The sequence below is a fragment of the Salinivibrio siamensis genome (assembly GCF_001996005.1).
GTDB lineage: Bacteria > Pseudomonadota > Gammaproteobacteria > Enterobacterales > Vibrionaceae > Salinivibrio > Salinivibrio siamensis.
This window is the reverse complement of record NZ_MUFB01000012.1, coordinates 1-57,671: the sequence shown is the minus strand read 5'-3', so window position 1 is coordinate 57,671 and position 57,671 is coordinate 1. Positions and strand designations below refer to the sequence as shown.

Annotated in this window: 51 protein-coding genes and 1 riboswitch (1 of these 52 running past the window's edge); of the genes, 31 read left to right on the top strand and 20 right to left on the bottom strand. The window is 51.0% G+C overall.

Features of this window, described 5'->3' with window-relative positions; translation table 11 throughout:
* Both BZG73_RS08040 and BZG73_RS08035 read right to left on the bottom strand, forming a co-directional pair.
* On the bottom strand, positions 1 to 900 hold the 5' portion of the coding sequence (locus BZG73_RS08040) for a ParB/RepB/Spo0J family partition protein (RefSeq protein WP_046075595.1). It extends 72 nt beyond the left edge of the window; the window shows 900 of its 972 coding nt (coding positions 1-900); the start codon lies at positions 898 to 900; the stop codon falls past the left edge of the window.
* 9 nt (positions 901 to 909) lie between these two features.
* Positions 910 to 2,118 (bottom strand): ParA family protein, encoded by a 1,209-nt coding sequence (locus tag BZG73_RS08035; RefSeq protein WP_077668086.1) that lies wholly within the window; start codon positions 2,116 to 2,118, stop codon positions 910 to 912.
* A gap of 1,358 nt (positions 2,119 to 3,476) precedes the next feature.
* Here BZG73_RS08035 and BZG73_RS08030 point away from each other — a divergent pair.
* The 3 genes from BZG73_RS08030 to BZG73_RS08020 all read left to right on the top strand — a co-directional run bounded on the left by BZG73_RS08030 (position 3,477) and on the right by BZG73_RS08020 (position 7,396).
* On the top strand, positions 3,477 to 5,456 hold the full coding sequence (locus tag BZG73_RS08030; protein ID WP_046075596.1) for a replication initiator protein RctB domain-containing protein: 1,980 nt from the start codon (positions 3,477 to 3,479) through the stop codon (positions 5,454 to 5,456).
* A 278-nt stretch (positions 5,457 to 5,734) separates the two neighbouring features.
* Entirely contained in the window at positions 5,735 to 6,607 is an 873-nt protein-coding gene (locus BZG73_RS08025) for a DMT family transporter (RefSeq protein ID WP_046075597.1), read from the top strand.
* A gap of 159 nt (positions 6,608 to 6,766) precedes the next feature.
* Positions 6,767 to 7,396, top strand: coding sequence for a GNAT family N-acetyltransferase (locus BZG73_RS08020; protein WP_077579449.1), 630 nt, complete (start codon positions 6,767 to 6,769; stop codon positions 7,394 to 7,396).
* Here the strand turns inward: BZG73_RS08020 and BZG73_RS08015 are convergent.
* Positions 7,364 to 9,622 (bottom strand): bifunctional diguanylate cyclase/phosphodiesterase, encoded by a 2,259-nt coding sequence (locus BZG73_RS08015; protein ID WP_158075282.1) that lies wholly within the window; start codon positions 9,620 to 9,622, stop codon positions 7,364 to 7,366. The genes BZG73_RS08020 and BZG73_RS08015 overlap by 33 nt on opposite strands.
* Before the next feature lie 478 nt (positions 9,623 to 10,100).
* On the opposite strand from BZG73_RS08015, the gene BZG73_RS08010 reads away from it, so the two are divergent.
* From BZG73_RS08010 to thiD, 5 genes are all read left to right on the top strand, one after another.
* Positions 10,101 to 10,883 carry an HAD-IA family hydrolase gene (locus BZG73_RS08010; protein WP_077668049.1) on the top strand — a complete coding sequence of 261 codons (783 nt, stop codon included), beginning with the start codon at positions 10,101 to 10,103 and terminating at the stop codon, positions 10,881 to 10,883.
* 18 nt (positions 10,884 to 10,901) lie between these two features.
* Positions 10,902 to 11,165: a DUF3081 domain-containing protein gene (locus BZG73_RS08005; RefSeq protein WP_046075599.1), complete on the top strand. Its 264-nt coding sequence runs from the start codon at positions 10,902 to 10,904 to the stop codon at positions 11,163 to 11,165.
* 76 nt (positions 11,166 to 11,241) lie between these two features.
* A complete protein-coding gene (locus tag BZG73_RS08000; RefSeq protein ID WP_077668048.1) occupies positions 11,242 to 13,131 on the top strand; it encodes a sensor histidine kinase in 1,890 nt (629 codons plus the stop codon).
* Complete coding sequence (locus tag BZG73_RS07995) at positions 13,128 to 14,885, top strand: putative bifunctional diguanylate cyclase/phosphodiesterase (RefSeq protein WP_077668047.1); 1,758 nt, start codon at positions 13,128 to 13,130, stop codon at positions 14,883 to 14,885. The genes BZG73_RS08000 and BZG73_RS07995 overlap by 4 nt, the downstream gene beginning before the upstream one ends.
* 54 nt (positions 14,886 to 14,939) lie before the next feature.
* A riboswitch (TPP riboswitch) is annotated at positions 14,940 to 15,040 on the top strand.
* A gap of 61 nt (positions 15,041 to 15,101) precedes the next feature.
* Positions 15,102 to 15,956 carry a bifunctional hydroxymethylpyrimidine kinase/phosphomethylpyrimidine kinase gene (gene thiD, locus BZG73_RS07990; RefSeq protein ID WP_077668046.1) on the top strand — a complete coding sequence of 285 codons (855 nt, stop codon included), beginning with the start codon at positions 15,102 to 15,104 and terminating at the stop codon, positions 15,954 to 15,956.
* 115 nt (positions 15,957 to 16,071) lie between these two features.
* Here thiD and BZG73_RS07985 read toward each other — a convergent pair whose 3' ends face one another.
* Positions 16,072 to 17,097: a potassium channel family protein gene (locus tag BZG73_RS07985; RefSeq protein ID WP_046075602.1), complete on the bottom strand. Its 1,026-nt coding sequence runs from the start codon at positions 17,095 to 17,097 to the stop codon at positions 16,072 to 16,074.
* Between the two features lie 174 nt (positions 17,098 to 17,271).
* Here BZG73_RS07985 and BZG73_RS16260 point away from each other — a divergent pair, with 174 nt between their 5' ends.
* Together BZG73_RS16260 and BZG73_RS07975 are read left to right on the top strand one after the other, a co-directional pair.
* Positions 17,272 to 18,372, top strand: coding sequence for a methyl-accepting chemotaxis protein (locus BZG73_RS16260; RefSeq protein ID WP_052708112.1), 1,101 nt, complete (start codon positions 17,272 to 17,274; stop codon positions 18,370 to 18,372).
* An 80-nt stretch (positions 18,373 to 18,452) separates the two neighbouring features.
* Positions 18,453 to 19,355 carry a homocysteine S-methyltransferase family protein gene (locus BZG73_RS07975; protein WP_077668044.1) on the top strand — a complete coding sequence of 301 codons (903 nt, stop codon included), beginning with the start codon at positions 18,453 to 18,455 and terminating at the stop codon, positions 19,353 to 19,355.
* Between the two features lie 99 nt (positions 19,356 to 19,454).
* On the opposite strand, the gene BZG73_RS07970 is transcribed toward BZG73_RS07975, so the two are convergent.
* Complete coding sequence (locus BZG73_RS07970; RefSeq protein ID WP_077668043.1) at positions 19,455 to 20,243, bottom strand: alpha/beta fold hydrolase; 789 nt, start codon at positions 20,241 to 20,243, stop codon at positions 19,455 to 19,457.
* Positions 20,244 to 20,607: 364 nt separating this feature from the next.
* Between BZG73_RS07970 and BZG73_RS07965 the strand changes: the two genes are divergently transcribed.
* The 6 genes from BZG73_RS07965 to BZG73_RS07940 are packed head-to-tail and all read left to right on the top strand — an operon-like array spanning position 20,608 to position 25,474.
* Positions 20,608 to 21,375 (top strand): DUF3450 domain-containing protein, encoded by a 768-nt coding sequence (locus BZG73_RS07965; RefSeq protein ID WP_197075778.1) that lies wholly within the window; start codon positions 20,608 to 20,610, stop codon positions 21,373 to 21,375.
* On the top strand, positions 21,372 to 22,721 hold the full coding sequence (locus BZG73_RS07960; RefSeq protein ID WP_046075607.1) for a MotA/TolQ/ExbB proton channel family protein: 1,350 nt from the start codon (positions 21,372 to 21,374) through the stop codon (positions 22,719 to 22,721). The genes BZG73_RS07965 and BZG73_RS07960 overlap by 4 nt, the downstream gene beginning before the upstream one ends.
* Positions 22,718 to 23,266, top strand: a complete 549-nt coding sequence (locus tag BZG73_RS07955; RefSeq protein ID WP_046075608.1) for a MotA/TolQ/ExbB proton channel family protein — start codon at positions 22,718 to 22,720, stop codon at positions 23,264 to 23,266. The genes BZG73_RS07960 and BZG73_RS07955 overlap by 4 nt, the downstream gene beginning before the upstream one ends.
* A complete protein-coding gene (locus BZG73_RS07950) occupies positions 23,266 to 23,652 on the top strand; it encodes an ExbD/TolR family protein (RefSeq protein ID WP_077668042.1) in 387 nt (128 codons plus the stop codon). Before BZG73_RS07955 ends, BZG73_RS07950 begins: the two co-directional genes overlap by 1 nt.
* A gap of 17 nt (positions 23,653 to 23,669) precedes the next feature.
* Positions 23,670 to 24,302, top strand: a complete 633-nt coding sequence (locus BZG73_RS07945) for an energy transducer TonB (RefSeq protein ID WP_046075610.1) — start codon at positions 23,670 to 23,672, stop codon at positions 24,300 to 24,302.
* Positions 24,302 to 25,474, top strand: a complete 1,173-nt coding sequence (locus BZG73_RS07940) for a tetratricopeptide repeat protein (protein WP_077638399.1) — start codon at positions 24,302 to 24,304, stop codon at positions 25,472 to 25,474. The genes BZG73_RS07945 and BZG73_RS07940 overlap by 1 nt, the downstream gene beginning before the upstream one ends.
* A 200-nt stretch (positions 25,475 to 25,674) precedes the next feature.
* Here BZG73_RS07940 and cspE read toward each other — a convergent pair whose 3' ends face one another.
* Together cspE and soxR are read right to left on the bottom strand one after the other, a co-directional pair.
* Positions 25,675 to 25,887: a transcription antiterminator/RNA stability regulator CspE gene (cspE, locus tag BZG73_RS07935; protein ID WP_046075612.1), complete on the bottom strand. Its 213-nt coding sequence runs from the start codon at positions 25,885 to 25,887 to the stop codon at positions 25,675 to 25,677.
* Positions 25,888 to 26,138: 251 nt separating this feature from the next.
* Positions 26,139 to 26,615: a redox-sensitive transcriptional activator SoxR gene (gene soxR, locus BZG73_RS07930; RefSeq protein WP_077668041.1), complete on the bottom strand. Its 477-nt coding sequence runs from the start codon at positions 26,613 to 26,615 to the stop codon at positions 26,139 to 26,141.
* A 98-nt stretch (positions 26,616 to 26,713) separates the two neighbouring features.
* On the opposite strand from soxR, the gene BZG73_RS07925 reads away from it, so the two are divergent.
* Positions 26,714 to 26,902, top strand: coding sequence for a hypothetical protein (locus BZG73_RS07925; RefSeq protein ID WP_046075614.1), 189 nt, complete (start codon positions 26,714 to 26,716; stop codon positions 26,900 to 26,902).
* Between the two features lie 116 nt (positions 26,903 to 27,018).
* On the opposite strand, the gene tkt is transcribed toward BZG73_RS07925, so the two are convergent.
* The 3 genes from tkt to BZG73_RS07910 form a co-directional block, all read right to left on the bottom strand.
* Positions 27,019 to 29,013, bottom strand: a complete 1,995-nt coding sequence (tkt, locus tag BZG73_RS07920; protein WP_077668040.1) for a transketolase — start codon at positions 29,011 to 29,013, stop codon at positions 27,019 to 27,021.
* Positions 29,014 to 29,111: 98 nt separating this feature from the next.
* Positions 29,112 to 30,062 (bottom strand): transaldolase, encoded by a 951-nt coding sequence (gene tal, locus BZG73_RS07915; protein ID WP_077668039.1) that lies wholly within the window; start codon positions 30,060 to 30,062, stop codon positions 29,112 to 29,114.
* A gap of 181 nt (positions 30,063 to 30,243) precedes the next feature.
* Positions 30,244 to 31,260, bottom strand: a complete 1,017-nt coding sequence (locus BZG73_RS07910; protein ID WP_077668038.1) for a sugar-binding transcriptional regulator — start codon at positions 31,258 to 31,260, stop codon at positions 30,244 to 30,246.
* Positions 31,261 to 31,678: 418 nt separating this feature from the next.
* On the opposite strand from BZG73_RS07910, the gene BZG73_RS07905 reads away from it, so the two are divergent.
* On the top strand, positions 31,679 to 34,171 hold the full coding sequence (locus BZG73_RS07905) for an EAL domain-containing protein (protein WP_158075281.1): 2,493 nt from the start codon (positions 31,679 to 31,681) through the stop codon (positions 34,169 to 34,171).
* A 16-nt stretch (positions 34,172 to 34,187) separates the two neighbouring features.
* Here BZG73_RS07905 and murQ read toward each other — a convergent pair whose 3' ends face one another.
* Both murQ and BZG73_RS07895 read right to left on the bottom strand, forming a co-directional pair.
* Entirely contained in the window at positions 34,188 to 35,102 is a 915-nt protein-coding gene (gene murQ, locus BZG73_RS07900; RefSeq protein ID WP_077668036.1) for an N-acetylmuramic acid 6-phosphate etherase, read from the bottom strand.
* 9 nt (positions 35,103 to 35,111) lie between these two features.
* Positions 35,112 to 36,224 carry an anhydro-N-acetylmuramic acid kinase gene (locus tag BZG73_RS07895; protein WP_077606680.1) on the bottom strand — a complete coding sequence of 371 codons (1,113 nt, stop codon included), beginning with the start codon at positions 36,222 to 36,224 and terminating at the stop codon, positions 35,112 to 35,114.
* Between the two features lie 197 nt (positions 36,225 to 36,421).
* Between BZG73_RS07895 and nagZ the strand changes: the two genes are divergently transcribed.
* Entirely contained in the window at positions 36,422 to 37,426 is a 1,005-nt protein-coding gene (gene nagZ, locus BZG73_RS07890) for a beta-N-acetylhexosaminidase (protein WP_077668035.1), read from the top strand.
* A gap of 120 nt (positions 37,427 to 37,546) precedes the next feature.
* On the opposite strand, the gene BZG73_RS16060 is transcribed toward nagZ, so the two are convergent.
* From BZG73_RS16060 to BZG73_RS07870, 5 genes are all read right to left on the bottom strand, one after another.
* The gene (locus BZG73_RS16060) at positions 37,547 to 37,723 is read right to left on the bottom strand and encodes a hypothetical protein (protein ID WP_167369752.1); all 177 of its coding nucleotides are present in this window, start codon (positions 37,721 to 37,723) and stop codon (positions 37,547 to 37,549) included.
* A 150-nt stretch (positions 37,724 to 37,873) separates the two neighbouring features.
* On the bottom strand, positions 37,874 to 38,719 hold the full coding sequence (gene hdfR, locus BZG73_RS07885; protein ID WP_077668034.1) for an HTH-type transcriptional regulator HdfR: 846 nt from the start codon (positions 38,717 to 38,719) through the stop codon (positions 37,874 to 37,876).
* A 79-nt stretch (positions 38,720 to 38,798) separates the two neighbouring features.
* A complete protein-coding gene (locus tag BZG73_RS07880) occupies positions 38,799 to 40,265 on the bottom strand; it encodes a lactate dehydrogenase (RefSeq protein ID WP_046075623.1) in 1,467 nt (488 codons plus the stop codon).
* Positions 40,266 to 40,283: 18 nt separating this feature from the next.
* The gene (gene deoD / locus BZG73_RS07875; protein ID WP_046075624.1) at positions 40,284 to 40,994 is read right to left on the bottom strand and encodes a purine-nucleoside phosphorylase; all 711 of its coding nucleotides are present in this window, start codon (positions 40,992 to 40,994) and stop codon (positions 40,284 to 40,286) included.
* A 22-nt stretch (positions 40,995 to 41,016) separates the two neighbouring features.
* Positions 41,017 to 41,187 (bottom strand): XapX domain-containing protein, encoded by a 171-nt coding sequence (locus BZG73_RS07870; protein ID WP_021023774.1) that lies wholly within the window; start codon positions 41,185 to 41,187, stop codon positions 41,017 to 41,019.
* 176 nt (positions 41,188 to 41,363) lie between these two features.
* Between BZG73_RS07870 and BZG73_RS07865 the strand changes: the two genes are divergently transcribed.
* The 5 genes from BZG73_RS07865 to BZG73_RS07845 all read left to right on the top strand — a co-directional run bounded on the left by BZG73_RS07865 (position 41,364) and on the right by BZG73_RS07845 (position 45,383).
* On the top strand, positions 41,364 to 41,654 hold the full coding sequence (locus BZG73_RS07865) for a hypothetical protein (RefSeq protein WP_077668033.1): 291 nt from the start codon (positions 41,364 to 41,366) through the stop codon (positions 41,652 to 41,654).
* A 55-nt stretch (positions 41,655 to 41,709) separates the two neighbouring features.
* On the top strand, positions 41,710 to 42,624 hold the full coding sequence (locus tag BZG73_RS07860) for a siderophore ABC transporter substrate-binding protein (protein ID WP_077668032.1): 915 nt from the start codon (positions 41,710 to 41,712) through the stop codon (positions 42,622 to 42,624).
* A 75-nt stretch (positions 42,625 to 42,699) separates the two neighbouring features.
* A complete protein-coding gene (locus BZG73_RS07855) occupies positions 42,700 to 43,647 on the top strand; it encodes an ABC transporter permease (protein WP_077668031.1) in 948 nt (315 codons plus the stop codon).
* The gene (locus BZG73_RS07850; RefSeq protein WP_046075628.1) at positions 43,640 to 44,587 is read left to right on the top strand and encodes an iron chelate uptake ABC transporter family permease subunit; all 948 of its coding nucleotides are present in this window, start codon (positions 43,640 to 43,642) and stop codon (positions 44,585 to 44,587) included. Before BZG73_RS07855 ends, BZG73_RS07850 begins: the two co-directional genes overlap by 8 nt.
* A gap of 4 nt (positions 44,588 to 44,591) precedes the next feature.
* Complete coding sequence (locus tag BZG73_RS07845) at positions 44,592 to 45,383, top strand: iron ABC transporter ATP-binding protein (protein ID WP_046075629.1); 792 nt, start codon at positions 44,592 to 44,594, stop codon at positions 45,381 to 45,383.
* Positions 45,384 to 45,424: 41 nt separating this feature from the next.
* Here the strand turns inward: BZG73_RS07845 and yddG are convergent, their stop codons facing one another.
* Positions 45,425 to 46,342 (bottom strand): aromatic amino acid DMT transporter YddG, encoded by a 918-nt coding sequence (yddG, locus tag BZG73_RS07840; protein ID WP_046075630.1) that lies wholly within the window; start codon positions 46,340 to 46,342, stop codon positions 45,425 to 45,427.
* A gap of 118 nt (positions 46,343 to 46,460) precedes the next feature.
* Positions 46,461 to 50,207, bottom strand: coding sequence for an EAL domain-containing protein (locus BZG73_RS07835; protein WP_077668030.1), 3,747 nt, complete (start codon positions 50,205 to 50,207; stop codon positions 46,461 to 46,463).
* Positions 50,208 to 50,524: 317 nt separating this feature from the next.
* On the opposite strand from BZG73_RS07835, the gene BZG73_RS07830 reads away from it, so the two are divergent.
* The 6 genes from BZG73_RS07830 to BZG73_RS07805 all read left to right on the top strand — a co-directional run bounded on the left by BZG73_RS07830 (position 50,525) and on the right by BZG73_RS07805 (position 56,043).
* Positions 50,525 to 52,123 (top strand): methyl-accepting chemotaxis protein, encoded by a 1,599-nt coding sequence (locus BZG73_RS07830; RefSeq protein ID WP_327294782.1) that lies wholly within the window; start codon positions 50,525 to 50,527, stop codon positions 52,121 to 52,123.
* A gap of 16 nt (positions 52,124 to 52,139) precedes the next feature.
* Positions 52,140 to 52,886 carry an SDR family oxidoreductase gene (locus BZG73_RS07825; RefSeq protein WP_046075632.1) on the top strand — a complete coding sequence of 249 codons (747 nt, stop codon included), beginning with the start codon at positions 52,140 to 52,142 and terminating at the stop codon, positions 52,884 to 52,886.
* A 72-nt stretch (positions 52,887 to 52,958) separates the two neighbouring features.
* The gene (locus BZG73_RS07820; protein WP_077606691.1) at positions 52,959 to 53,546 is read left to right on the top strand and encodes a DedA family protein; all 588 of its coding nucleotides are present in this window, start codon (positions 52,959 to 52,961) and stop codon (positions 53,544 to 53,546) included.
* Positions 53,543 to 54,655 (top strand): ATP-grasp domain-containing protein, encoded by a 1,113-nt coding sequence (locus tag BZG73_RS07815; RefSeq protein ID WP_077668028.1) that lies wholly within the window; start codon positions 53,543 to 53,545, stop codon positions 54,653 to 54,655. The genes BZG73_RS07820 and BZG73_RS07815 overlap by 4 nt, the downstream gene beginning before the upstream one ends.
* A gap of 69 nt (positions 54,656 to 54,724) precedes the next feature.
* The gene (locus tag BZG73_RS07810) at positions 54,725 to 55,273 is read left to right on the top strand and encodes a hypothetical protein (protein WP_077668027.1); all 549 of its coding nucleotides are present in this window, start codon (positions 54,725 to 54,727) and stop codon (positions 55,271 to 55,273) included.
* A complete protein-coding gene (locus BZG73_RS07805; RefSeq protein ID WP_077668026.1) occupies positions 55,261 to 56,043 on the top strand; it encodes an NRDE family protein in 783 nt (260 codons plus the stop codon). Before BZG73_RS07810 ends, BZG73_RS07805 begins: the two co-directional genes overlap by 13 nt.
* Here the strand turns inward: BZG73_RS07805 and BZG73_RS07800 are convergent.
* Positions 56,011 to 56,520 (bottom strand): outer membrane beta-barrel protein, encoded by a 510-nt coding sequence (locus BZG73_RS07800; protein ID WP_046075636.1) that lies wholly within the window; start codon positions 56,518 to 56,520, stop codon positions 56,011 to 56,013. The genes BZG73_RS07805 and BZG73_RS07800 overlap by 33 nt on opposite strands.
* 222 nt (positions 56,521 to 56,742) lie before the next feature.
* Between BZG73_RS07800 and BZG73_RS07795 the strand changes: the two genes are divergently transcribed.
* The gene (locus BZG73_RS07795; RefSeq protein WP_046075637.1) at positions 56,743 to 57,330 is read left to right on the top strand and encodes a nucleoside triphosphate pyrophosphohydrolase family protein; all 588 of its coding nucleotides are present in this window, start codon (positions 56,743 to 56,745) and stop codon (positions 57,328 to 57,330) included.
* Positions 57,331 to 57,671 lie beyond the last annotated feature (341 nt).

The following is a 57,671-nucleotide window of genomic DNA, read 5'->3' as shown; positions in this document are numbered from 1 at the left end:
AATATTCAGGTTATTTCCTTTGCGACGATAAGACGCACGTCCGTCCAACAAGGTTTTGGCTTGCTCTCGTTCACTCGATGTCGGCTCGACAAGTTCATCTTTAAACTGCTCAATCAACTGGGTGACTTCTCGCGTAATACGCGTCACTCCTTGCGCCTCTACCTGTTGCCATAAAGGCGTGTCACCAAGCTTGGCAACCAGCTTTTGTTGCAGGGACGCATCAAGGCTAAAATATAAGCGATGCAACTTCACAATGGTTGGCCGTCCCAGCTCAGACACACTCGGGTAGGCTTGCAGTAGCGGTAAGGGCAGGGCCGCGGCTTTTAAGGCACCGCTGACCAAGGCTTCGCTACATTGACACGCACTCGCCAATGCTTTTTGATCACTCACTTCACCACTGTCTAACATTGCCTGCATCTCTTTACCGCGTTCATAAAGCGATAACGGTTTGTGCGCATTAGCGACATCGGACAAGAATTTAGCATGGCGTGTACTGATGCCTTTCGCCACATAGACTAAGAAATCTTGTTCTGCAATCAGACACGACATGCGGCGTCGGCTACCGTCGAGGACTTCAATACGACCATCGTCAAGCCAACGACCCACAGCAGGGTACTGCTGGCCATGTGCTTTTAACGTTACCAAAATATCGGATAACGCGAGTTCATTCAGAAATGACTGCTCTCGCGCATTCTTATCAAAAACGGTCGTTTTATCTCGGATCTCACTGGCAGGGACTTTTACCAGCTCAAATTCAACCGTGTGTTCACCGGCGACCGCAAGTTCAATGACTGCCGCTTTCTCACTCGCCGCACTCTGAGCTTCTTGCGTTGTCGTTGCTCGTCGCTTGTCTGCTTTGGCAAACAAACGCGCATTTAAATCAGAGGTCTTAATGGCCATTTTTTGTGATTACTCCTGATTGAGCTGAGACCAGTGGCTGTGCAGCACACGCTCTAGTTCTAAACCGACACGATGGACGGCATCTTGGGCTGTCGACAAGGTCTTCTTACCGCCTTCAAAATCTTGAGAGGTAAGATCAAAGACTGTGCTGTAAGTGTCGGCACAGGTCTCAAACGCGCGACTTCTTGGAATGGTCGCCATCATTACTTGTTCACCCAAAAGATAATTCATTTCCGTTAAGACCGAAATCTGTTTTTTGTTGTCATCTTCAAACATAGTCGGCATTAAACGAACAAACTCAAGGCCATGCCAGTCTTCAGGGAACATCTCATAGACTTGTGGCAGATGCTGGAAAAAGTTCACCGTCGACCCCCAGTCGAGGCGTTTTGCCGCACAAGGGATCACTAACGAGTTCGAGGCGTACATTGCATTCCACACCAGCGGATCGATATGCGGGCCTGTATCTATCATGATAATGTCAAACTCATCACTGATTGGGTCGATGACTTTTTCTTGCAGCAACTCAACCACGTTCAGAGACTGGCTAGTCGCCAGTGCTTGCCATGCCTCAGCATTAAACATCGCGTCTTCTGGAAAGGCCGCCATGGTTTTTAAGTTTGGATACTGTGTCGGCAGTAAGACATTACGCATCATGAAGTCTTTGTCTGCAGGCTGGGGCGTATTATCCAGCATGACGTCAACGGCGGAGTAAATCCCCTCTTGCTCGGTCAAACTAATTTGTGGATTGAGGAACAGTCGCAATGAGCCTTGTGGATCCAAGTCGATTAAGCAAATGCGATAACGCTTTTCCAAATTGAGGGCCATACATGCCGCTAAGTGCACCGCACTCATGGATTTACCCGTTCCGCCTTTCTGATTCTGGATGTTTACCACCCAAGGCTTATGGGTTTTTCCTTTACGCTCATGGAAAGTCGGCACGTTCGCCGCATCCATGATTTGGTGCGCCTCATCGAGTGTAATCGAATAATGGTTAGCGTTGTTTTTAGTGAACTGATGTCCCTCTTGCTCCATGCGAGAGATCGCTTCATCGAGCTTTCGCCGCGTTAATCCCGAACGCGTTTCCATTAATGCTTTTGACATCGGTGGAAAGAGTTGGTCGTGGCGTTCTTCCATCACAATCTCGACCCGATCAGACTGAACCTGTTTCGTCTGCGCGGCGATATTGCGGAGGTTTTCAATCGTCTTTTCCCTATCCATATTCTTTTTCGCCTTAACGAGAAATAATTGCAGATYGTACAGCACATTCCACTCAAAACAATAAAAAGGTGAACAAAAGCCAATCAAATAAAGATCCTGCTCACAATTGTTATCATGGATGATTGATGAAAACATCGACGAATAGTTGGTTATACTCACTTCGACAAACCATGCGATAAATTCCTCACATTTAAAATGTCACAGCGTCACTTATTTACAATGTAAACAGTTGATAGAGTCGGAAGCCTATCTTTGAATGGCTAATTTACGGTACCCGATCGTTGAACCGAATTTATCGCCTTTTACCCCATAAGAGGGGAGAGCGGTTAACAATCTCACCCATTAGCCGTTCATGCGATGGCTTACCACGGTTTTGATCATTTTTCCCGTAACGATGATCAAGGTGTTCGGCCTTAATGGATGCTAATACTTGATCATGCTTTCGAGAGTAAAGGCGCAGTTGGGGAAGCATGATCAAGCAGAATTATGGGTTAAATCATCGGCAAATCTGCGCGATGTGTCTCTGTATATTACGGAACAATGATCAAGACTGGCTGTAAAGACTACCAGCCTGGGCGGTTGTTCGGAACGATATAGTCGAACCGCCAAATTACGGATAACGTCAGGTGTAACAAGGGATCGAGAAGGATCCGGGCATTCCATCCATATCACGTGGACTAAACAACGGTTTACATCAAGATGATCGAACAGCACGATCTCATACATGATCATTGTTCCACTAACCGGACACATACATTCCTATGGCAGTTATACTGTCAATGTCATCTCGATTTGGAGGATGAAAGTGAAATAGCCGCTAGACTTATCGGCAACATGCACGCTTTTTCATCAAATCAGCTAAAAAAGCGCTGTCTTGATCATTGTTCCTAAGCCTCATTAGCCTGATTAACCACCGAATCCAATAACGTCATCACCCGCGACATCCTATAGCTGTGGATAAGATGTGTATCACGCTTGATCATTGTTTCAGTTATTATCTGATCATTAATGCGGTAAGGTGTTGATCATTGATGCAGGCCTCACTTGATCATCGTTGGTGCATGATGTTGATCATGCCTCCAAGACATTGATGATCATGCTTTCGAGAGGGATGAAATTATAATTCATAAAAATCATGGTGTTATAACAAACTAGCCACTCGGATCATAAGATCAGATCATCAAATTAGATCAGAATAATCATAAAGATCAGTTAAAAAGCGCAATAAAAAAGATCTTTCTTTTTGGGTCTTTTTTTATTAGTCTTTCCCTGGAAGAGTGATCGATTTACGGTTTCCGTCACCTCAATTTTAAAAAAATGCGCGTTGAGTATGCCCGTGACAAAGGATTTAAGCTGACATGAGTGCCAGTAAACCCGAAAAAATCTTGATAAAAGCCCCTCGCTCCCACAAAGACGGGCATTTGTTCGCCGTACACGATCAGTTGATTGATTGGCTTGCACAGTATGAGCACTTTAAAGGGGTAACCAAAAGTATTCTAGAGCTACTGAACTTAATTTCAGTACGCGGTTTTGCCTCTCAAGACGGGTATGTATCTACCACAGAATTGGTTGACGCAACAGACGGGCAACTCACTCGCGCAGCCATCCAACAACGACTCCGTGCCGCTGTCCAGTTAGGACTGTTCATTCAGCAACCCGTGCGGTTTGAAGAAGGACTCGCAGGCAAAACCATGCTGCATCAGTTTGTTAATCCCAGCCGATTGATTTCATCACTCGGCAGTGCAGGCTTGATGACAGAAAAAAGTCGCGATGCCGTCAAGCAAAAACGGTCGAAAGCGTTAGCGCAAACGCAAGTTAATCGACAATTGCTCAGTGAACATGGACTAGGCACCCCTCCGATGATGCCTGGTGAAAAAGATCAGATTTTGGTCTCACCGACCAGTTGGGCTGGGATCATTGATCAAGCGCTTGCTCCACCGCGAACCAAAAAGGGTTATCAGAAGTCGATGGTGGCGATCAGCGGCACTAAGGCGATCATTGAAACGCGATCGGCCAAGTCGATCATGACGGTTGATGATCTGATGACACTGTTCGCCCTGTTCACCCTCACGGTGCAGTATCATGATCATCATTTACCCAATTACGAGTTACAGACCCAATCTATAGGCAACAAAACACCGATCTATATCACTGATATCCTGCAGTTACGGGGTAAAAAAGACAGTGGTCCTGCGCGTGATGCCATCCGCGAGAGCATTGATAGAATCGAGTTTACTGACTTTCAGCTTCATGAACTAACAGGTCGTTGGCTGAGTGAAAACATGCCAGAAGGGTTCAAAAGTGACCGATTCCGGTTCTTAGCCAGAACCATTACCGCTTCCGAGGAAGCACCCAAAGAGGGTGAAGACGGTGAGGTCAGGATCAAGCCCAACCTTTATATCTTGGTATGGGAGCCCTCGTTCTTTGAAGAATTGATGACGCGTGATTACTTCTTTTTATTTCCACCAGAAATATTGCGTCAGCATACCTTGGTGTTTCAACTCTATTCGCTCTTCAGAAGCCGTATGTCGCGTCGACTCGAAGATACCATGCTACTTAGCGAGCTGAACCAAAAAATGGCCCGTAATATCGAATGGCGCCGTTTTTCCAGTGATTTAACCCGGGAGCTCAGAAAGCTGGCTGAAGGTAAGGTGACAGAGTCTGTCTTTGCGGTGAACTTGTGGGGATATCACTTAACGTTAACGCGCGAAGATGAAGAGAAAAAATATCCTGACTATCGCATGGATATAAAGTGCAACGTCGACGAAGTGATCCGCTACTCTCGTGCCAAAATGTATAATGAGGGCAAGCGCTCGTTGGCTCCCACTATGCCCAATCCGCTGAGAAATGAGATCCTTCCTAGCCAAGACCTTGATCAGCTTTCCGGGATCATTGATGGCGAGTTTGAACCGATCCAGCGCAAAGAGAAGAGCAGTGGCCGGTTAGGGCGTCGTGTGAAACAACGCAAGCACTTGGTTGAGATTAATGCGGATGAGCTGACCATTGTGCTCTCAAAGTATACGTCTGAGGAGGCGTTGCAACGGAGCATTACCGCGCTGTCGGCGATGACAGGCCATCCTTCCTCCGTGATTACCGAAGAATGTCAGGGTTATCTCGAAAAACTGGATTGGTTGCGGGTCGGTGATCAGGTCGTCTCCTATGAAACGCTCAGCCGTACGATTGAGTTTTACAATCAACAACAGCTCGATAGACATCTTTCTATTGAAAAGTTGATATCTGGGTTAGCCGTGCGAAGAAAAGTCTGTCAGCGCGTGTTTGAGGGCCATCTCGATGGGCAAGTGCTCAAGGCCTTGGATGATATAGCGATGGGAGGGTAGTGACCGATTTTGCAGGTTGTTGACGTGGTAATGACACAACCTTTGATGAGCGGCGTAAACTACTCACTGATAGATACCTTTGTCCTATTGGGTGCCTTGATGGCACCATTTGGCTAATCACTTGCCGAGCGGGCTTTGCCCGCTTTTTTCTTCCTTGCCAACGATGATGCGTTTCCCCTCTTTGTCGTGGGGTCACGTCAGCTATTGGTTTTATTCTGCATTTTACAGTGTAAACTGCCTACTTTCTTCCACGCTATATTGGGCTTTGCGAGGCCATGATGCCATTTCTCTTGCCATTGGCGGCGGTGCTCATTTGGTCGGTCAACACGATTGTAAACAAGATGTCTGTCACTGTGATTGCACCGGGTGCGATGGCATTCTATCGGTGGTTTTTTGCCATTTTGGTATTAACGCCGTTTTGTTTACCGACATTATGGCGCCAACGACGTGCGGTGCGTTGCTATGCACCACGTCTTGCCATTCTAGCGCTGTTAGGCATGGTCACTAACCAATCCGTTGCCTATTTTGCTGCGCAAACCACGACGGCGACCAATATGGCGCTGATTATGTCGTTGGTGCCCATGTTGAGCTTGTTGATCAGTGTGCCTGTGCTGTCACAGCCGTTGACGATGCGTGCGATCCTCGGGGCCGTGTTATCCTTCGCTGGCTTGGTGTATATGCTAACGCTGGGCAAACCGCTTTCTCTTTTTCACGCAGGCGCGTCGGTGGGAGACGGGCTAATGCTGGTATGTGCGTCCTCGTATGCGCTGTATTGCGTTTTACTTAAACGTTGGTCGATGGCGCTGTCCAATTGGGTGTCTGTGTATGTACAAGCTGTATTTGCGGTGGTGATGTTGTTGCCCGTTCTGTGGATGGCGCCCAGTCCTGCCATCCCCGCTGACGCCTATCCGCTAGTGGGGTTTGCCGCCTTAGGCGCTTCCGTGCTTGCGCCTGCGATTTGGCTAAACGCTATCGCGCTCAATGGGGCGAGTCGAACGGCGATGTACATGAACCTTTTACCCGTGATGACAGCGGCTATTGCAGTGGCGGTACTGGGAGAAATACTGACTCAGTATCACATCCTCGGTGGAGGGCTTGTGATGCTGGGCGTTGCCATATCACAGCAATCAAGGCAGCCGTCCTGTCAGTAACCGTCTACACTCAATTAAGTGGGTTCTTTGACGGAGGTCGCCAATGTGGTGGTTAATTGAGTTAGACTGGGTACCCTTGTGGGTCATACCGACAAGCGGTCGCGCCGAGCGGACAGCGTCGTCGCCCATCATTTGGTAAAGAGAGAGCAATAATCTTACATGGATGTGGATGTATCTGAATGTTGCGTCGTCACCATTCGGCCTGCGCAGCGCAACGAAGCGCGCTACTTTTGGCGTAATATATATTATTCCCGTGCTTGGAAGCAGTATGATGCGCCGTATACACCGATAGATCCGGTGTCGTTTTGGTCGTTTCGTTTTGGTCTTTTTCGTCGTTTCATCGTGGGTGACACGGCGCAGGTGATTTGTGTGGACAATAAGCCTGTGGGTTATGTCACCCTGTATTGGGAAGACAAGCGCACGCGTTGGTTGGAAGTGGGGATCACTATTTTCGATCCTGTCCACTGGGGCAAAGGTATCGGCCGACGTGCTCTGACGCAGTGGATTGACCAATTATTTATTCGCCATCAAGTCAACCGAATCGGCTTGACCACTTGGTCGGGGAACACGGGGATGATGCGCTGTGCTAAAGCACTAGGGATGCGCGAAGAGGGGCGCTTACGCGCCGTCCGTTATTATCAAGGTGAGTACTATGACTCACTTCGTTATGGGGTATTGCGCGATGAGTGGTTGCAGCAAGCTGCGCCAGTGCGTCAAAACGGTCCCTCGTCCGCCAACACCCTGGCCGCTGTCGCCTCAACCATGCACCAAGACCATTCGCTGGTTTGATTGCGGCAGTAACCAATCTTCAAGTGCTGTCCGTTCAATCGGGCGAGAGAGCACATACCCTTGCAAGTAGTCACATTGGTGTTGGCGAAGCCAGCATAGCTGCTGTTTCGTCTCGACGCCTTCTGCTACTACGGTTAAACCGACGGCATGTGCCATGGCAATCATTCCTCGACACAGGGGCGCCGCTTTACCGTTAGGCTGATCGATATCCATAATAAAACTGCGATCCATCTTAATCACGCTAAACGGATATTGGCGCAGCAGCGAGAGGGATGAATACCCGGTGCCAAAGTCATCGAGGTACAGTTTTATTCCTAGTGCGTGAAGCTGACGCAAGTTCCTCCCCACCGTTTCTGAGTGCTCAAGTAAGGCTGTCTCCGTCATTTCTAACCCCAGACACTGAGGCGCAAATTGGTGCCTGGCGATCAGTGAGGCGACGTCATCGGCGAAGGTGGCTGACTGACACTGCTTGGCGGATACATTCACGGTGATAGAAGGGCATTGATTGGCAGGGAAGCGGGTGTGCCATTTATCCAATACGTCGGCGACTTGCTCGAGCACCCAGTCGCCAAGCTCAATAATATAACCGGTTTCTTCTGCGATTGGGATGAACTCTGCGGGCGAGATCCGCCCTAGCGTCGGATGCTGCCACCGGAGCAGTGCCTCTGCATGGCTGAGTGTTTCTTGTTCGCCATCAAAAATAGGTTGAAACATCAGATGAAACTGCTGCTGTGCCAACCCTTTTTTTAAGTCTTGTTCGACAATAAAACGTTGCTGGACTTTGGCAAGCATGGCCGGCTGGAAAATCGCGAGGCGATCACGGGTTTGCTTGGCGTGATACATGGCAATATCCGCCTGCTGAATAATATCCGTTACTGACGCATTGGCTTTGTTCACCGAGGCAATGCCAATACTGGCGGACAGGTTAATCATATGCTCGTCCACCTTGTAAGGTGTGCTAAGCGCTTGAAGTAGGTGCTTGGCCTTAGTTTGTGCCAATGCCAGTGAACTGTCGGCTTTAAGCAAAATGATGAATTCGTCGCCACCAAAGCGAAACACGCGCTCGCCACTGACGGATTGGTTCAGGCGTTTGGCTACCTGCTTAAGAAGCTTGTCACCCGTCACATGACCGAGAGAGTCGTTAACCACTTTAAACCGATCGAGATCGATAAACAGCAAGGTAAAATGCTCGCTGTACTGGGTGCTCACTTGCTGGAGTGCGCCCTCCAAGGCATTGTCGAGCGCCGCTCGGTTTGCCAGCCCCGTTAAACTGTCGTGCTGTGCTTGGTGGGTGAGCTGGCGGGTCTGCTTGTTGACTAAGTGTTGTGCCAATGACAGTCGGTTGGCGTAGGACCAAAAACTGGCCAGAACCGACAAGCCGAGTGACAGCACCAATAGTCCAACCAGCACCCCGTAGAGTAGCCCCGTGTGCAAGCCGCGTAGATGGGTGAACCTGACCACTAACCCTTCTTCGCTTCCGGCTATCGGAATAGTGATATCGGGTGAGTGAGTATTTCGCCATTTTTGCAATGCTTGCGTTGAGTGCGTGGTAAACATTTGCTGGTGGCCAAAGGCTTCGCGGGCGATTAGCCCCATATCGGGCGCGGGGGTGTCATCTTGCCAGAGTGTGGGTAGAAAGGTATCAAAATAAAGTGTGGTGGAGAGAAAACCGGCTAATTGGCCGTCTCGTGCAGTAATGGCCGCGAACCAACGCACCCCATGTCCTTGCTCGTCGTGAATCAGTCTTGCCACCGGTTGGCGCTTAAAATAAGCACGCTCCATGGTGACGGTATTCTCGCATTGCGCATCCGCGCGCCAACCTAAATATCCCTCTGCTGCGGCTTTGGGGGACAAGTAAAGCGCGGGAAACGTATCACCTCGCATCACCCACTGGCAGGCGTGGTTATTGAGTGGCGGAAAGGGGTGATAGTGACCTTGTTGCGCGGCAAACTGTTTTAACTCAGCGCGATTGACCCGGGGTAGCCACATGACGCTATCAAGCCCTGAGCGCTTTTGGGTATGGTTATCGATAAAGGCATGGAATTTATCACGCGTTGGGCCGCCTTCTTGTTGCAGATAAAGCTGCGCCGATAGTTGTAGCTCATAGAGCTGAGAAAACGCTTTACTGAGTGCGTGACGCTGCTTTTCAACATCGGTAGAAAATCGGCTTTGCTGACGCTGGTTTTCCAAGGTATAGACTGACCAACCTGCGATCAGCGCAATCATAATAACCGTTAGGTAACGCCATAGAGGCTGTGAGGAAAAATACCGCATATAAAGAATACATCGAGTCTCACTATCGAGAGAGACAGGGTAGAGTGCATCGATGACAATCTGTGCCTATTTAGGTTTCATTTTTGTGACAAAGCGATGGTTTTCGATCGCAGGACGCAGTCAGCCGATCAAAACAATCGTCAAAAATGTGACGGTTTTTTATACAGGGTTAAGGTCGGTATCGGTGAGTGCGAAGATATGTAAATGTGAAATTGATCACGGTATGGTTAGGGGCTTGATTCGCCTCTGAAGTTTGGGCGCAATCGGTCAGTTATACAATTTTGTCTCGGTGATTCGATACATTCTGCCTGCGGTTTTGGTAGGACGCGTTCTCGTTCTCTGCTAACTTTCAAAGACTCGTTGGATAGCAAGTCCGATCCACCGTTCCCTTTCCTTTCTGGCGATAACACACTGATTGTGGAGGCGTTCCATGAAAAAATTGGAGAATATCTCTGCGATATGCTTTGACTTAGACGGCACGATCGCAGACCCTTTTGATGATCTTTATGACGCTGTCCTCGGCATGTTGCGAGGGTTTAATTTGCCAGAGGAAGAGCCCAGTGCGATTCGAGACTGGATTGGTGATGGTGCGGATTTATTGATCCATCGGGTGCTCACGCGACACATTGATGGACGGGTTTCTACCACAGTGTTGAATCAAGCCCGTGCGTTGTTCCTGTCCTCATACTTAGGCAAAAAACCGCCAAAAACTCGACTCTATCCAGGGGTACTTGCTTGCCTTGAAGGACTCTCTCAGCGCCAGTTCCCGATGATATGTACCACGGACATGCAAACGGCGCATGCGAACAGCCTTCTTAGAGCGCTTGGGGTCAGCCACTTTTTTACCCGTATCTTAGGAACGGATGCGATCGCGGCCGGAAAGCCGGATCCCGATAGTATTTTTGAGTCGGCGGCGATTTTAGCGGTTCCGCCATCAGAATTGCTGGTGGTTGGCGATGCGGTGAATGATGTTCATGCGGCAAGGGCGGCGGGCTCTCCTGTCGTCTGCGTTGATTATGGCTATAATTATGGTACAGCGATCCAAAAAACGGGACCAGACACCACCCTTGATACATTGGCAACCTTGCCCAATATTATTTGTAAGCCAAGCCGGATTAAGGTGTCAGGGCATGTGTTGACCACGCCACCGGTATTGGCCGGCCCACTTTATGGTCGTGGATCACGACCGGGAGGTGGGGCACAGTTTCGCTAACACTGCCAGGAGGGAAGCGTGAAAAACGAACTCGATCCGACCCACCTACTACGCGCCTTTGAGATAGTGACAGAGTATGGTGAAGAAATTGAAGATGGACACCGCCTAGATGGCATTGACGCTTTCTCAGATTATGACGGCTATACCATTTATTTAGCGGGCAATGGCGTACAGTTACGTGTGGGGTTCCACAATACCTATGATCTCGACTATGAGCACGAAAACCTAAAAGAGCAGTTCCTGAAAAAGGTGGATGCTTTGGTCAAAAACTACAAAAAATGATCGCGATATCAACTCATTAGGTCCGTGGTAGACGCCCCAATATAGCTGGGGCGTTTTTGTTAGAGGCGGGAACACGATGACGGATCAATCTACCATGGATGGGTGGCGCACGGGCGGCTCGCAGGCTCACTACAAAGCGCTGGTTGACAGTGCGGCCGCCGCCATTTTAGTCATTGATGACCAAGGTATTATCCTTGATGCTAATCCTTTCACGCACACGCTACTTGGCTACGAGCAACAGCAGCTTATCGGTCAGGATGTGGCGTGTTTAATGCCTCCCGAGCATCGAGGCAAGCACGGCCAATACGTAGAAAACTACCTTGCAACCGGTCAGCCTAATGTTATTGGCACAGGGCGGCGTGTGAGCGCGCGGCACCGTGATGGGCGCCTGATCCCAATCCATTTGGCGGTGAGCGAAGTGTGGATCGATGAACGACGAGAGTTTATCGGCATTATGTCGGATTTAAGCGCACTCACGCATGCCCAAGCCACTGTTCAGCACGAGCGAAATCGGCTAAAAACCATCATCGATGCCATCGGTAATCCGGTATTTGTTAGAGAATTAGGTGGCCAATATGCGTTGGCAAACCGAGCCTGTTTACAAGCGGTGGGAGCGGACCATGTGAGCCAACTGGCCGACGCATTTGGTCGCGCGCTCCCTGACGGCATGCGCGATACCCTCAATGCACTCGATCACCAATTAACGGTCGACGGTGAGCCTGTACATATTGATGTGACTTTGCGTGACGGCCGGACGTTTAAGTTGGCGAAAACACTGATCCACCATCTTGCCGGTGAGCCTTACGCGATTGTAACGGTGGCGTACGATGCCACACCGCTATTGCAAGCGATGCAAGAGGCCGAGCGCGCCAACCAAGCAAAAAGTGACTTCCTATCCGCTATGAGTCACGAGCTACGTACGCCTTTAAACAGTGTGTTGGGGTACGCGCAACTACTACTCAAATCTCCCACTCAGATGCTGGCCGATGATCAGCGCCAGTACGTTGATCATATCCACCAAAGTGGGCGACATTTGCTGGCACTTATCAATGACGTGCTCGATCTGGCCAAAATAGAGGCCGGACAAACAGTGCTTCATCTCACCTGGTACCCTGTTAGCGCATTGGTCAATGATGCCATTCAAACCTTATCTCCGCTGGCAGAGCGACAGAACGTTAGCTTGCAAAATTGTTTGCCTGCGGAGCAAGAGGGAGAGCTTTATGTGGATCCAACGCGGTTTAAGCAAATCTTAATTAACTTACTCAGCAATGCAGTGAAATATAACCATCCACAAGGCAGGGTTTGGGTGGATGCGCACACGCATCACGGCAATCTGACCATGACGGTGAATGATACAGGCATTAGCATTGCCGACGACCAGCTCGACGGCCTTTTCGAGCCCTTTAACCGTTTAGTGGCAGAAGACTCTTTGATAGAAGGCGCGGGGGTTGGGCTGGCCGTCACCTATCAATTGGTGACTCAGATGCAAGGTGAGATCAGGGTTGCGAGTCAACAGGGCAAGGGCAGTGCCTTTTCGGTGACCTTCCCTTATCGCGCGAAGCCACACTCCTCTGAGCCCCTGGTTGCAGAAGCCTCTGACGCGAATATACGCCTCACTCAGCCACACCGTGTGCTTTATATTGACCAAGGCAGTCACCAGCAACGGCTGGTCTCTGATTGCTTTGAGGACTGGCCGCTGTTGACCTTGCACCATGCGCACGATTTTTCGTTGGCTGAAGCGATGACACATAGGCTCGCCCCATCACTTTTTATCATCCATGGTAATGACTTAGCGCGAATGCCCGCACATTGGACGTGCTTGGTGGAGAATAAACCGCTGATCACCCTTGGGGCGGAAGGGCAAGCCCATTGCAGCGTCGCCACACCACACATACGACTACAGCAGCCCGTATCGTCAACTGCGCTCGCCGCGGCTATTCAATCGTTATTAGAGGACAGGGAATGATAAAGTCACCATCACAAGCGACCATTTTGATCATTGACGATCGCGCGGAAAACATTGACTTACTCACCGCGATGCTTGACCAAGCGGGGTACGTGCATCTGATTGGGCTAACGGACCCCTGTGCTGTGCACGACCACTTGTCGCCGGTGCCCGATCTTATCTTGCTTGATATGCGCATGCCACGGCGCTCGGGACTCATGGTGCTGGATGATCTGAACCAAGCATTGGGGGACCATTGTCCACCCGTCATGGTGCTCACTGCGGATAATGATGTGGGGTTACGTAATCAAGCGCTATGCCGAGGGGCGATAGATTATATCAGCAAGCCGTTTGATTATGACGAAGTGCTTCAGCGTATTCACAACCTACTGCAGTTACAGCTTAAAACATTGAAAGAGCGTGACCAAGCTGCGCGTTTGCAAATGTTGGTGAACAAACAAACCGCCACGTTACGCGCCCTTTCTCTTACCCACCCATTGACAGGTCTCCCCAATCGCCGAGCCTTATTGGATGCAGCGGAGCGACAATTGATGCTAGGGCCGGTGACGGTGTTGATGATTGCGCTTGATGGGATGGAAGCGGTGACGCAGCATCAAGGGCATTTAATGACCGAAGCCCTGTATAAGCACATTGCTGAGCTGCTGGCGAACAGTGCGGTGGCGCGCTCGCATCGAGTGGGGGTTTGGGACAGCTCGAGACTGGTGATGCTGATAGAGGGAGACGGTAAAGAGGCGGCGAAAAAAGCAGCGAGGATTCACCGACTCATCAGTGGTCATCATACCCTCGAAGGGCGACTGATGTTCTTGCATTGCCACATAGGGATCAGCCGTGCTGACTCGGAAAGCGCCGATGTGCCGCAGTTGTTTCGCCAAGCGATCCTGGCTATTCCGACCGATGATCAGGCTGTCGGTGAGTATCAGCCCGAGCTAGACAGTAAAGCGCAGCGAGAGCACTTGATCCGTACTGAGCTTGGCCCGGCCTTGCAAAGCAATCATCTCTCCTTGGTCTATCAACCTAAATGGCGGCTTGATGGGGGCCTGCTGGTGGGCGCAGAAGCACTACTGCGTTGGCAGCATCCAGCCCTAGGGGCGATAAGTCCCGCCGAATTTATTCCCATTGCCGAGCGCAGCGCCGATATGATGCAACTTGGCGATAAAGTACTGGCGATGGCACTGGAGGCGGTGGCGCAATGGCGCGTACAGGGCCTGACTGATGAGCACTTTCATCTGTCAATCAATGTCTCTGCCCAGCAACTCCGGCATGGTTTTGCCGAGAGTGTGCTGGCTCGCTGCCATGCGACAAACACGCCGCCGGCGATTATTCAATTGGAAGTCACGGAATCGGCACTGATTCAGCAAATCTCGGTGGCATTGCGCGAGCTACAACAGCTGCGGGATGCCGGGATGCATATCGCGTTGGATGACTTTGGCACCGGTTACAGCTCATTAAGTTACCTTAAGCAACTGCCGGTAGACTGGGTTAAACTCGACCGCAGTTTTATTCAAGATTTGGCCACCAACGCCAGTGACAAACACTTGGTGGGTAGCGTGATTGAGTTAGCCCATGGCTTTGGTCATGGCGTGGTTGCCGAAGGGGTGGAAGAAGTCAGCCAGCAGCAGGTGCTACAGACAATTGGCTGCGACCAAGTGCAGGGGTTTTTATATGCACGGCCGCTTATCCAAGATGGATTCGAACAACTGCTTAAAACCGCCCAACAAGGCAATACGACCATTAACCATTACGAGAATGTGTAAACGCGCCATCAGAAACATCAGACTTGCGCTTTATCATTAAGGTTTATATTCTGACCGTGTTAGTCGGGGAGCAAGTGATTGCTGAGACTGCGAAAGCAGGACCCGTAGAACCTGATCCAGTTAGCACTGGCGGAGGGAACTGACACGTTCAGCACACGAAGTGGCGCATTCTGGCTCGCTTTGTCTCCTTCCGCCCCTGATGATTAAGGGGCCATTATGAACCTATCTCCACCTGTTATTCTTACCATCGCCGGCTCAGACAGCGGTGGCGGTGCTGGCATTCAAGCCGATATCAAAGCGATTTCAGCCACCGGCGGTTATGCGTGCTCGGTGATCACCGCGTTAACCGCACAAAACACCTGTGGCGTTGAGGCCGTCTCGGCGGTTGATCCTGGTTTTGTCCGTGCCCAGTTAGAGGCGGTTTTGTACGATATGCCGGTACGTGCGGTGAAAATTGGTATGCTTGCCAACCAAGCGGTTATTCGCGAAGTGGCCGCCGTGCTGGCGCGATCGCCTCACTTACCGGTGATTTTAGATCCCGTGATGGTGGCCACCAGCGGCGATCCTCTGTTGGATGAACACGCCATGACAGCGCTGATTGAAGTGCTGATCCCGCGAGCAACCGTGCTCACCCCCAACCTGCCTGAGGCGGCGCGATTAACCGGTCAGCCTGTTCCCACCTCCATTGAGCAAATGCATGCGTTAGTTCCAGCCCTACGTCGGCTCGGGTGCCCGTATGTGATGCTCAAAGGCGGCCATTTACATCACGCCCCTGAAAGCGTGGATGTGTGGATTAGCCAAGATACCTGTCAAACCCTGAGCGCCCGTCGGGTTGAAACCGTTAATACACACGGCACAGGCTGTTCACTGTCTGCGGCGATGGCCTCTTATTACGCGCAGGGAATGACGCCCATTGAAGCAGGGCGGGCGGCTAAGCAGTATTTGACAGAGGCTTTAGCGCATAGTCAGCAGTTAAAGGTGGGAAGAGGCGCGGGGCCTGTGCATCATTTTTACGCCTACCCAGTTGAAGCGTGTCATTCTGATGCACAAGAAACCTCGGTGGTCGAATAGACCGTTTTTTCGCGAATAGGGCACGTAAAGCCAGTCCGCTGCCTCCATCTTGGCGGCGGCGGACTGCTCCGGAAGGGTTAACAGCCAGTGTCGCGTGTGATAAATGGTGCCCGAATCACGCCGCCGACCAATGCGGTAAACGTTCAGCGGCAATATAGAAAAGGCGATCGCCGGGGGCGACTTCGGTTTGCAAGCTGGGGTTAAGGGTAATGCCCTCACCTTTGTCGATACCAATTAAGGTTGTATCGTATTCATGCTTTAACTGATTGAACAAGGTACCCACATCCGTCGTGCTCGCGTTAGTCGGGTAGCGCGCACAATACTGTGTCATCCCTTGTGCGGTACTCAACAACTCGTGATGCAACTGGCTGGAACCCGGATCAACAGCGGCTTTCGCCAGCATTTCTACGGAAACAGACGGTACACATTCTGCGTGTGGATAGTGTTGTTTGAGTATTTGGCTCAGCGCGTCGTCTTGAAAGTAGGCGAGCAGATGCGCTGACGGATTTTTATGCGCGCAGAACAGGGCCGCTGATAGGGTGATATCGTCTTCTGGGTTGTCGATAATAATGCTCGAAGCACTATCAATCCCCGCACGCGCAATCCCCTCTGCATCGGTAAAGCTGGTGACGCGTACAAATTCCACCTCGCCGGGGAGCGGATTTTCCATTTCGGGACGTACGCAAAGCACAATCGGACGATCGCCATGCACACCGCTTTGTAGTAGACGAATGAGCTGAATGGTGCGTTGACCATTCCAGCCCAACACCAGAATATGATTTTTCACTGTTAGACTCCGTTTTCCTTGTAATCCACGTCGCCAATAATCGACCAACGCACTGGTCACATGCCCAATCACAACGGCGAACAGCCCTAGTCCACCAGGAATAATCCAAAAGGCGGTAATCCACTGTCCTGCTTCTGTTGCGGGCGAATAATCGCCATAGCCGACAGTGGACGCGGTGACCATCAAGTAATAGACATAGCGGCCGAGTGACTGGGTCATCTCTGTTTCACCGGCGCCGTGTAAAAGTAGCCAGCCAATCCCGCCATAGGCGAGTACCACCAACCCCAAAATACGCCCGTTTAAATGCGCGAAGTGGCTGATAATCCAACGTTTAAAAAGCAACCAAAAGGTCATAGCGTTTCGCTCATTTGCTGCAGAAGGGTCAGTATGGCGGTAATTTTTATAGGTTTACAGTGTAAATCAAACGATTGGCGCAAAATGGATCACATTTCGCTTGGCTCATCATACATCGCCAATATTAAGCGTTAAAATATTATAAAAAGCTTAATTACTTAATTGGGAGTCAGCGTGTTTATATCTCGTCGTCAACTTGAACAAGAGCAGCAAAAACAAGTCGCTCTGCAGCAAAAAATTGAGCAGATCAACCATACCATCGACGCGCTGAATGCAGAGAAAGAGGCATTGCAGGCAGAGTTAGCCACCGTAGAGAAAAAACGCCAAACGGGAAAAGCCATCGACGCCAACTTATGCCACTTCGGTGACTCAATCAATGCGACGCAATCGTCTCTGGCCACCTTGGCAGACACCATCAACGGTGAAAAAGAACGGGTAACGGACGTGAGCCATCAGGCGGCGTCGTGTGCCGAGCAAGTCAATGATCTTGCGCGTCACGTGCAGTCCTTATCCGCGCAATGTCAGCAATCGTCAGAAGCAATTCGTGCGCTCGACCAGCATGCCCAAGAGGTGAGCGGTATTGTGAAGTTGATTCGCGATGTCGCCGATCAAACCAACCTCTTAGCCTTAAACGCAGCGATTGAAGCGGCACGTGCCGGTGAGCAGGGTCGAGGGTTTGCGGTGGTTGCCGATGAAGTGCGTAGCTTATCGGAACGCACCGCCAGTGCCACGCAAGATATCACCCAGCTGGTAGAAAAAATTCGCGCTGGGAGTGGGCATGCTTGCACACTCACCGATCAGCTTGCCAGTGACGCGATTGAATATAGCGAGCAAGGCCAACAGGTGGCCGATGCGATGGCCACGCAGAGTGAGCAAGCACAGCATAGCCGTACCACTATTAAAGCCTCTGCGCTGCGTGCTTTTTGTGAACTGGCGAAACTTGACCATATTAGCTTTAAATTTGCGATATACCGCGTCGTGCTGGGTGAAGACAGCATGACCGCGGACGATGTCACCGATCACACCCAATGCCGTCTCGGCCAATGGTATGAACAGGGTGAAGGCCAGCAATATTTCGCGCAGTTGCAAACGTTTAAAGCCATTGCCGCGCCTCACGAGCAAGTGCATACCCACGCGAAAGCAGCGGTGGCAGCGTTTCATGCTCAGCAACCCGAGCAAATGGTCACTGCATTAAAAGAGATGGAAAACGCCAGTATGGCGGTGATTGATAAGCTTGAACATCTCGCGATTGAAGGCAGTGAAGAGGTAGCGTAACAACGGGGTGTTAAATCGATGAGCACATGGTAACCTCAAACTAAACCAAGGATAAATGGCCGAAGGAGGCTGAAGTTACCATGACATCGATAGCGTTACTCGATGGCGGCCTAGGACAAGAAATTTATCAACGTGGGCCGGATGTGAGCTCGAAGCTTTGGTCGGTCGCGGTGATGTTAAAACATGCCAATATTGTTAAAGACGTGCACAAAGACTTTATTCGTGCCGGTGCGAAAACGCATACCCTGAATACCTACCCAGCGACCCCCACGCGTCTGGCCAAAGCGGGATTGAGCGATAAAATAGACATTATTTACCAAAAAGCCTTCGAAGCGCTGCAGCAAGCGGTGGATGAGACAAGCGCCGATGTTGATATTGCCGGCTGTTTGCCGCCGCTGGTGGGCAGTTATCTCGGTCAGCCGCAACGCAGCTTTGAAGACATGAAAGCGGAATTTTCGCACATCGCCCGCTTGCAACCTCACGTGGATGTGTTTTTAATCGAAACCATGACCAACACCCTTGAAGCGCGTGCAGCGTGCGCCGCCGCCCGTGAGCAAGGTAAACCGTTTGGGGTTGCGTTTCGGTTGGAGCCTAATGGCGCACTCCGCTCTGGCGAGTCGCTAGAACAAGCCATGCACGCGGTCACTGAATATGCACCGACAGCGGTGATGCTCAATTGCTGCGACCCAGAAGTGCTTACCACGGCGATGCCAAAGATGGCGACCCAGGCCGACATTGTGGGCGGCTATGCCAACGCGTTTAAATCGGTAGAAGACATGGCCAAAGGCAGCAAAGCCGATGCCCTGCAAGCGCGGGAAGATCTCTCCCCCTTAGTCCACACCGAACGCGTGCAACAATGGATTGCCGACGGTGCCCTCGTCGTCGGCGGCTGCTGCGAAATCACCCCCGCCCATATCCAACACCTCGCACAAACCCTTGGGCAATCTCACGAGATCATCAAGTTCTCGCAGCTAGCGGATTAGGGGTTACCGACAGTCCGCTCACTTGTTCCCGCGCAGGAGCGTGGGAACGAGTAACCTCTGGGGGAAAGTACAATCGCAGAGTGACCTCCACGCATTGGTCTAATCTTGCAAAAATGTGTTAATGCGATTGACCCACGGATAAGGACTTTCAAGTTGAACGGCGTGACCGCTCGGTATTTCATCGTACTCACTGTTAGGTATTGCTGATTGTACCTCTTGGGCTCGGTAAGGCGGCACCAAGGTGTCAAAAGCCATGGCTAATACGAGCGTTGGGGCTTGAATCTTCGATAAATGCTGGCGGATGTCTAGGTCTTTGCCGAGTGCGATTCTTCGGTAAGTATCAGTCAATCCTTTTGTGGCGCATATACGCGCTATCAGTTCTGGATCCATATTAGCCAGAAATGTTGGACTCAATACATGGCTCAGTCCGAACGCAGTTGCTTGTTGAGGCGCGGTTTCCTCGAGTGTTTGCCAGGTATTAAACACCAGTTGATGGCGCGGGTCATCACCATGGCACCAAGGTGCACTTAACACTAATCGGTTAATAAAATCAGGGTGCTGCGCGGCAACGTAAGCGGCGACGGTAGCCCCGAGTGAGTGGCCAACGAGATCAACCTTCTTGCTACCTCTTTCTTTAATGATGGCGATCACCTGATCGGCGAGAAAGGATACTGTCAGATCATGCTCGGGTAAGCTGGAGTCTCCACACCCCGCATAATCGGGAACGATGATTTCACGATGGTCAAATGCATCGAGAAGTGCGCCGTAACTCGCTAATCCATCACTATTGGTACCATGCAACAGGATAAGCGGATAGTCGGATTGATTAGGCTGATAAATATGATAGCTACAATGAGAATGGTTGGTCGATACGAAGACTTTATTCATGGCTGTTCAGATTGCATATCCAATGGGCTATAGAGCGTGCCACAGCAACGTCAATAAAATTGCGATAACTCTCTAAAATTATTATTTTTTTCATTATCAGGTGTGATTGAGTAAAGCTAATTGGCGAATAGTGAATTATTTCCACATCGGCGCAGACCATCGTGATGAAATGCACTATCCCGCTTTATAGCACTGTCAGCTTATCGTGACTTGATATGAGTAATATTCCCGCACCTCTGGACCTGCTAGGCTAGATTTTTGTCGCTAAACTCGGTACATTGCACGCAAATAGAAACTATTCTCACTTTTATTTGTGGCAAAGCCACACCATCAAAGCATGTTTGCAGATATCACCATGATAAAATTGTCTTCATTTCGGCTCGCGCTCGGCGTTGCGTCCTGTTTGGCGCTGACCCCAGCAGTGAGTGCGGATCAACTCGAAAAGGCGCAAGCGATTGAGGGGAACACTACCCAAGAGGCCGCGCAGTCACAGTCACGGATTAATCGTCATTCTGATAGCAGCTTGGCCATGCGCCAAGAAATTGAGCAGCTACAAGCGCAGATCAGTAACCTGGAAATCTATCGCGATCACTTGCAAAACTTGGTGGTCAATCAGGATAAAGAGGCGACCAGCCTGCGGAATCAAATCGACGAGATTAAAGACACTCGCCAAGGCATCGTGCCTTTAATGTATCGCATGTTGGGTGGGCTCGAGCAGTGGCTTGCCGAGGATATTCCTCTCAAAGCCGATCAACGCCAAGCCCGTTTACAAAAACTTAAAGCCATGATGACCCGTGCCGATGTGGCGGACTCGGAGAAATTCCGTCGTATTCTCGAGGCATACCAGATTGAGCGAGACTATGGCAGCAAGCTTGATGCCTATCAAGATACCGTAGTGCTCGATGGTCGAGATCACCAGGTCGATGTCCTCCATCTGGGCCGTATGTCGCTGGTGGCGCGTAGCTTAGATGGTAAGCAGTATTGGCTGTGGAGTGCCCGCGATGATCAGTGGGTCGCATTGGATGCGAGTGTCGCGGAAGCGGTGGATAAGGCCTTTGCGGTGGCGCAAAAGCAAATGGCACCGTCATTGTTATCTCTGCCATTGAGTGCCAACCAAGGGGTGAAATCATGAGCTGGAAAACCCTGATTGCCGTAACCTGTTTTGTCGTCGTTGCGCCTTTTACCCACGCTGATGATCTTGTTGGTCAAACCCAACAGGCGCATCAACAGGCGAGTGAGCATAACCAAGCGCGAGAAGCACAATTCGCGATGACCGAGCGTGAGCTACGTGAGAAGCTCAATCAGCTCAAAGCCACGCGCAACGCGTTAGAGGCGGAAACCGAGAAGCTCAGTGACACCTTCAGCGATAACGAGCAACAACTGGCGTCGTTAGAAGATAAGCTGCGTTTGGAGTCGGGCAGTTTGGGTGAGCTGTTTGGTGTGGTGCGCCAAGCAAGTAAAACCATTCAGACCGACGGGGCGTCGAGCTATGTGGCGATCACTCAACCTGCGTTTAATCAAACGGTGGCGGATATTGTTGCCGCCGATACTTTGCCCTCGCTCAAGCAGCTTAATAGCCTGTGGCAGGGCATGCTCACGCAAATGCAAACCAGTGGCGAGTTGCAAGCCCTTTCTCTACCTGTGGTGAATGCGCAAGGTGTGTCGGCGGAACAGTCGGTGGTGCGAGTGGGTAACCTAGGCTTGGTGAATGAGCAAGGGTATTTAAACTGGCAATCGGCGCGACAAGTGGCCGTTCCCTACCGCGCCCAACCGGATGAGACGTTAACATCCGCAAAGCTTGAGCAAGCCATTACCAACGTGGGTGAGACCGTGCTTGTCGATCCATCACGGGGCTTTTTACTCGGACAGCTTGAAAATGCGCCAAGCTTGAGCGACCGCTTTGCGCAGGGTGGCTTCGTCGCCAAAGTGATCGCGGCCTTATTGACTGTCGGCTTGTTAATTGCTCTTTATCGCGGAGCTGTCTTGCTCTCGATTCACGCCAAAATGCATCGCCAGCTTAAACATCCTGAGTCGCCAGAGGATAATCCGCTTGGCCGTGTGCTGAAGGTCTATCATGATGCACCAAAGCGTGATGTGGAATCACTGGAGCTGCGTTTATTAGAAGCGGTGGTGGATGAGCAACAAGGCTGCGAAAAAGGCCTCTCGATGCTCAAACTGCTTGCCGCGTTAGCACCGATGCTCGGCTTACTGGGGACGGTGACCGGGATGATAGAAACCTTCCAAGTGATCACCCAGTTTGGTAATGGCGACCCGAAAGTGATGGCAGATGGCATCTCGATGGCGTTGGTTACCACAGTGCTCGGCTTGATTGCGGCCATTCCGCTACTGCTGGCGCATAATATCCTCAGTGGGCAAGCTGATCACATTCGCGGCATGCTGGAAAAGCAAAGCATTAGTTTGGTGGCTGAACAAGCTGAAAACAGTGATCAGAGAGCGGAAACCGGACAAGCGGCATGATAGACGTCGAGTTATTCTCACAGCTTGGCCAGCAAGATATTTGGAGCACCTTGCGTCATTTTATGGCGCAAGGTGGGCCCGTGCTTTGGTGGCTCGGTGTGGTGGTATTGGTGTGCTGGGTGTTGGTGATTGAACGCCTGCTATACCTGTATTCACGGTTCCCCGCACAACGTCGCGCGTGGGTTGCGGCGTGGCAAGCGCGTACCGATCACCATTCTTGGCATGCACGCGCCATTCGCCAAGGCTGGTTGTTTCAAGCCCAACAGGATCTCGGCCGTTATCTTGGCTTTATTAAAGCCTTGGTGGCGATTTGTCCGATGTTGGGGCTGTTAGGCACGGTCACGGGGATGATTTCTGTGTTTGATGTCATGGCCAGTCAAGGCACCAGTGAGCCCCGCTTAATGGCCTCAGGTATTTCAATGGCCACCTTACCCACCATGGCAGGTATGGTAGCTGCCTTGGCCGGTATGTTTGCCCATGCCCGTTTAGTTAAAGCCTGTCAGCGCCGTGAAATCGCGCTGGAGCAGGCGCTTCGGAGTCAGTAATGCGATTGATTCGAGCCCAAAAACAGCGCGAAGAAGCGCAGGTTGATTTAACCTCCATGTTGGACATTGTGTTCATCATGCTGATCTTTTTTATTGTCACTAGCTCGTTTGTGCGCGAGTCTGGCGTGGAAGTAAACCGTCCGGAAGCCAGCCACTCAACCAGCCAAAAAGAGGCGGGTATTTTTGTCGCGGTCACCGCCTCGAATGAGGTGTACATTGATAAGCGTCTTGTCGATGTGGAACGTGTGGAAGCGACCCTTGAACACCTGTTGCTCGATAAGCCTGACGCGTCGCTGGTGATTCAAGCCGATGAGCTGGCCTACAATGGCACCGTGGTTGAAGTGATGGACGCGGCGAAAGGTGCCGGCATTGGTAGCATTGCGTAGGCCACGGAGTCGCCGTAATGAAGCGATGGCTAATCTCATTGCCGGCGGCGTTGGTCTTTACGCTTGGCCTATTTATGTTGATGGCGTTGATGGTCGGACAGTCGTCTCAGCGGCCTCAGGAGACGCCTTCCTCGGTAAGCATTGATATTTTCATGCAAGAGCCGGATACCGAGGTACAACGTCGCCAACGCAGTGTGCCGGAGCGCCCGACACCGCCTGAGGTGCCCGATCCACCGACGCCGGTCACGCAAACGCAGACACAATCCAGCGCGGCGCCACAACCGGATATGCCTAACTTGAATGTGCAAAGCAATATTCAAGGGGTGATGGTGCAAGCCCCGTCGCTAGGCGATTTAAATGTCAGCACTGGGCCGAACAATCAGCAGGCGATGCCGCTATTTCGGGTCGAGCCCAACTATCCACCACGCGCCATGCGCCGTGGCCTAGAGGGATTTGTGGTGGTGAGCTTTACCATTAGCCCCTCGGGACGTCCACAAGATTTGACTGTGGTCGATGCGAACCCGCCACGTGTTTTTGAGCGAGAGGCGTTACGCGCGCTTCGAAAATGGAAATATGAGCCGAAAGTGGTTAACGGAGAAGCCGTGGCCCAACCCGGTCAACAGGTGAAACTGGAGTTTAACTTACGCTAATGTTTAAACGACTCATTGTTACCTTAGTATTGTTCACTGCGCTGCCAGTCGCTGCCCAGCTATCACCCTCGGTGGCACGCTCTATTGAAAAAGCACAAACGTTAGAGCAAGACGCCAAACTGGGGGAGGCGATTGCCGTGCTCGAAGCGCTGTCTGCTGAACGCGCCTACGATAAAGCGTTTGTCGATCGCGCGTTGGGGGTGTTCTATTGGCAATATGGCAATAACGACAAGGCGATCGTCCATATTCAACGTGCGGTTGACAGTGAACAGTTGCAAGATGCGCAAGCCTGGCAAACCAAGCGTATGCTCGCTGATTTATTGTTGATTGATGGTCAATATGCCGCTGCACTTCAATACTACTATCCGCTGGCGCGTTCGGTTCCCAAAGAGAAATCGGATCAAGCGGAAGACGTATGGCTGCGGATTATGCAGGCGCACTATCAGCGTGAACAATGGAGCCAGGTATTAAACGCCTATCCGGCGTATCAGGGCGTAGTAAAAAATAGCGCCAGCGTGTCAGCGCTGTCATTGAAGTTGGGAGCGCAGCTACAACTTGAGCAATGGCGTGGGGCGACACCGACGCTTAAAGCATTGTTGAAGCTCGAGCCTGACAATAAGCAATGGTGGCGCCAGTTGGCGGCCAACTATGTGCGCTTGGAGCAACCAAAAGAGGCGATCAGCACCTATTTACTCGCCAAACGAAAAGGGATAGCGCTTGAACCGAGTGAGCAGCGTACGGTGGCGCAGTTGTATGCCAATGTCGGCGTCCCCGAGCGGGCAGCGAAGTGGCTCAAACGCTTGCCTGAGAACGAGCAAGATGCGCAAACGCTCGCGCAGCAAGCAAGCTTATGGCAGCAAGCGCGAGAATGGCCTCAAGCGGTTTCAGCTTGGCGTTTAGCCGCACAAAAAGACCGTCAGTACCATTGGCAATTGGCGTTAATGCAAATTCAGCAAGGCGACTATCAGCAAGCACTTACTTCGCTTGATAAGGCGGGTAAAGGGGCATCTGCTAAAGAGATAGCGCTGACAAAAGTGCGCGCCTACTACAAACTGAAGCAGTTTGACCAGGCCCTTGAGCAAGCACGTATTGCTAAAAAGATTGCCCCTGATGAGGCGGTAGAGAGCTGGTTAACGTTTTTGAAAAAGCGTCAGACAATGCAGCGAGGCTGATTAAGTCACAGGTAGCGAGTGACCCTTGGTCGGTTACTCTGATAAAAAGCCCCAGCTTGGTGCTACACCAGATAGCCGGGGCTTTTTTGTGAAAACGTGTTGTGTCTATCCTTTGCCATCCGCTGTGTTGATCACGTTCGCCAAACTATAGGCACAAAAAAAGGGCGCCTGAGCGCCCTCTATCAATCAGATCTGGCTTCTTATGCGACGGTAACGTCAGATGCCTGTGGGCCTTTTTGGCCTTGCTCAACGGTGAAGTTCACACGCTGGCCTTCAGTTAGGGTTTTGAAACCTTCGCCAACGATCGCACGGAAGTGTACAAACACGTCCTTTTCGCCGTTGTCACGAGTGATGAAACCGAAACCTTTCTCTTCGTTAAACCACTTTACGATACCAGTTGCTTGATTAGACATAATCATTCTCTCTTAAATTACAAAAAATAGGATAGCTTTGAACGGAGTCGATGAAATGTCTAAAAGCGAAAGCGGGTAACGTTAGAAACTCTATAATATTGATAATAGCGTAGCTTATGTTGACTTTTACTTGATGTATCATTGATGCTCCATGTTCCAGAGCTGTCACTACCATACAGCATTACGCTCACATGTAAAGCGTTGTGAGTATTTTTATTTAATCGTTGGGTGAAGCGTTGCGATTGGGCTATTTATCGCCTCTTTCCCCAATCTTTTAACAGTTGGGTTACTCCCATTTTCGGGTGATTCAACACGTTGTCATCTTGGGTGACTTCACCAACCACATCATTGGGGTTATAGAGCGAGCAGGTTTTCATTGATAGGCAGCCACAGCCAATGCAGCCACTTAAATTGGCCTGTAACTGCTGTAAGCGTGCGATTTGCTCATTGAGGGTGGCATCCCAGCGCTGTGCCATATCACGCCATTGCTCTTTGGTGGGAGCGCGGTGAGAGGGCAGTTCACTTAATGCTTCGCCTATCTCTTCAAGTGAGAGCCCCACATGTTGTGCAGCTTTAATCACCGCAAGACGACGTAGAACAGCGCGGTCGTAGCGGCGTTGATTGCCCGCGTTACGCCAACTGGTGATCAAGCCTTTTTGCTCGTAAAAGTGTAGGGTGGAGACCTTTACCCCCGCGCGTTTTGCCACTTGCCCAACGCTCATTTCCATCTTTTTTCACCTTTTTCTGCCACTCCTTGTTTACCTCAATATAACTTGAGGTTTTATCCTGACTAGCATCTTCACAACACAATGAGAGGGGAATCACGATGAAAGAAATGAAAGCGGGCGTTACCTCAATGTTATTGGCGATTATACAAGGTGTTCAAGGGCGAGTTGGTACGAGCCGTAAACCGAAAGCAGTGCCAATCGCATCGATGCCAGCCCACCTTCAAAATGACATAGGGGTGGATACTCTGGATGCTAATGTGCGTCCCTCGGCGAGTCGCTTTCTATAAGCGCGCTGCATCTGTCGCTGTTACAGCATGGGTTGCAGGATGCGAGAAGCGAGGGTAGAAAAAAGGCCAGTCATTGCTGACTGGCCTTCGCAGAATTAACGTGCCGTGAGGTGCGATTAAGCGAGCAGCTCTTCGGCAGTGTTAACCACGTTTTCAACGGTGAAGCCGAACATTTTGAACAGCTCGTCAGCCGGTGCTGACTCACCGAAGGTGGTCATACCGACAACGCGGCCATCTAGACCCACATACTTGTACCAGTAATCGGCGATACCTGCCTCAATGGCGATACGTGCTGTCACGTCTGATGGCAGCACGGATTCGCGGTAGGCGGCATCTTGCTTATCGAACAAGTCAGTGCTTGGCATAGAGACCACACGCACTTGCTTGCCGGCTTCGTTCAGTTTCGCGGCTGATTCCATCGCTAATTCGACTTCAGAGCCGGTCGCAATCAAGATCAGATCAGGCTTACCCGCTGAATCTTTAAGGATGTAGCCACCTTTGGCAATGTTAGCCAACTGTGCGTTGTCACGCTCTTGCTGAGCCAGGCCTTGGCGAGAGAACACGAGGGCACTTGGGCCGTCTTTACGCTCAACCGCTGCTTTCCACGCGACCGCGGATTCAACTTGGTCACAAGGGCGCCACATGCTCATGTTTGGCGTTTGACGCAAGGTAGCCATTTGCTCAACCGGTTGGTGAGTTGGCCCGTCTTCACCCAGGCCAATCGAGTCGTGAGTATACACTTGAATATTCTGCACCTTCATCAGAGCAGCCATACGCATCGCGTTACGGGCGTACTCCATAAAGATCAGGAAGGTCGCACCGTAAGGCACAAAACCGCCGTGCAGGGCAATACCGTTGATAATGGCGGTCATACCAAACTCACGCACACCGTAGTGCAGGTAGTTGCCGCTGGCATCGTCTGCGCTAATCGCTTTCGAGCCTGACCACATGGTCAAGTTAGACGGGGCTAAGTCAGCAGAGCCACCCAGTAGTTCTGGCAGTAGCTTGCCGAACGCTTCTAACACGTTTTGTGACGCTTTACGTGATGCAATTTTGGCTGGGTTAGCTTGCAGATCGGCAATCAGCTTTTGTGTTTCGCTGTCCCAGTTGCTTGGCAGCTCACCCTTCATGCGACGAGTAAACTCAGCGGCTAGCTCAGGGTATTGTGCTTGATACGCAGCGAATTTCTCATTCCATGCGGCTTCTTTAGCCGCACCGGCTTCTTTGGCATCCCACTGTGCGTAAATGTCTTGTGGGATCTCAAATGGGCCATGCTCCCAACCGAGGAATTCACGCGCAGCTTGTACTTCGTCATCACCCAGTGGTGCACCGTGGCAGTCATGGCTGCCTGCTTTGTTGGGTGAGCCATAACCGATGGTGGTCTTGGTACAAATCAGGGTCGGCTTGCCGGTTTCTGCCTTTGCCGCTTCAATGGCCGCTTGGATAGCCGCCGAATCATGGCCGTCGACGGCAGGGATCACGTGCCAGCCATAAGATTCAAAGCGTTTCGCGGTATCGTCAGAGAACCAACCTTCCACATGGCCATCGATAGAAATGCCGTTGTCATCCCAGAAGGCGATCAGCTTGCCCAGGCCTAGGGTGCCGGCGAGTGAGCATGCTTCGTGCGAGATACCTTCCATCAAGCAGCCATCACCCAAGAATGCGTAGGTGTGGTGGTCGACGATGTCATGGCCGTCGCGGTTAAATTGCGCCGCGAGCGATTTCTCTGCCACTGCCATACCCACGGCATTGGTAATGCCCTGGCCGAGAGGACCTGTCGTGGTTTCAATGCCCGGTGCGTAGCCATATTCAGGGTGGCCTGGGGTATTCGAGTGCAACTGACGGAACTGTTTAAGATCGTCAATTGAAACGCCATACCCGGTCAGGTGCAGTAGCGAATAAATCAGCATAGAGCCGTGGCCGTTTGACAGTACGAAACGGTCACGGTTGGCCCAATCTGGGTTTTGTGGGTTGTGATTCATGTGGTCGCGCCACAAGACTTCGGCGATATCAGCCATGCCCATTGGGGCGCCTGGGTGACCAGATTTGGCTTTTTGAACACCGTCCATCGCAAGGGCGCGGATGGCGTTAGCTAGCATTTTGCGTTCCATGTGTTTACCTACAGGTTGAACAGGTGAAATAGGGTCAAACAGTATCATAAAAGCGGGCTAAGCCGCTTTTATTGTGTTAAATCACGCTTTGTGTTGGATCACAGTTGTTCGCGAATCATATCTTCAAGCTTGCCTTGGTCAACCGCAAAATTGCGAATGCCTTCCGCAAGCTTCTCAACCGCCATCGCGTCTTGGTTGTGCTCCCATAAGAATTCGGCGTGGGTCATACGCGTTGGGCGCTGCTCGGTGGCTCCCGCATCTTTTAGCTTAACCGGCACGTCACCGTCGGCATCGCTCAGCTCTTGTAGAAGCTGTGGGCTGATGGTGAGACGGTCGCAGCCAGCAAGCTCTAGAATTTCGCCTGTATTACGGAAGCTTGCGCCCATCACTACGGTGTCATAGCCGTGAGCTTTGTAGTAGTTGTAGATGGTGGTGACAGATTTAACGCCTGGGTCTTCTGCGGCCTCGAAATCACGGCCTTCTTTGGCTTTGTACCAATCCATGATGCGGCCCACAAACGGTGAAATCAGGTAAGCGCCCGCTTCGGCACAGGCACGTGCTTGCGCGAATGAGAACAAGAGTGTCAGGTTACAGTTGATCCCTTCTTTTTCCAGGATTTCTGCGGCACGAATGCCTTCCCAAGTTGACGCCAGTTTGATCAGAATACGCTCGTTGCTGATCCCAGCTTCGTTATACATGCTGATAAGCTTGCGCGCTTTGGCCACACTGGCTTCTGTGTCGTAAGACAAACGTGCGTCTACCTCGGTAGAGATACGGCCAGGGATCACATTCAGGATTTCTTTACCAATGTTGACGGCCAGACGGTCACAGGTGTCAGCAACTTGCTGGTCTGCGTCGCTGCTGTGTGATTTTGCATAGGCAATCGCTTCATCGATCAGCGGCGCATATTCTTTGATTTGCGCGGCTTTGAGGATCAGAGAAGGGTTGGTTGTGGCGTCTTGCGGTTGGTATTTTTTAATCGCTTCGATGTCGCCTGTGTCAGCGACCACTGTGGTTAGGGCACGGAGTTGGTCCAGTTTGTTGCTCATCTTCACTCACCTTCTTTACGTGGTAGGCCCAGACGCCGAGTTACGTGCTAACGTTTGCTCTGAACTATGAACAGATGCAACGCGCCTGAGCAAATGATGTGACGATCTTTGAGTTTTTTACGTCACTTGTCAATTGTATTGCGACATAAAGAGAGTTAAGTCTCACTCTTTCGTCTCGAATTTACTCATCCTGTTGAAACATGAACGCGGTTTCATCAGGGGCGGGCTCTGACATGTTGAGCAGTGCCATCGCACAACTTGCGCTGGTGGCCAGCACATCAATCACGCCCGTACGCAAAGCGCCAAGAATGGACAAAGCTTTACGACTCTCACTGGCCATGGCTATCACACTGGGTATACGCGCCAAATCAGGCATGGCTAGCCCAACCACTCGTCCTCGCATCAAATTGTCGGTGGGTTGTCCGTCGAGACGGAAAAAATCAAAGCCACCGATGTCTCCGACAATACCATGGTTGACACGTGCTTCAACAAATTCGCGCGCGGTAAAGCAGCCCAATTTCACCATATGGCTATTTTCGTCCATGTCGCCAATCCCTACCAGTGCAAACTCTGCCTTTCTTGCCTGGTTCAAGGTTTCGCTGATATTGGGGTGAGAGACAAACACTTGTTGGATTGATTCGTTATCGACGTAGGCAGGGGCGTACAAGGTTTCACTGCTGCCGCCAAATTTTTTGGCGAGACGCCGGCAGATATGATCCGCGTTAAATGCATCACCACTTCGGTGGGTACCGCCGATAGCACAGACAAATCGTGCTTGGCGATGAGAGACGACTCCGGGATGATCAGCCACCGCGGCGACGTTTTGGCCTTGTCCCACCGCGACCACCATGCCGTCGTTGAGGTTACCATCCAAGTAAGTGGAAACCAGGGTCGCGACTTGAGTGCGCTGCTCTTCGGGGGTGGGTTGATCGAGAGAAATTAATGCGCGTTTGAGATTAAATCGCGCCATGAGCCTTTGTTCTAACTGCGCGCTGTGCACCGGGTGAAACTTCACCGTGATTTCAACAATCCCTTCCTCACGTGCTTTTCGGAGCAGGCGGCTGACTTTGGGGCGACTAATTTTGTATTTGCGTGCGATCTCCTCTTGGGTCGCGCTTTGCTGGTAATACAGAATGGCGATTTCGGTCAGCAAATCAGTGTCTTCGTGAACGTTATCTAGGGACGTCGGCGTACTCATGTATTTTGGTCTCGCTCATCGATCGAATCAAACTCACCGCACACTGTACGGCTGACTGCAACGGCGATCAGTATAGCGAGCTGACGAGATTTGAACAAATGTTATGTTTAAAAACGATTGTTCATTGTTTTAGGTGCAACCACAAGTCGTGGAAATATCTGATTGATGGCGCGGACAGGCTTTTTAAAGGCGTTATGTTTGAAAAAATAGCCATTACTATCTAGTTTTATTAAGTCCCTCCCAGGTTTCCGGACAGATTAATTTAAAAGATGTACACAGAAAAGGGAGTAAATCTTGGGCGGCAGACTCGTTTTTGGCTAAGGAGTGTATTTTTATGCACGCATTGCAGTCTCGGCAGCCCCTTATTTGGGTGACGACCTTGTTCATACTGGTGGTTATGTTCGCTGTCGGATTTTGGATGACGAGTTTGAGTCGCACCACAGCGCCCGAACTATCACTGGTGGATACGGACTATAGCTATTTCATTGACGAGACAAACGAGCTATCTCTTAACTATGTGCTCGATCATGCCCCCTTTACGAAAGCCGATAACACGGGTGAGATCCCGTGGAAGCTGGCTTATCAAACCTATTGGATCAAGCTTGAGTTTAATTACCACGGATTGACTGAGCGCGACATCCATGTGCTCACCGATAACCCACTGATTGACTATCTAGACGCGTACCATATTTTGGATGGCGAGCAGGTGCGCTCACAGATAAAAGCAGGGGATAAAACATCGGCACGCTTGAGCCGCTTGCCAATGCCCCATTCCATTCCGGTTAACTTACTGCCGGAGCGCGATAACCAATTACTGCTCAAAGTCACCTCGAATGATATGGCGATCATGCCGTTAAGCGTGATGTCGCACCAGGCGTTTGATCAGTTATCTCGGTCTTTGCATTTGGTTTGGGGCGGCTTCATCACCTTTACCTTTTTGGTCGCGCTGTATAGCGCAGGGGTGTATGTCTACAGTCGTCAGCGCGTCTATCTCATTTTTGTGCTTGTCGCTCTAATGAGTACCTTGCTTGTGAGTGTTAATCATGGTTTCAGTCGTTACTTTTTGCCGGATCCGGTGCAGATATTTATCAGTAATCACTTGGTGGCGTTGGCCGTTTGCCTACTCATGGCGGGATTATGGTTCACCTACTATTTTCTAGACTTTGAGCGAAGTCGGCTTTATCAGCGCGCGCGTTCACTCTTTTTTATGACCACCGGGGGGCTGTTTGGCTTGGCCTTGCTAAGTTTTATCACCCCCACGTATGTGTCGCTTTCATTTGTTTTTATCGCGCAATTACCGGTCTATGGCTTGGTGGCCTATTATGTATGGCACCAATGGCAACCGAAGAAACTTTGGCTCTCGCTCTTTACCCTCTGTTGGATCCCGGCCATGGTGGGCGGGGTGATTTTCTACGCTCTGATGCTCAACGTTATTGATTACAGTCTGCTATCACGTTACGCACTGATGATGTCGCTGGGAATGACCATGATTTTCTTTTCATTGGCTCTCGCTGAACGCTTCCGGTACCAGCGATTACAGGAAATGCAGGCGCTGACGCATGACACGCTGAGTTATCTACCAAATAACAATGTGTTACATATGGTGGTCAATGATTTGATCAGCCGAAATGCCCGTTTCAATTTGTGCTGTTTATCAGTGGATAATTACAACAGCCTGCTTCCGTATTTAGATGAGCACGCCCGCGAGGAATACATTAACGCGATTGCTGGCCGTATTAATGATGTGTTGATGATGCAACCTGTGTTGGGAGTGAAAACCGACAGTGATATGCCGGATTATCGTTTGGGTTGTTTAAAAGAGGGCGTGTTTGCGTTTTTGATTGATGATGTCGACCGCTCGGCTTGCGATACGATTCTCGATTCCGTCATTAAAGGATTAAATGGTGACTTATGTGTTGGCTCATTTGTGACGCAAGTGAATGCGCGTATTGGTGTTTGCCACTATCCCACTGACGGTGACCACCCAAGCCTTTTAATCAGCCGCGCCCTGAGCGCCATTGATCAACATCGATCGCTTGCCAGCCACTATGCACATTTTAATTCTTACGAGCAACGACACCATCAATTGCATGTTTCTCTCGTGACCGACCTGAGGGATGCTATCGAGAATGATCAATTAGAGCTGTATCACCAACCGCAGATTGATTTACGCACTGGCTCTGTCCATGGCTCGGAAGTCTTAGCGCGTTGGACACACCCTGAGTACGGGCAAATATCGCCTGAAGTGTTTGTGCGGATGGCAGAAGATGTCGGTATCATCAATAACCTCACGCTGTGGGTGATTCAGCGGGCTTTCCAGCAGCAAGCGCAGCTGATCACTAACGGCCATTGTCGCCGCCTGTCAATCAATATCAGTGCGTCTGATATCTATATTCCGGATCTGGCCAACCGTGTGGTCGCGCTGGCGCATCAATATGACATACCGACTAACTTGATTTCGCTGGAACTGACAGAGTCGGTGATGGTCGAGGACTACAACTGGCTAAAACAACTGATTACAGCACTATCAGCCAGCGGCATTGAAGTATCGATCGATGACTATGGCACGGGCTATTCCTCGTTATATTTCCTCTCGCAACTCCCATTCACTGAGCTTAAAATTGATCGCAGTTTTGTGCGAGATCTTCACAAGAGTGGTCGTCACCAAAGCATTGTTCGTGCGACCACGGACATGGCGCGATCACTGGGGGTAATGGTCGTTGCTGAGGGCGTGGAAACCGAGGAAGCGGAGACATTACTGCGACGTTATGGTGTCGATGTGTCACAGGGCTATTATTACTCTCGGCCGCTTCCGTTCCAACAATATCAGGCTTACGTTGAGCGCATGGACAGCGTGCAACCGACCACGGTGCTAAGAGAACAAAATATACGCTCGTCCTCAAGTGGATAAGAGTGGGTACATTGCATCAACCTAATTGCAATGCATCACGTAAATGCCCATTGGCTTGCTGAAGCCGCTGCCGTGCCGTCGCCGGGTCTTGCTCCGCTAAAATCATAAAAATGGCGACCTTCACCTCACCATCTGACTGTGACAGGGCGTGTGTTGCGGTGTGTTCTTCACATCCTGTCGCTTCCATCACGATCAACGTGGAACGGGTAACCAGTTTATCGTTGCTGGCTTTTACATCGACCATCAGGTTTTGATAGCACTTGCCCGTCTTTATCATGGCGGCGGTGCTCAGCATATTTAATACCAGTTTTTGTGCAGTGCCTGACTTCATTCGGGTTGAGCCTGTGAGCGCTTCAGGGCCAACTTCGGGCGTAATGGCAATCTGGGCGTAGGCGTTAATGGCGGCATTGGGGTTACATGACAAAGCGACCGTGACTGCGCCGACTTGCTTGGCGTAATCGAGTGCACCGATGACATAAGGCGTGCGGCCACTGGCGGCGATACCGACCACCACATCCTTCGCGGTGAGGCCTTGTGTGACCAAATCCGCTTTACCTGCATCTGGGTTGTCTTCAGCGCCTTCTTGGGCGACGAACATAGCAGGCTCGCCACCGGCAATCAGTCCTATGACTTGCTGGCTATTCACCCCAAAGGTGGGCGGGCATTCGGCTGCGTCAAGCACACCCAGTCGACCACTTGTCCCTGCACCGATGTAGATAAGACGACCGCCTTGGTTAAAACTTGCCGCAATCGCATCGACCGCTTTTGCAATCGCGGGGAGCTGCGTCTGCACAGCGGAGGCTACGCCCTTATCCTCTGCGTTAATCATTGTCACCAAGCCAAGTGTGTCTTGTTGGTCGATCGTCAGTGTATGTGGGTTGCGTGTTTCTGAGAGTAAGCCTTTTAGCTGGTCGACGCTGGGGGCTGACATAATCGTTCCTCAGTAAGGTAGATAAATGGCACCAAGACAACAGGCTTGTGTTGCGCCAGTCACGGCGGGCACATTGCCTGGTTGGTGATTAAGGGTTTGCCTAGCCAGCCAAGCAAAGGCAATGGCTTCCATATCGTCGCAACTGATCCCGGCATCGTCAGTTTGTGCAATGGACCATTGCGGAAGTGCCTGTTGTAACGCATGCATCAATGCCTGGTTGTGCGCGCCACCGCCACACACGAACACTCGGCCACGTTCTAATGGACGGATCGCTAACGCGATACTTTCGGCAGTCAATGCCAGCAAGGTGGCTTGCACTTGGTCTGGAGAGAGTGAAAACGCGAGCAGGTGACGGTCGAGCCAATCGAGATTAAAGTATTCCCGCCCGGTACTTTTAGGAGCCGGACGTGAGAAGTACGCGTCGGATAACAGGCGGTTGAGTAAGGGTTGATACGCGCAGCTGGTGGCTGCCCACTCGCCATCTTTGTCATAGGCTTGGTGACGGTGACGCTGCGTCCAGGCATCCATCAACATATTCCCTGGACCCGTATCATAGCCATATAAAGGGCGATCGGGACAAATCATTGATACGTTGGCAATACCGCCAATATTCACTACTGCGGTGGCTTGTTCGCTATCGGCAAAGTAATCATTGTGAAAGGCGGGCACCAAAGGGGCGCCTTGACCGCCATACGCCATGTCTTTACGCCTAAAATCAGCGACAGTGGTAATGCCGGTTCGCGCCGCAATCACATTGGCGTCGCCAAGTTGCATGGTGAATGGATAATCGCCGCTCGGTTGGTGATAGACGGTTTGACCATGACAACCGACCGCCGCGACATGTTTAGGCAGTAACGCCGCTTGTTCAAGTAGGGTATTGATGGCATTGGCGTAACACTCCCCTAAGCGGCGATCGAGTTCGCCCAAGGCTTTGACTGACATCGGATGACCTCGGCTCAAGGTGATCACGGTAGCTTTAATATCCTGCGGTAGCGGGTCACTATGGCGAGCAATTGACTCCACGTGGCCGGCTTGAGTGAACCGGACAGCGACGACATCAATGTTATCTAAGCTCGTCCCTGACATAACACCTATGTAGATATCGGCGGCGGGTTGTGGCATCGGGTGCTTCCTTACAGTAGTCCAGCGATAAAATGACGATAAGAACCAAGGTACTGAGTATAAACAGATTGCGATAAGTGGCAAAGTGCTTGATGATCCCTTTGAGGTACTGGCGCCTTGCAATAGTGAATGGTCTGATTGGACGAATATAATCAAAGTGGTTGTCAGTGGGTTGACAAGAGTATGAAGGAGAAACGATGGGACCGGTTTGGCTAGATGTGCACACCGAGCAACTTGATAACGAAGAGAAAGAAATCTTGGCACATCCCTCTGTGGGAGGCGTTATTCTATTTGCTCGCAATTATTTTGACTCCGCGCAGCTGCGTGCATTAACTCAGTCAATACGCACAGCGGCGGGGCGCGATATCCTCATCGGTGTTGACCAAGAAGGGGGCCGTGTTCAACGGTTTCGCGACGCGTTTACCCCCATACCCGCAGCGCAGTCTTATGGTGCGTTAAGTGCGAGTCCAGCGCTCGCGGAGCAAGCGGGTTGGGTGATGGCAATGGAGCTGATCGCTCATGGGATTGATCTCAGTTTTGCGCCTGTGCTGGATTTAGGATTTGGATGTGCGGCAATCAAAGACCGTGCCTTCGGTGCGACACATCAAGCTATCACTGACTATGCTGGCGCCTTTGCTAAGGGTATGCGCGTGGCAGGCATGGCCACCACGGGCAAACATTTTCCTGGACACGGTGGGGTGAAAGAAGACTCGCACTTAGTGACACCTGAGGATACGCGCGATATTTTGCACTCAGACGACTTTGCGATTTTCCAATCGTTTATTGCGCGGGGGCTCGTGGATGCGATGATGCCTGCCCATGTTATTTACCCGCAACATGATGCCTTGCCAGCCAGTGGCTCGCCGTACTGGCTTACCCAGATTTTGCGCCAGCAACTTGGGTTTAAAGGGATTATTTTCTCGGATGATTTAAGTATGGGCGGTGCGCATTTGTTCGGCGACGCGCCCGCGCGTGCCAAAGCGGCGCTTGATGCGGGATGCGACATGGCCTTGATATGCAATGACCGCCACAGTGCGGTGTCGGTGCTCGACGCTTTGCCCATTCAGTCGATCCCTGCTGCTGAGACATTGCGGGTGAGCCAATCCGTGGAGTGGCAACGCTTACAGCAAGATCCGCGTTGGCAGTCGGCACAGCGTGAGATTAAGCGACATGCGGAAGAGTGGCAGGCGCAACAAGCCTGAGCGAGTGCACCAGTGTCAACGTATTTCAGGACGGGACACAACAAACAAAAAAGGCAACGTCATCACGTTGCCTTTATCCTATTAATGACGAGTGCATGCACCGCGAGTCTTGCCTCGCGATTAGCGGTCTTCTCCGAAATAACTGTCGTCGTGTTGCGATCGGGAAGCGCGCTTATTGTTGCGCTTCTTGTCTTTTTTGCCGCGTGGCATATCGTCATCAAAATCGTCGTGGTGGCGAGATTTAAACTTCTCTTTATGTTGCGAGCCGTGTTTTAACCATTGATCCCACTGTGCCATGGTGGTGTTTTCCTAACGCTTGTTGATTGTCGGTGCTATGTGTAGCCGGAGTGTTAGACACATAATGTTTGCCTAACGATTCTAAGATAGCCTAAAAATTGAACGTCGACTAGTGAAATAGGCGTGAATTTACCGATTTTTTCTGAGCACTTATAACTGACCGGTCGATGATACTAACTCATTGATTAGCGGGTTTTTATCGCTGTTAGTTAGCCAGGTAAGGTAAAGGGGGTGGGTAAGAATATGGCCGTGATCAATAAGATGGAGTTGTCCGTTGTTCAGATAAGGGTGAACTGCCAGTGACGGCAGAAACGCGACGCCGCCGTGCACGAGTAAATAGTTTAATGCCAGTTGGCATGACTGGGTATGTAACACGGGTGAGCGTTGTAGTGGCGCAATTTGGCTTTGCTCAAGTGAAAAGCGAGTTCCCCAATCAAGATAAACCAGCGGTAGCGTGTCGCTCGTGTCCAGTGTGAGCCCCGGTAAATGGCTAACTAACTGAAGTTGATAATCGCCTAGGTGGTGTGATTGTAACCCTTCAAGCTTAGGCAGCTCTGAGGTCAACCCGGCATCAATACGTTTTTCAATCAAATGGCGTGCTAGCAACTGGGCGGGTGTCGACTCGGCACGGATCAACCAGTCTGGGTGCGCCGCACACACGCGGTTGACCCATGTGCTGACGCCATCGAGTTCCCACAGCATCGGGGAGGCGGCAAGCGTGAGTTGTGCGCGCGCGTGCTGCATCGCACTGACGTCCTGTTGGGCGCGCTGCCACGTTTGCAGCATGGTTTCGGCGTAAGGAAGTAAGCGCTCACCCGCATCGGTCAGACGAACATTATTGCGCTGACGAACAAACAGTGATGTATCTAGCTGGGTTTCTAGTTGTCGAATGCGAAAGCTCACAGCGGACTGGGTCAGGTAAAGGTTTTCCGCTGCACGACCGAAGTGACGCGTCTTGCTCACTTCAATAAATGTACGCAGTAGTTGAATGTCCAATGGCGTTTTCCTTCTCGGCGATATCGGGCATTTAGACAAAAAACTTCGATGCACGTCAAGTGAATGCGCGCGAGGTGGATCAGAGCATCAGATCTGCCAGTGTCAAAGGGCGTTCGGTCAAGCCAAGCCGTTGGGCTGGGGTGAGATGCGCGCGGTCTTGCCAACATAAGTTATGCCATGCGCGATAGATATCCAGCAGGGGCAATAGCCCACCAGGGCGCAGTCGGCGTCTCGGCTCATTGACCAATAATGAAAACTGCTGGTGGAAGTGTTGTTGATATTTTTTCAACGCATCACAGCTTGCATGGGTTAACCAATAGGCCTCTTGACCTTTGTTTTGGCCATGATCACAGATTGCTTTAGCACCGTCGCCACTGCGAGTAAAGGCCCAACGGTCACGCCACCAGCTTAGCAAAACGATATCAATTTTTTCTGGCTCTGATCCGGGCTGCCAACCGGCATCCTGCTCGACGTATACATGGCTGACGCGCTTATCTCGAATATCGGCCTCGAAAACGGAGAGGCAAGCAGAGCGCAATAAGGGCTCTTGCGGCGAAAAAACCACAATTTGCTGCCAATGCTCGATTAACGGCTTGAGGTTGAGGTAATGCGCATACGTGGTGTATTGAGGGCGGATCAACGTGCCGCGATTAGGATAAATAAAGTGCAGCGGCTGCGTATAGGGGTCTTCGACATTCGAGCGAGCAAAGACGTCGCGGTATTTGGCATCCACTCGACCCAGTAATCCCTCTGGGCGTGCCACTGTATCTTGCGGCTGACCCGCACTGTGCGTCGACATAAAGCGACAGTCAGGCTGATAAGGGTCATGATGTGTGTGCAAGTGGTGATGGTCATCCGTATGATAATTCACATCTTGTTGCAGCACGTAGCCACTGTGCGCTTCTCCTGTTGCCAGCCATTGCACGCCATTGTCGCTCTTGGGTTGCAAGGCGGTGTGGACACTGGCCAGATGGCCGGTTGAGGTATCGGCTAAAAACCGGCTGTCGTAAGCGGCAAGCTTTTGTCGGCAGCGCGCGGCTATTTGGTTAAGATGGTCGTAGAAGGTTTTCGGGTTCAGTGACAGTCTTCGGCAGATGTCACGTACTGTGTGGCCAGTAAAAAGAAACGCTAACAGCTTTTGCTGTAACTCACTTTTTTTGTTGACCCCAGACCAGCGGTCGACAAAGGTGCTTTGGCAGCTTTTGCAGCGATAACGCTGACGATCGCCACTATAGCCGAACGCATGATAACAATGCCGATGCGTGAGCACGGGTTTACCTAAATGCTCACATTCTGGGTTGGTACAGGCGCACAAACCATCGGCATGAAGTTGACGCTGAGCAATCAGCTCAGCTTGAACATCATGGTTATTTAACAGTGGAGGAAACGCGCCACACTCTCGGCACACCAAGGTTGGGCGAGCAGGATTGGTGTGTTGAACCAAGTAATCTTGCTCATCTTTCGACCCAAAGTTGGGACAGGTGAGTGTTTTACAAAAGTTTAGCTGTAATTCACCGGCTGCAAGAGGCAGCTTACTGCTTGACACGTTTCCTCTGACCAACACTTACAGGTTGATCGCGGTTTCTAGCGAGACCGTCATCATCTCGTTAAATGATTTTTGACGCTCGTCAGAGCTTAGTGCTTCGCCACGGATGATATGGTCAGACACGGTTAGGATGGTGAGTGCACGCGCACCCAGTTCAGCCGCAACACCGTAGATGCCTGCCGCTTCCATATCTACAGCGAGGATACCTAAGTTATCCATTTTGTTGAACAAATCACCTTCTGGGCTGTAGAACAGATCGGCAGAGAAGACGTTACCGACACGCACAGACACATTCTGCTTACGTGCTTCGCCCACGGCCGTTTCCAGGAGGTGATAGTCAGAGATAGCCGCGAAGTCATGGCCAGCAAAGCGTGTACGGTTTACTTTCGCATCCGTGGATGCGCCTTGTGCGATGATGACATCCATCAGTTTGACATCGTCTTTAACCGCACCACAGCTGCCGACGCGGATCACGTTCTTAACACCGTAATCTTTGATTAGCTCATGCACATAGATTGAGCAAGATGGGATCCCCATGCCGTGACCCATGACAGACACTTTTTTGCCTTTGTAGGTGCCGGTGTAGCCGAACATGTTACGTACGTCGGTGACGCGCTCCGCGTTCTCGAGAAAGTTTTCGGCAATGTACTGCGCACGCAGCGGATCACCAGGCATGAGGACAGTTTCAGCAAATGCGCCGTCTACAGCATTGATATGTGGGGTAGCCATAGTGTGCTCCAATTATCTTTAGTTAAGAGAAAAAGCGTTCGATCACAGCTTGGTAAGCCATGCCGCCAAGGTAGATACCAACAATGCCCATGATCCCAGAAATCACCGGGGGAGCAGGCAGTGGTAACTTGATCGCGCTGAAGAAAAAGCCAACAATGGCGCCAGCGACGACCGCAAGTAAAATTTCGTTCATTATAACCCTCAAACATCTAGTTAGGTGCAGTCCAGCTCAAATCGGTACCCAAATTGCGACAGTCATAGCTGTCTTTATTGTCTTTTAAGTGGTGCCGCATGAGATGAGTCCAGTGTATGTAACCCATGCGCATTTACGCGCGATCTTGATCACAACTATCCCCATATTAGCGCGTAATGGCCACAATGATTACCAAATATGTTGATAGTGTCGATGCAATCGCTTGCGTTTTGGTCAAATGGCGCGGTTTTATCGCCTCTCAGATGCGTGATGATGACGAATCAACAGCAGGTAGCCGATTCAWTTGCGGTTTTTTTGCGCAGGATCAAAACAGTTTTGGTAAGCGTAACTGGCATCGCCGGATGAAAGACATGATGACTGGCCTTTGCGTGCGAAACCTATTGCCTCATGCCATGCGCTTAATCAATAACACTATAAATATGAATAATTCTCACTTCTATTCGTGACTTGTTTATTCAACTGCGTTAGCATTCCACCACCGATTTTTGCGAGGAAAGGGCTATGCAAGCTTTTCGTTCATTTTTTCCATTTATTTTTCTCACTGTTTCTTTGTTGTTGAGCAGCCAGGCGGCCGCAAAAACCATCACCCATGCGATGGGCACCGTTGAAATCGACGGCGTACCACAACGCGTCGTTGTGTTGGGGCAGGGCAGTTTAGATGTGCTGGATCGCCTCGGTGTTGAGCCTGTTGGCGTGGTGAAGTCTTTAATGCCGGATTATCTTGCCAAAACCTATCAAGACGATAAGTATGTCGCGGTCGGGACGGTGAAAGAGCCTGATTATGAGGCCATTTTCACCGCTAAGCCGGATTTGATCATTGCGGAAGCGCGTATGGCCTCGCTCATGGATGAGTTAGAAGAAATCGCTCCGACAATTATGTTTCGAGCGGACTACGAGAATTACTGGCAAAGTGTGCAAGCTAATTGGCGCATGCTAGGCGAGGTGTTTAACAAGCAAGAAAAAGTCGCCGCGATCATTGAACAAATGAATACCAAAATCGCGCAGACCCATGATAAAGCGGTGGCAGATAACTTTAACGCGTTGATGGTCATGAGCAACGGCAGTAAAGTGGCGATGTTCGGCGAGAATAGCCGATTTGGTATGGTGTTTGATGAGCTAGGCTTGAAACCTGCGAAAAGCGATGATGTAGAAGTGGCAGGCTCACACGGTAATTTGATTTCGTTCGAATATATTGCCGACGCCAACCCAGATGTCTTATTAGTCCTTGATCGTGAGCAGGCGATTGGGGAAGGTGAAGGCAAGGCAAAAGCGCGTTTTGATAATCCTTTGGTCAACAAAACGCATGCTCACCAACAGCAACGTATCAGTTATCTCGACCCAACGGCGTGGTACATTACCATGGCTGGCATGACGGCGATGGATAAGATGATCGATGATGTAAACCGCGTGCTTTAATCATCATACGAGAAACAAACAGACCCAGGCTGGCCCTGGGTCTTTGTGGTTATAGACCTCAACGGTAGTGATTCTGTGAAGTATCTTTCTATTCCTGTCCTCGTGGTGCTGGCGATCCTGTCGATATCCATTGGTGTGGCGCACGTGTCCTTCGCGAGCTTGTGGGCGGGCGATCCAGAAGCGTGGACAATTTTTACCACCAGTCGTATTCCTCGGTTACTGGCTATCTGTTTGGCTGGTGCGGGTTTAAGTGTGGCTGGACTCATCATGCAGCAGATCTGTCAAAACCGCTTTGCCGCGCCCGACACTACCGGCACCATTGATTGTGCGCTGCTGGGTTATGTGCTGACGTTGGTTGCGTTTGGGGGCGCCAGCCAATGGCTGGACTTGTCCGTTATTGTGGGGATGGCGATGGCTGGCACTTGGCTATTCGTCCATTTTCTCCAACGACTGAAGTTTAAAAATACCGTGCTGGTTCCCTTGATTGGCATTATGTACGGCAATGTCGTTTCTTCGCTAACCCAGTTTTTAGCTTATAAGTACGATCTGATTCAAACCTTGCAAGCGTGGACGGTCGCCAACTTTTCGTCGGTGCTCGCGGGAAATTATGAAGTACTCTTTGTGGCTATTCCGGTATGTGGTATCGCCTATGCGTATGCCAGCCAATTCAGCGCCGCCAGTATTGGCGAAAGCTTTGCCAAAAACATTGGCCTTGATTATCAAAAGGTAGTGCTATTCGGTGTCATGGTGGTCGCGTTGCTGTCGTCCGCTGTGGTGATGATTGTTGGGGTCATCCCCTTTCTTGGCTTAATTGTGCCCAATGTTGTCTCGCTTTTTATGGGCGATAACATTAAACGCAACTTGCCTTGGACGGCCTTTTSGGGTGTGGTGTTGGTGTTGAGCTGCGACATTCTGGGCCGTGTCATTATCTTCCCTTATGAAGTCCCGATTGCGATGATCATTTCTATCTTAGGCGGTGCGGTGTTTATCTATCTAGTGATGAGGGACAAAGCGAATGCGTGATGGTATCAAGCTTTCCCTGGTCGCTATGGGTGTGGTGCTCGTGGCGGGGTACTTTTTGGGGCATGGATTAACGGCGGATAATTACGCGTATTTTCTTTCGCGACGAACCCCTAAGGTTTTGGCAATCACGTTGGCTGCAGTGGCCATCTCTGCCTCTTCGCTGGTGTTTCAAACCATCACCAACAATCGGATCCTGACCCCTTCGATTCTGGGCTTTGATAGTTTATACGTTCTCTTGCAAACCGTTTTATTGGTGGTATTTGGCTCAAGTAGCGTATTGCTGATCAATGCGTACGCGAACTTTACCGCCAGTGTGGTGTTAATGACGGTAAGTGCGACTGTGTTGTTCACGCTTTACTTTCGTCGACATCGCGCCAACATCTATACGCTGCTGTTAATTGGTATTGTGTTAGGTAGCGTGTTTGGCAGTATCAGTCAGTTTTTTACCTTGTTGGTCGATCCGAGTGAGTTCGCCATCCTGCAAGATGCGATGTTCGCCAGCTTCAACAATGCTAATCGTGAGCTGGTCTATGTCAGTGTACCGGTCTTAGCCGCCTGTTTGCTGGTGCTATATCGATTTAGCAATCAGCTTGATGTGTGCTTGTTGGGTGAGGATAACGCAACCAGCCTTGGCATCGATACGCGCCGACTCACACTGAAAGTGATGATGGTGATTGCGGTGATGATTGCCTTATCAACTGCTTTGGTTGGACCGGTGCTCTTTTTTGGTTTGATTGTGGTGAGCCTCGCACGACAAATGTTTGTCAGTTATCAGCATCGTTTTTTAATTGTGGCCACCAGCGTGTTGGCCGCCTTTTTGCTGTTAAGTGGCCAGTATGTTGTCGAACAATGGTTTGGGTTTGAGACCACGGTGAGTGTGATCATTAACTTTGTCGGTGGCGGTTACTTTTTGTATCTACTGACGAAAAACAAGTTTTAATATTATGATTGAATTAATTGGATTATCGAAAGCTTATGGCCAAACACAGGTGGTCAATCAAGCCAGCGCACTGTTTCCACTCGGTAAAGTGACCGCTATCATTGGTCCCAACGGGGCTGGGAAAAGTACGCTGCTATCGATGGCGAGCCGACTGACAGACAGTGATGCCGGTGAGGTGTTGATTGGTGATAAACCACTGAGTGAGTGGAGTAACCAGGCGTTGGCGCAGCGCTTGGCCGTGTTGCGTCAAGCGAACAACGTCAATATGCGTTTTCGGGTGCGTGAGTTGGTTGCATTTGGGCGCTTTCCGCATTCCAAAGGGCGGCTAACCGAACAAGACAACGCGGTGATTGATGACGCCTTAGCGCAACTCGGGCTGACAGAGTTGCAAGAGCGCTTTATTGATCAGCTCAGTGGCGGTCAGCGTCAAATGGCATTCATTGCCATGGTGGTGGCGCAAAACACCGACTATGTTTTCCTCGATGAGCCACTCAACAACCTCGATATTCGTCACTCTGTGGCTATTATGAAAACGGTACGAGAGTTGGCACACCGATACAACAAAGCGGTGGTGGTGGTGATGCACGATATCAATTTTAGCGCGTGCTACGCCGATAACATGATTGCGATGAAAGCGGGTGAAGTGGTTGCCAGTGGCCAAGTGAAAAATGTGGTGACTAAACCCATCATGGAGCGGATTTACGAGATTGATTTTGAAGTCGAGGAGATAAACGGGCAGCGCATTTGTCTGTATTATGGCTCCGCCACGCCATCGATGGCCGCTGCAGAGACTTAAGCGTGTTGTGAATGACTAGCCGCTATTAGCGGCTAGTCGTCTTAGTGTGCTTTGGCCTCTTTGCGTTTGTTCGCCGCTTTTTTAACGGGTGCCCGAGTCAGCCACCAACTTGCCAGTGAGCCTAAAGTGACCATGGCCACACCTTGCCAAAAGGTGAGCGTCAACGAAGTAGAAAGTAGTACTGCCGACAATAAGGTCGATAAAATAGGGATGAAATAGGATAGGGTGGCCAAGACCATCAAATTGCCCTTGAGAATACCTATATTCCACAGCCCATAACCGCCTCCCATGGCGAGTCCAGCGAGCAGCACATAGCCGCTGGTTTGCCATGAAAGATGCATAGCGGGTGCGTCAGAGGCGAGATAGCCCACCCACAAAGTGATCGCGGTGGCACAGAAAAACCAGGTGATCCCGTTCTTACCCTGCGCGCGCATCTTGGTGAGGTTGCAGTAAATCGCCCAAATAATCGCACCGCTAAACGCCAATATATAGCTAACCGGGTTCGACTGAATGTTGGCCACAAGGTGAGACCAAGATACGCCTTGCTTGCCTCCTACTGTCCACACCACGCCCATAAAGGCGACGACTAACGCAGGATAGAGCCACAGGCTTACTTTCTGACGGGTCAAAATAACCGAAAACAAGACCGTTAAGCACGGCCAGAGGTAGTTGATCACCCCCATTTCGATCGCTTGGGTGCGGGTATTCGCCCAAGCCAATGAGAGCGCTAAGCACAATTCATACACGACAAATAAAACGCCGCCAATCAGCAAATATTGGCGCGGGAAGGTGTTGAGTTTGGGGAGGCCGACGACGACAATCAAACAAAGAGAGGCAAGCGTATAAATCGCCGCTGCGCCACCGAGTGGCCCAAGCAGTTCGGTGACATGACGGATAAAGGCGACATTGCTGCTCCAAAGCATGATGGCGCCGCATCCCGCCAGCGTATATCGGTTCATGAGGTAGCCGTCCAAGCAAAACCTCTAAATTGCCTTTTTTATTGGACGTGTGCAACCACCATCGCCACTGCGTATTAGGTGAATGAGTCAAACAGTAGTCGGTGGTCGTCGGGCACCGTCAGTGACTCGGCGGTGTGAGGGTATGCGTGGCAAGCAGTGTATCAAGCGGTGTTGGGTAGTCGATAAGAAACCCTTGCACGTAGTTAATGCCAATTTCTTGTACGCAGGCAAGTTTTTCTTCGTCGGAGACCCATTCCGCGACCGTTTTGTAACCCATGGTGTCACAAATGCTGACAATGGACTCCAGTATGACGCGATCGATTTTGTTTTCTCGGTCGGTCAGGTTAGCCACAAATTGGCCATCAACTTTAACCACATCCACATTGAACAGCTTTAAGTAATGAAACGAGCAGAGACCGGCACCAAAATCATCCAGCGCGACATGCGCGCCATGGTGGCGTAGTTCGTCGATAAAAGAGACGGCTGCGTTTAAATGACTAATGAGTGCTGATTCAGTGATCTCAAAACACAGTCGCTCGGCAGGAAGGACGGAAGCGCTTAATAGCTGTTTGAGTTGTGCCTGAAATTTAGGGTCACTGATTGAGTTTGCTGAGAGGTTGATGTTGAACCTGAGTCCTGACTCTGCCAACTCCGCGGCGCGCGTATTGAGCACATAGTTCACTACCCAGCCATCGATATCGCGAATGTAGCCAAAGGCCTCGGCAGCGGGAATAAATTCCCCCGGATTCATAATATTACCGTCGGTATCTATCATGCGTATTAATAGTTCGTACCAGTGTTCAACCACAGGCCCCTGTGCGGGTGCCACCTGTTGGCCATAGAGCGCAAAGCGGTTTTCAGTCAGTGCTCGTGTAATTTTCCCCACCATTTGCATGTCACTGTGGCGTCCCTGCGCGGTGCCTGAGATATCGTTGTAATCCACTATCTGGCCGCGTCCTGCCGACTTGGCCTCATACATCGCTACATCGGCGCGGCTCATCAAATCCGAGAGGGTTAATGTCGCATCGTTAACATCCACCAGACCCACACTGGCACTGATGGCAAAAATGCGCTCGCCATAGGAGAAAGACAAGTGTTCAAGCTGTTTGATTAAGTCGGCGATCGTATGTTTCGCGTCGCGCATATTGCAGTGCGTGAGCAGCAACGCAAACTCATCACCGCCCAAACGCGCCACCACATCATCACTGCGTATGTTATCGGCTAAGGCTTGTGACACTTGGCATAGGACTTCGTCACCGGCGTGATGGCCGACCGAGTCATTGATGATTTTGAAAAGGTCTAAATCGATAAACGCTAACACGGAGGGCGATTGGTTCTCGCTGGACAGGTGATTTTCCATGAGGGTTTCAAAGGCGCGACGATTGGGTAGCTGTGTGAGCGAATCATGATTGGCGTTGTAGTCTAACTGTGCCATCAGCGCATGCTCATCCGACACGTCTCGCAACACAAACACATAGCCGTGTTGACCGTTTTGGTTACTGGTCAGTGGAGACATAGCCACCGATACATACAGGCGTTTGCCGCCCGCGATAACCAGTTGGTAGGCGTCTTGTATTTGGGTTTCAAAAAAGGTCTCTGTTTGTTGACTGCTAAAACTGGAAAGCAACACCCGTTGCTGGTTGTTGTAAAGCTCGAAAACCGCGTCCACAGGTTGGCCGAGTGGCAGCACGCTATCATTGGCAACAAGCCACTGCGCGGTGTTGTTGAGGTAGGCCAAGTTGCCCTGATCGTCGATGGTGATCACCGCATCGTTGATGGAGTTCATCACCACATCCAGCTGTTCACGCTCTTGGGCCAGTGCGTGGTTAAGCTCGTTGATTTCGGTATTGTCCCAATTGGCGCCGATCATCCGTACCGTGTTGCCATTATCGTCTATTTGTAAGCTGGCGAGAGCACGGATGTAGCGAATACGCCCTTGACTATCAATGATCCGAAACTGGGTATCGAGTCGTTGATGATGCGTAAGCGCGTCCTGGAGTGTTTGGTTGATCGTCTCTGCATCATCTGGATGAAGACGTTGCTGCCAGGTGGCGAGTTTTTCACTGCCTTCGGCCTCGGGGACATCGTAGAGGCGGTACATTTGTGCGTCCCACTCTAGCTTGTCTTCGTTAACGTGATACTCCCAAATACCAATATTGGCCGCTTTTGTCGCGGCTTCTAGGCGGCGGCGTAAGGTGTCTGTTTGCCGGTTAGTTAGATACTGCTCAGTGATGTCAATCACGGTACTCAAGACGGTTTCGGTTTCTTCCCCCGTTTGCCGCGCCGATGATTGGCGTAGATAGCGATAGGCGTTCGCGTCATTATTAAACCGGAATACCTCTACCATCCGATCGGTGTGTTTGTCGACGAGCAGGCGCATAGATTGTTCCCATGCGGCGCGATCGTCTGGATGTATGCGACTGACCCAGTCTTGGTAGGTGCGTATCTGTTTGGCATTGATGCCGAGCAAAGGCGCGGACCACCCAGAAAACAGCAACGCACCCGTATGAATATTGAGTTCAAAGACGGCAAGTTTGTTGATATCGAGGGCAAAACGCCAACGTTCAAGCCAGCGTTTTTGTTCACGTTGTGCCGCTTTGAGTGCGTTGATATCCTCGATTTGGCTGATCAAGTGAGTCACATGACCAGCGTGCTTATCCCGGACAGCGGTGAGCGAGAGCCGTCCCCATACTGTCTCGCCATCGGCACGTACAAAGCGCTTTTCCAATCGCTTATTATCAGAATGACCCATGATCAGATCGCTAAAATATTCCCTCAGCGAAGATTGGTCTTGTGCTCGCGTGAACAAAGAGACATGCGAACCGATAAGCACGCGGCGCTCACAGCCAAAAAACTGCGCCAAACTGGCGTTTGCTTCTTGGACAATACCTCGCGGATCCAGTATCGCCATCCCTATCAATGAGTTGTGCATGGCTTGCGTGAGCAGCGAGTGCTGCTCAATGTGATGCCGTTGATGACGTCGATAGCTATACGCCAGCTGTGTCATCCCGACGCCTATCACCAAGGTCGCGGCCGCGGTGACTAAGCGCGACAAGGAGACTTGGTGTTCACTGTCGATATGGAAAGCAAAGACACCGATCGCAGAAAGGAGGTCAAAACTGACCACTGACAAGGCGATAGTGGCAAGGCCTATTATTCTGCTTTGCAGTGTGGCAGCAATGAAAAACAAGCCTGTCAGCGCGATGAACGGATAGGGGAAAGCATAAAAAAGCAAACTAATCAGGACAAACAGCGCGAGACTGCCGCTGATCATTGTCGATGGAGAGGGAGCCGGTCGATAGAGCTTGTCGAGAGTGTCTGTGTATAGCCGCTCTTTGAGCGCTAAGCATAGCGGAAATAGCGCAACGAATCCGATAAATTCACTAAAAAACCAGCGTACTACATAGTAGTTAAACCCGTGTTCATTGAAGGCGGATAAAACATAGCCCCCGAGGAGGGCACCGACAAGCGGGCTCATAACGGCTGTTGGCATCAGTCCGCGGATAAATGGCCACACACCGTGCAAAGGGTTGCCATAACGCCGGCGCATCATAAGGTATAACGTACAGCCCGTGAAGGCGGTTAATGTATTGATGGCCGCCAGCTTAAGGCTCAGTAGGGATGGGAGCCCCATGACACTGTCTGCTGCAAATACGCCGATAAAAAAACCGAGGGTGGCTAGGGCACGCGCGCGGTGAGGAAGGCTGGCCAGTGAGAAAGCGCCCACGGCGGAGGCATACCAAATGACGGCAAATTCTTCACTCTCGGGAATGACGGCCAACGAAAAGCACACCAGCGAGAAACTAATTGTCATCAATACCAAAAAGGCGTGAATCGCCTGGCGCACTCGTTGATGGCGGGGCATGGCTCTCTCATTAATTACAATGACCTAGCTGTAGCTTAGCGCATTTTGTCTTAGAGTTAACGACCTTTATTGCCTTTCCGCTACCTTTGTCGGTACTGACTTGTTGCCCGCCGTATTGAGAGGCACCTGCATCCTATTAATTGTTTGGTTACTAGCGTCTCAGATCTAATGCTTTAGTCGAAATTTGATCACTTTCATCGCTATTGAGTGTGAAGCATGGCATTAGTAATCAAAACGTGGCAGTCCTGTGTGTCGTGATACGACCGCATGCCATGACATTGGATAAAATCGGTTCAGTGAGGAACAAAGGTGGCTCGATGACAGGGAACGCAGCGAACAAACAATCATGGTTTTGGGTTGTAATAGGCACCACGTTGACACTTTTAGTGTTAGTGAGTTGGCGCTTTTTTTCTGAGCAGTTTTATACGGTAGCGGGACTCCTCGCCTGCCAAGCGCTCGTGACCGTGTTGGCGATGAAAGTGTACTCGTCGGCACCCAAGGTGGTACCGGGGCAAAATACCGAGGAAGAAACGCAAACGCTGCCGATGAAAACAGTCGGACGGCTGGCAACGCGCGCCACCATGAATGCCATGAATGCGGCGGAAGTCTCGCATCGCTCGGATATATTAAAAACGCGATTAACCGAACAGTTTTCTTCTGTGGTCGAGGTCACCGAGACCGCGCAGCATATCGAACAGACTTTGTCTCACACCTGCCAAGCGCAGGCGGCGTCTGTTGAGCAAGTAACGCGCATGCGAGATTTGAGCTTGGAGGGGGCCGATAAGCGCACCGCCTCAATCGCGGAAATGCGTGATATTAACCAAAAAACGGCTGAAACAGTGGCACGTATTGAAGCGCTAGACGCCAACGTCAATAAAGTGAGTGATGTCGCACAGGTCATTGATGCGATTGCAGAGCAAACAAACCTATTGGCGTTGAATGCCGCCATTGAAGCGGCACGAGCGGGAGAGCAAGGGCGTGGCTTTGCGGTGGTGGCCGACGAAGTGCGTCAGCTTGCGCAGCGTACGTCACAAAGCACCAGTGAAGTTGCGGCGATCATAAAACAAATCATGACAGAGTCGAGTAATGTGATGACCCATATTCAAACGCTGTCATCGGATGTCGAGGCGGGGACGTGGAATGTTGAGAGGGTGGGAGAGATTTTAACCGACCTCTCGTCCAGAGCCGATCAGGTTGAAGCGGCCGTGAGACAAATGGCGGATGGATCGTCACAAAACAGTGCAAGCCTTGAGCAAATTGCTTCAGCATTGACCCAAGTGCGGACTGGACTAGAAGACAGTGATAACCAGGTCATTGCGCTGAGCCAAGAAGCGGAAGGCTTGATGGAAACCACCGAAAAAACCAATGCCGTTTTCGCTGAGCTGTCAGAGGCGAGCCCACATCAACGCTTTTTTAAAGCAGCCAGCTTATGTCGTGATCGTATAGAGGCGGCGTTTGCACAAGCCATTGAGCAGGGTGAGATCAGTAAAAGTGATTTGTTTGATCGCCACTACCAGCCGATCGCGAACACCGATCCTAAAAAATATACCACCCGATTTGATAGCTTGTGTGATCGGATCTTACCGCCTATTCAAGAGCCCATTCTTGAGACAGATGAGAACATTGTTTATGTGATAGCCAATGACAACCATGGCTACGTCCCCACGCATAATCAGCGCTTTTGCCAGCCTCTCACCGGTGATTATGCGCAAGATATCACCGGAAACCGGACTAAACGCTTATTTGATGACCGAACAGGTAGGCGTTGCGGTCAACATACTGATACCATGTTGTTGCAGACCTACAAGCGCGATACCGGTGAGGTAATGCATGATCTTTCTGTTCCTCTTTTTGTTGCAGGTCAACATTGGGGCGCAGTGAGAATGGGGTATTATCCACCGGTATCGGCGGATTAAGCGAAAAGGAGTAGCAATGAATCCAGTTGCGATTGTAACCGGGGCAAGTGGCGGCATTGGCCGTGAGACGGCAAAACTATTGGCACAGCGTGGCTATGCCATTTGCATCAATTATCTTAGCAACAGTGAATCTGCTTTTGCGCTTGTTGATGAGCTTCAAGCGATTGGTGTCAATGCGATTGCGGTTCAGGCGGATGTGTCGAGTGAAGAGGGCGTTAAACGCTTATTCAGCGAAGCAGACAACCGTCTGGGAAATATCACTGCACTGGTGAACAACGCGGGGATCATGTTGCCACAGTCGACGGTGAGCAGTATGGATGCCGATCGGATTAACGCGATGTTCCAAGCGAATGTCACTAGTGCCTTTTTGTGCTGCCGCGAAGCGGTACACCGCATGGCGCAGTCCCGCGGCGGGAACGGTGGCGCGATTGTCAACGTATCTTCCGCAGCGGTAAAAACCGGGTCGCCCAATGAATATGTTGACTACGCAGCCACCAAAGCAGCGCTTGATACGCTTACCATGGGGTTGGCAAAAGAAGTGGGGCGTGAAGGCATTCGTGTGAATGCAGTGCGGCCAGGACCCATCGATACGGATATGCATGCCGCAGGCGGTGAGCCGGATCGCGTCGCCCGTGTCGCGGATAACATTCCACTGGGTCGCGGTGGCTCTACCCTAGAAGTGGCAGAAATGATTGCTTGGTTATTATCTGATAATGCCTCGTACTCGACAGGAAGCTTATTTGATGTGGCGGGCGGCATGTAGCTTTATTTTTTCATCAATTTGTAAGTAACTTGGGCTTTCTCCTGTCTATGATTAATAAGGAGGAGAAAGCCAATGGTTGAGAGCATGATACCCAGTTTGGCGACCTTACCGTCACTGGGTTTATTTTTTGTCATTATATTTGCCTCGTATGTTTTTGAGGACGGTGCGATTGCGCTAGCCGCTTTTGTAGCGGTTGAGTCGGTCTTAGCGTGGCACACGGCCTTGTTGGCGATTTTCCTGGGCATCGCAAGTGGTGATATTGCCCTTTTTTTACTGGGTCGTTATGCGCGGCGTTATCGCGGTTTACGTGCCCGTTTATTGTTGATGAAAGGAGTGCGAGACGCACGCCACCTTTTACGGCGTCACGCTTTTTTTAATCTTTTCCTTATCCGCTTTATCCCCGGTTTAAGAACAATTACTTATAGCCTCAGCGGTTTTCTCGCGATTCCGCTCAGCACCTTTTTATTATCCGTTGGTATTGCCACCGCCTGCTGGACAGGATTGATTTTTTGGGGCGCATTCACGATTGAGCACAGCGATTGGCTGGCAGAGAAACAACTGACAGGTTGGGCGTTTGCGCTCTCGATTGTCTTGCTGGTGCTGATTAATCGTTTTCTCCGTCGCCGCGCGTTGCCAACACCACCAAAAGGATCGCTATGACAAAGCCTTCGGTGACGCTTGTCGGCCAAGCTGGCATGCCCCACTATTCTGTGTCACGGCCGTTAGGCTGGTTTGAGTTTCTGCCTGCTTGGTGTTTCTACACGCCCGTCGCGGTTCAATCAATCGGGCTTGGCCTCTACTATCGCAGTTTGACGTTGCCGTTGATTGCTAACCCGGGGATCCGTCTCTCAGGGATGGTCGGTGAGGCGAAATCAGAGGTGTTTGCCCAAGCGGGCGACACGGCGCAACGATACATCGCTGCCTATTGGCGATGGACGCGGCCCAATGCAATCACCCCCAGCATTAAAAAAACGCTACTTGCCGAACTTGCGAAGGCAGGTATCGCTATGCCGCTGGTGGCTAAGCCGGACAAAGGCTGTCGAGGGGCTGGCGTTCAGCGTATCGATACGGAAAAAAAGCTCTTTGCTTATATCAGCACATTTCCTCCCGACAGAGACATTATTTTCCAAGCATTGGCACCTTACGACGCGGAAGCGGGGGTTTTCTATATTCGCTATCCCGGCGAGGAAAGTGGGCACATATTCTCCCTCGGGTTGAAATATTTGCCCGCCGTGATCGGTGATGGCAAGCATACCTTAGCCGCGCTTATCCAGCACCATGATGCCGCCTCTGTGCGCGGACACCTTTATCATCAGCGCCACCACCACCAGCTTGATGACGTAATACCAGCGGGCGTACGTATTCCGTTAGCCTTCTCGGGTAGCCACTGCCGCGGTGCCATCTTTAAAGATGGGGCGGCTTGGGTGACGCCAGCGTTGACGGCAAAAATGGATACGATCGCGAAAGACATTGATGGTTTTTACTTCGGTCGCTTTGACATCAAGTTTCGCGATATGGCGTCGTTAAAGAAAGGAGAGGCGCTTTGTATTGTTGAGATCAACGGCGCGAGTAGTGAGCCGGCGCATATTTGGGACAGTGAGGGGAGTTATTTCCAAGCCATCAGCGCACTTTTGCATCAATATCGGCATTTGTACCATATTGGTGCGCGCTTGCGATTGCAGGGACACAAACCACCCTCTGTGTTTGCTTTGCTCCGCGCATGGTACCAAGAAAGGCGCTGGATGAAGCAATACCCAGAAACGGACTAAAGCGGCATGACATCTGCTTGAATGAAGATGATGGCGCCAAATTGCCGCAACATGTACTAAGGTGAGGGTATGCATTCGAGTCTAACCAAAGCAGATAGTGCGATTATTAGTGGTAACCTGGATGTGGCTTATCAGGCACAGCAGCTACTGACGAGTGTTACGAGCGCGGCTTATGGTCGTATGCGGGCCGATGGATTTACCAGCACCATTGGCCAACATATGCGTCATGCGCTTGATATGTATTGGGCCTTACACCAAGGAGAGGGTAGTGGCGTGATGAATGCAGATGGACGCCGGCGAGGCCATCGCGTAGAAACCGATAAATCTCTTGCCCAAGCTGAGTGGCAGGCCATAGCCAGCTGGTTACATACGCTGTCTAGTCAACAACTCGAGCAGTCGATACAAGTGTCGACACAGGTCACCTTGTATGCCTCCAATACAGTGACTACCCCCTCAACCATAATGCGTGAATTGATTGCCGTGGCCAGTCACGCCACTCACCACTTTGCTATGATGCGCACAGCCGCATACGATCTGGGGGAAGTGTTGGATAAAGAGATCGGCATCGCTGCAGCGACGGCAAGTTATCAGCGAGAGCAGCACCCATGTGCACGCTGACATGGTTGACCTCAGAGCAAGGGTTTGAACTGTGTTTTAACCGTGATGAGGCACGAGGTAGAAGCCGTGCAATACCGCCGAAAGTCTATCAAATAGCGGGAACACGCGTACTTATGCCGATTGATCCTGATGGGATGGGCACTTGGATAGCGGCGAATGAACATGGGTTATTGGTCTGTTTGTTAAATGATTATCAAGGTCAACCGTCTGTTGTGCCCAAGCGCAGTCGGGGTCAGCTGGTGAAATCCGTGGCGAGGGCAAGCGATCTGTCTCAGGTGGCGGCCATGGTGACAGAGCATGAAATGACGGATTTTGCGCCTTTTACCTTGTTGGTCTTTAGCCCGGTGAATACCGATAAGACCCAACACGCGGCGTGTTCACCGGTGGCTTGGCAGTGGAATGGACGCACGTTGCAAGGTATCGACTGTGTGCCACCTGTTGTCTCCTCTGCGGTGGTAGCAGATGACGTACGTCGCACGCGCTCAGCGCTCCTCGCCGCAAAATTGCGTGATTCATCTTCTTCCGCCCATGCGCTACTCGATTATCATCGAAGCCACGAGCCAGTATTGGGGAGTTTATCTGTGTGTATGCACCGAGAAGACGCCAGTACAGTGAGTTTGACACATATCTGCGTGAACGCGGATACCGCAAGTATGTATTACTACGATGGTGCCCCGTGTCGGGTCAGCAGGCCATTAGTGGCCCACTTACCCCTCGAGGTTGATCCTACTATGCCACTAAAAGCCAATACTGGTTCCGACGTTTACTGAGCTGGTTTCCGCGGTGCCTCTATCGGCATAAGTGAACTCAAACGCCATTTTGGGGCCGACGGTAGGCTGTAGTTCAAAGCCCACCGTGCCTGTTGCGCCCCAGCCAATATCTTTATCTGAACCGAACTTTGTTTGATAATAATTACCACCACCGCGCAAATAAACATTGCCCATGCTCATGGGGACATTGATCTGCACTCCCACCGGAATATAGCTTGAGGTGAGTGTTGTTTCTGTACCGTTACTATTGTCGAAATCGGCACTGGTTTGGCCGTAGCCGCTGTAAAGGCTTGTGTAATCGGTGACACGTAAGGTGCCGTTAATTTCCCAAGTGTGGCCTGTTTCTGTTTGTGTGCCGTACCTGACATCTGTGATACCGGCACTTGCGCCAATACTGAGCGGGGAGGTTTGCGCTTGTGCGGTTGTGGCCAGCAACATACCAGCACACAGTGTGGCGAGCGATAAACGTTTGGTCATAGTAACTATCCTTTTGGCCGAGCGTGCAAATGACGTCATAGATTCAGTATAAGGCGTTAGCGGCGGGCGTACACCAAGCTTGAGTGATATTTGTGCTTTAACGCTGTCTGGCGACAAAGAATCATCATGATCGATTTCAAGTCTGAGTGAGCAGTGCTATTGTAATGCCCCTTGTATGTCAGCATGAACGCATGCGTGTTTGTTTCTCAAAGGGCCCTACAAATGAAATTTGCTGTTCTCGATCAAGCGATCTACGACCACCTTTACCGTGATATTGAAGCCTTCCGCACCACCTTTGATTTGCCCTGCAATGATCCTGACTCTCTCGATGACAAAGCCGATGATCTGCACACGGCGTTGGCGGTCGAGGAAATGACAGAGCTTGCGGAAGCCGACTCGCTGGTTGAGCAAGTGGACGCTATTGTTGATAGTGTTTATGTGCTGATGGGACGTGCTGTTCAAATGGGCGCGCGTGGCTATCGAGAACAACTCGAAGTGAGCTACATGGTTGATATCTTGCTTCAAATCGCCTCGCGCCTAGGTGTTGATTTTGTGACCTGTTGGGATGAGGTGCATAGCAGCAATATGAGTAAAGTCTGTCGCAATCAACAAGAGTTTGCCGACACCCAAGCGTTTTACGCGCAAAAAGGCATTGATGTTGTCGCCAGTCCCAAAGAAGATGGCATCATCGCCAAATGTGCCGCCGATGTCAGTGTCGACGGCAAGCTTATCCGTGAAGGCAAGGTGATGAAATCGGTTTACTACCGCCCCGCTGACCTTGCCAAGTGTGTGATGGCCGAGTTGGCGTAGTCCCACGCTTCTCGCCTGCCCAAAACGCCACCGTGATTAGCGGTGGCGTTTTTGGTTCGTGAGAAGGAATACCGGTTAGAGTGAAAGCTCTCATCGCGGTGGCCCGAGGCGAGGTTGTCATCAAAAATTGTCACAATTCAGATTGCTGACGAACCCCGCCTTTTTAGGCGGGGTTCTTTTTGATAAGCGGCCGTAGGCCGCGATCGCGATATTTTTTGTTAGAGAGTGGTCGCTACCGACCAACGCCCAAATTGGCGGATAGAAGCCAATTTGCCTTATATCCGCCATGTTAAAGCCGCATTTTCTTAGATAGCTCACCACTAACGCTATCTTCTATCTTC

What these genes read in the sequence shown, in the direction of transcription:
- BZG73_RS08035 (WP_077668086.1), bottom strand. Translation starts at nt 2,118, where the DNA reads ATGGATAGGGAAAAGACGATTGAAAACCTCCGCAATATCGCCGCGCAG.
- BZG73_RS08030 (WP_046075596.1), top strand. Translation starts at nt 3,477, where the DNA reads ATGAGTGCCAGTAAACCCGAAAAAATCTTGATAAAAGCCCCTCGCTCC.
- BZG73_RS08025 (WP_046075597.1), top strand. Translation starts at nt 5,735, where the DNA reads ATGCCATTTCTCTTGCCATTGGCGGCGGTGCTCATTTGGTCGGTCAAC.
- BZG73_RS08020 (WP_077579449.1), top strand. Translation starts at nt 6,767, where the DNA reads ATGGATGTGGATGTATCTGAATGTTGCGTCGTCACCATTCGGCCTGCG.
- BZG73_RS08015 (WP_158075282.1), bottom strand. Translation starts at nt 9,622, where the DNA reads ATGATTGCGCTGATCGCAGGTTGGTCAGTCTATACCTTGGAAAACCAG.
- BZG73_RS08010 (WP_077668049.1), top strand. Translation starts at nt 10,101, where the DNA reads ATGAAAAAATTGGAGAATATCTCTGCGATATGCTTTGACTTAGACGGC.
- BZG73_RS08000 (WP_077668048.1), top strand. Translation starts at nt 11,242, where the DNA reads ATGACGGATCAATCTACCATGGATGGGTGGCGCACGGGCGGCTCGCAG.
- BZG73_RS07995 (WP_077668047.1), top strand. Translation starts at nt 13,128, where the DNA reads ATGATAAAGTCACCATCACAAGCGACCATTTTGATCATTGACGATCGC.
- thiD (WP_077668046.1), top strand. Translation starts at nt 15,102, where the DNA reads ATGAACCTATCTCCACCTGTTATTCTTACCATCGCCGGCTCAGACAGC.
- BZG73_RS07985 (WP_046075602.1), bottom strand. Translation starts at nt 17,097, where the DNA reads ATGACCTTTTGGTTGCTTTTTAAACGTTGGATTATCAGCCACTTCGCG.
- BZG73_RS07975 (WP_077668044.1), top strand. Translation starts at nt 18,453, where the DNA reads ATGACATCGATAGCGTTACTCGATGGCGGCCTAGGACAAGAAATTTAT.
- BZG73_RS07970 (WP_077668043.1), bottom strand. Translation starts at nt 20,243, where the DNA reads ATGAATAAAGTCTTCGTATCGACCAACCATTCTCATTGTAGCTATCAT.
- BZG73_RS07960 (WP_046075607.1), top strand. Translation starts at nt 21,372, where the DNA reads ATGAGCTGGAAAACCCTGATTGCCGTAACCTGTTTTGTCGTCGTTGCG.
- BZG73_RS07955 (WP_046075608.1), top strand. Translation starts at nt 22,718, where the DNA reads ATGATAGACGTCGAGTTATTCTCACAGCTTGGCCAGCAAGATATTTGG.
- BZG73_RS07950 (WP_077668042.1), top strand. Translation starts at nt 23,266, where the DNA reads ATGCGATTGATTCGAGCCCAAAAACAGCGCGAAGAAGCGCAGGTTGAT.
- BZG73_RS07945 (WP_046075610.1), top strand. Translation starts at nt 23,670, where the DNA reads ATGAAGCGATGGCTAATCTCATTGCCGGCGGCGTTGGTCTTTACGCTT.
- BZG73_RS07940 (WP_077638399.1), top strand. Translation starts at nt 24,302, where the DNA reads ATGTTTAAACGACTCATTGTTACCTTAGTATTGTTCACTGCGCTGCCA.
- cspE (WP_046075612.1), bottom strand. Translation starts at nt 25,887, where the DNA reads ATGTCTAATCAAGCAACTGGTATCGTAAAGTGGTTTAACGAAGAGAAA.
- soxR (WP_077668041.1), bottom strand. Translation starts at nt 26,615, where the DNA reads ATGGAAATGAGCGTTGGGCAAGTGGCAAAACGCGCGGGGGTAAAGGTC.
- BZG73_RS07925 (WP_046075614.1), top strand. Translation starts at nt 26,714, where the DNA reads ATGAAAGAAATGAAAGCGGGCGTTACCTCAATGTTATTGGCGATTATA.
- tkt (WP_077668040.1), bottom strand. Translation starts at nt 29,013, where the DNA reads ATGGAACGCAAAATGCTAGCTAACGCCATCCGCGCCCTTGCGATGGAC.
- tal (WP_077668039.1), bottom strand. Translation starts at nt 30,062, where the DNA reads ATGAGCAACAAACTGGACCAACTCCGTGCCCTAACCACAGTGGTCGCT.
- BZG73_RS07910 (WP_077668038.1), bottom strand. Translation starts at nt 31,260, where the DNA reads ATGAGTACGCCGACGTCCCTAGATAACGTTCACGAAGACACTGATTTG.
- BZG73_RS07905 (WP_158075281.1), top strand. Translation starts at nt 31,679, where the DNA reads ATGACGAGTTTGAGTCGCACCACAGCGCCCGAACTATCACTGGTGGAT.
- murQ (WP_077668036.1), bottom strand. Translation starts at nt 35,102, where the DNA reads ATGTCAGCCCCCAGCGTCGACCAGCTAAAAGGCTTACTCTCAGAAACA.
- BZG73_RS07895 (WP_077606680.1), bottom strand. Translation starts at nt 36,224, where the DNA reads ATGCCACAACCCGCCGCCGATATCTACATAGGTGTTATGTCAGGGACG.
- nagZ (WP_077668035.1), top strand. Translation starts at nt 36,422, where the DNA reads ATGGGACCGGTTTGGCTAGATGTGCACACCGAGCAACTTGATAACGAA.
- BZG73_RS16060 (WP_167369752.1), bottom strand. Translation starts at nt 37,723, where the DNA reads ATGGCACAGTGGGATCAATGGTTAAAACACGGCTCGCAACATAAAGAG.
- deoD (WP_046075624.1), bottom strand. Translation starts at nt 40,994, where the DNA reads ATGGCTACCCCACATATCAATGCTGTAGACGGCGCATTTGCTGAAACT.
- BZG73_RS07870 (WP_021023774.1), bottom strand. Translation starts at nt 41,187, where the DNA reads ATGAACGAAATTTTACTTGCGGTCGTCGCTGGCGCCATTGTTGGCTTT.
- BZG73_RS07860 (WP_077668032.1), top strand. Translation starts at nt 41,710, where the DNA reads ATGCAAGCTTTTCGTTCATTTTTTCCATTTATTTTTCTCACTGTTTCT.
- BZG73_RS07850 (WP_046075628.1), top strand. Translation starts at nt 43,640, where the DNA reads ATGCGTGATGGTATCAAGCTTTCCCTGGTCGCTATGGGTGTGGTGCTC.
- BZG73_RS07845 (WP_046075629.1), top strand. Translation starts at nt 44,592, where the DNA reads ATGATTGAATTAATTGGATTATCGAAAGCTTATGGCCAAACACAGGTG.
- yddG (WP_046075630.1), bottom strand. Translation starts at nt 46,342, where the DNA reads ATGAACCGATATACGCTGGCGGGATGCGGCGCCATCATGCTTTGGAGC.
- BZG73_RS07835 (WP_077668030.1), bottom strand. Translation starts at nt 50,207, where the DNA reads ATGCCCCGCCATCAACGAGTGCGCCAGGCGATTCACGCCTTTTTGGTA.
- BZG73_RS07830 (WP_327294782.1), top strand. Translation starts at nt 50,525, where the DNA reads ATGACAGGGAACGCAGCGAACAAACAATCATGGTTTTGGGTTGTAATA.
- BZG73_RS07825 (WP_046075632.1), top strand. Translation starts at nt 52,140, where the DNA reads ATGAATCCAGTTGCGATTGTAACCGGGGCAAGTGGCGGCATTGGCCGT.
- BZG73_RS07820 (WP_077606691.1), top strand. Translation starts at nt 52,959, where the DNA reads ATGGTTGAGAGCATGATACCCAGTTTGGCGACCTTACCGTCACTGGGT.
- BZG73_RS07815 (WP_077668028.1), top strand. Translation starts at nt 53,543, where the DNA reads ATGACAAAGCCTTCGGTGACGCTTGTCGGCCAAGCTGGCATGCCCCAC.
- BZG73_RS07810 (WP_077668027.1), top strand. Translation starts at nt 54,725, where the DNA reads ATGCATTCGAGTCTAACCAAAGCAGATAGTGCGATTATTAGTGGTAAC.
- BZG73_RS07805 (WP_077668026.1), top strand. Translation starts at nt 55,261, where the DNA reads ATGTGCACGCTGACATGGTTGACCTCAGAGCAAGGGTTTGAACTGTGT.
- BZG73_RS07800 (WP_046075636.1), bottom strand. Translation starts at nt 56,520, where the DNA reads ATGACCAAACGTTTATCGCTCGCCACACTGTGTGCTGGTATGTTGCTG.
- BZG73_RS07795 (WP_046075637.1), top strand. Translation starts at nt 56,743, where the DNA reads ATGAAATTTGCTGTTCTCGATCAAGCGATCTACGACCACCTTTACCGT.